Source organism: Bacillus sp. FAU20, from assembly GCF_056033865.1.
Window position 1 is genome coordinate 127,501 of sequence record NZ_JBVYHY010000017.1, and the last position, 45,787, is coordinate 173,287.

Annotated in this window: 44 protein-coding genes, 9 tRNA genes, 2 rRNA genes and 2 riboswitches (1 of these 57 cut by a window edge); of the genes, 37 read left to right on the plus strand and 18 right to left on the minus strand. The window is 35.6% G+C overall.

What is annotated here, in order from left to right:
- From AC0OM3_RS13060 to glmS, 18 genes are all read left to right on the plus strand, one after another.
- Nucleotides 1-184, plus strand: a 23S ribosomal RNA gene (locus AC0OM3_RS13060); it begins 2,739 nt to the left of the window's first position.
- A 90-nt stretch (nucleotides 185-274) separates the two neighbouring features.
- A 5S ribosomal RNA gene (gene rrf, locus AC0OM3_RS13065) occupies nucleotides 275-390 on the plus strand.
- Between the two features lie 9 nt (nucleotides 391-399).
- Nucleotides 400-474, plus strand: a tRNA-Asn gene (locus tag AC0OM3_RS13070).
- Nucleotides 475-478: 4 nt separating this feature from the next.
- Nucleotides 479-551, plus strand: a tRNA-Thr gene (locus tag AC0OM3_RS13075).
- 24 nt (nucleotides 552-575) lie between these two features.
- Nucleotides 576-650, plus strand: a tRNA-Glu gene (locus AC0OM3_RS13080).
- A 5-nt stretch (nucleotides 651-655) separates the two neighbouring features.
- A tRNA-Val gene (locus AC0OM3_RS13085) sits at nucleotides 656-731 on the plus strand.
- A gap of 17 nt (nucleotides 732-748) precedes the next feature.
- Nucleotides 749-832: transfer RNA gene (locus AC0OM3_RS13090), tRNA-Tyr, on the plus strand.
- Between the two features lie 65 nt (nucleotides 833-897).
- Nucleotides 898-972 (plus strand) — tRNA-Gln (locus tag AC0OM3_RS13095).
- A 5-nt stretch (nucleotides 973-977) separates the two neighbouring features.
- Nucleotides 978-1,050, plus strand: a tRNA-Lys gene (locus AC0OM3_RS13100).
- An 8-nt stretch (nucleotides 1,051-1,058) separates the two neighbouring features.
- A tRNA-Gly gene (locus tag AC0OM3_RS13105) sits at nucleotides 1,059-1,130 on the plus strand.
- A 7-nt stretch (nucleotides 1,131-1,137) separates the two neighbouring features.
- A tRNA-Ala gene (locus AC0OM3_RS13110) sits at nucleotides 1,138-1,210 on the plus strand.
- A gap of 117 nt (nucleotides 1,211-1,327) precedes the next feature.
- On the plus strand, nucleotides 1,328-2,473 hold the full coding sequence (locus AC0OM3_RS13115) for a glycerate kinase (protein ID WP_000869591.1): 1,146 nt from the start codon (nucleotides 1,328-1,330) through the stop codon (nucleotides 2,471-2,473).
- Between the two features lie 210 nt (nucleotides 2,474-2,683).
- Nucleotides 2,684-3,577, plus strand: a complete 894-nt coding sequence (gene rocF, locus AC0OM3_RS13120; protein ID WP_000711575.1) for an arginase — start codon at nucleotides 2,684-2,686, stop codon at nucleotides 3,575-3,577.
- 248 nt (nucleotides 3,578-3,825) lie between these two features.
- Entirely contained in the window at nucleotides 3,826-4,647 is an 822-nt protein-coding gene (gene cdaA / locus AC0OM3_RS13125) for a diadenylate cyclase CdaA (protein ID WP_001115697.1), read from the plus strand.
- Complete coding sequence (locus AC0OM3_RS13130; RefSeq protein ID WP_000359592.1) at nucleotides 4,640-6,127, plus strand: CdaR family protein; 1,488 nt, start codon at nucleotides 4,640-4,642, stop codon at nucleotides 6,125-6,127. The genes cdaA and AC0OM3_RS13130 overlap by 8 nt, the downstream gene beginning before the upstream one ends.
- The gene (gene glmM, locus AC0OM3_RS13135; RefSeq protein ID WP_000521476.1) at nucleotides 6,120-7,466 is read left to right on the plus strand and encodes a phosphoglucosamine mutase; all 1,347 of its coding nucleotides are present in this window, start codon (nucleotides 6,120-6,122) and stop codon (nucleotides 7,464-7,466) included. Before AC0OM3_RS13130 ends, glmM begins: the two co-directional genes overlap by 8 nt.
- Nucleotides 7,467-7,754: 288 nt before the next feature.
- The gene (locus AC0OM3_RS13140; protein ID WP_474212086.1) at nucleotides 7,755-7,940 is read left to right on the plus strand and encodes a hypothetical protein; all 186 of its coding nucleotides are present in this window, start codon (nucleotides 7,755-7,757) and stop codon (nucleotides 7,938-7,940) included.
- A 12-nt stretch (nucleotides 7,941-7,952) separates the two neighbouring features.
- On the plus strand, nucleotides 7,953-9,755 hold the full coding sequence (glmS, locus tag AC0OM3_RS13145; protein WP_000334163.1) for a glutamine--fructose-6-phosphate transaminase (isomerizing): 1,803 nt from the start codon (nucleotides 7,953-7,955) through the stop codon (nucleotides 9,753-9,755).
- Between the two features lie 138 nt (nucleotides 9,756-9,893).
- Here the strand turns inward: glmS and AC0OM3_RS13150 are convergent, their stop codons facing one another.
- Nucleotides 9,894-11,045, minus strand: a complete 1,152-nt coding sequence (locus tag AC0OM3_RS13150) for a DUF3994 domain-containing protein (RefSeq protein WP_002163817.1) — start codon at nucleotides 11,043-11,045, stop codon at nucleotides 9,894-9,896.
- A 588-nt stretch (nucleotides 11,046-11,633) separates the two neighbouring features.
- Here AC0OM3_RS13150 and AC0OM3_RS13155 point away from each other — a divergent pair.
- On the plus strand, nucleotides 11,634-13,598 hold the full coding sequence (locus AC0OM3_RS13155) for a S9 family peptidase (protein WP_474212087.1): 1,965 nt from the start codon (nucleotides 11,634-11,636) through the stop codon (nucleotides 13,596-13,598).
- Between the two features lie 107 nt (nucleotides 13,599-13,705).
- Nucleotides 13,706-14,272, plus strand: a complete 567-nt coding sequence (locus AC0OM3_RS13160) for a DUF4256 domain-containing protein (RefSeq protein ID WP_000147399.1) — start codon at nucleotides 13,706-13,708, stop codon at nucleotides 14,270-14,272.
- Between the two features lie 72 nt (nucleotides 14,273-14,344).
- Here the strand turns inward: AC0OM3_RS13160 and AC0OM3_RS13165 are convergent, their stop codons facing one another.
- Complete coding sequence (locus tag AC0OM3_RS13165; RefSeq protein WP_000236365.1) at nucleotides 14,345-14,851, minus strand: DoxX family membrane protein; 507 nt, start codon at nucleotides 14,849-14,851, stop codon at nucleotides 14,345-14,347.
- A gap of 395 nt (nucleotides 14,852-15,246) precedes the next feature.
- Here AC0OM3_RS13165 and AC0OM3_RS13170 point away from each other — a divergent pair, with 395 nt between their 5' ends.
- Nucleotides 15,247-16,023: an SDR family oxidoreductase gene (locus AC0OM3_RS13170; protein WP_000609968.1), complete on the plus strand. Its 777-nt coding sequence runs from the start codon at nucleotides 15,247-15,249 to the stop codon at nucleotides 16,021-16,023.
- A gap of 37 nt (nucleotides 16,024-16,060) precedes the next feature.
- Here the strand turns inward: AC0OM3_RS13170 and AC0OM3_RS13175 are convergent, their stop codons facing one another.
- The 4 genes from AC0OM3_RS13175 to AC0OM3_RS13190 all read right to left on the minus strand — a co-directional run bounded on the left by AC0OM3_RS13175 (nucleotide 16,061) and on the right by AC0OM3_RS13190 (nucleotide 19,757).
- A complete protein-coding gene (locus AC0OM3_RS13175) occupies nucleotides 16,061-16,729 on the minus strand; it encodes a methionine ABC transporter permease (protein WP_000527154.1) in 669 nt (222 codons plus the stop codon).
- Complete coding sequence (locus AC0OM3_RS13180; protein ID WP_000571620.1) at nucleotides 16,704-17,744, minus strand: methionine ABC transporter ATP-binding protein; 1,041 nt, start codon at nucleotides 17,742-17,744, stop codon at nucleotides 16,704-16,706. The genes AC0OM3_RS13175 and AC0OM3_RS13180 overlap by 26 nt, the downstream gene beginning before the upstream one ends.
- A gap of 12 nt (nucleotides 17,745-17,756) precedes the next feature.
- The gene (locus AC0OM3_RS13185) at nucleotides 17,757-18,569 is read right to left on the minus strand and encodes a MetQ/NlpA family ABC transporter substrate-binding protein (RefSeq protein WP_474212064.1); all 813 of its coding nucleotides are present in this window, start codon (nucleotides 18,567-18,569) and stop codon (nucleotides 17,757-17,759) included.
- 85 nt (nucleotides 18,570-18,654) lie between these two features.
- Nucleotides 18,655-18,769: riboswitch (SAM riboswitch) on the minus strand.
- A 79-nt stretch (nucleotides 18,770-18,848) separates the two neighbouring features.
- A complete protein-coding gene (locus AC0OM3_RS13190; RefSeq protein WP_089149718.1) occupies nucleotides 18,849-19,757 on the minus strand; it encodes an NAD(P)-dependent alcohol dehydrogenase in 909 nt (302 codons plus the stop codon).
- Nucleotides 19,758-19,914: 157 nt separating this feature from the next.
- Here AC0OM3_RS13190 and AC0OM3_RS13195 point away from each other — a divergent pair, with 157 nt between their 5' ends.
- The 6 genes from AC0OM3_RS13195 (at nucleotide 19,915) to AC0OM3_RS13220 (ending at nucleotide 26,652) form a co-directional block, all read left to right on the plus strand.
- Nucleotides 19,915-20,679: a DUF6612 family protein gene (locus tag AC0OM3_RS13195; protein WP_000713525.1), complete on the plus strand. Its 765-nt coding sequence runs from the start codon at nucleotides 19,915-19,917 to the stop codon at nucleotides 20,677-20,679.
- A 66-nt stretch (nucleotides 20,680-20,745) separates the two neighbouring features.
- Nucleotides 20,746-22,182, plus strand: coding sequence for an FAD-binding oxidoreductase (locus tag AC0OM3_RS13200; protein ID WP_046946220.1), 1,437 nt, complete (start codon nucleotides 20,746-20,748; stop codon nucleotides 22,180-22,182).
- Nucleotides 22,179-22,712 (plus strand): MFS transporter, encoded by a 534-nt coding sequence (locus AC0OM3_RS13205; RefSeq protein ID WP_000222367.1) that lies wholly within the window; start codon nucleotides 22,179-22,181, stop codon nucleotides 22,710-22,712. Before AC0OM3_RS13200 ends, AC0OM3_RS13205 begins: the two co-directional genes overlap by 4 nt.
- A 78-nt stretch (nucleotides 22,713-22,790) precedes the next feature.
- A complete protein-coding gene (locus AC0OM3_RS13210) occupies nucleotides 22,791-24,509 on the plus strand; it encodes a DUF3981 domain-containing protein (protein WP_000674037.1) in 1,719 nt (572 codons plus the stop codon).
- Between the two features lie 117 nt (nucleotides 24,510-24,626).
- A complete protein-coding gene (locus AC0OM3_RS13215) occupies nucleotides 24,627-25,862 on the plus strand; it encodes a multidrug effflux MFS transporter (RefSeq protein ID WP_474212088.1) in 1,236 nt (411 codons plus the stop codon).
- Between the two features lie 286 nt (nucleotides 25,863-26,148).
- The gene (locus AC0OM3_RS13220; protein WP_000756514.1) at nucleotides 26,149-26,652 is read left to right on the plus strand and encodes a hypothetical protein; all 504 of its coding nucleotides are present in this window, start codon (nucleotides 26,149-26,151) and stop codon (nucleotides 26,650-26,652) included.
- A 16-nt stretch (nucleotides 26,653-26,668) separates the two neighbouring features.
- Here AC0OM3_RS13220 and AC0OM3_RS13225 read toward each other — a convergent pair whose 3' ends face one another.
- Nucleotides 26,669-27,136: a YusW family protein gene (locus AC0OM3_RS13225; RefSeq protein WP_001221554.1), complete on the minus strand. Its 468-nt coding sequence runs from the start codon at nucleotides 27,134-27,136 to the stop codon at nucleotides 26,669-26,671.
- Between the two features lie 173 nt (nucleotides 27,137-27,309).
- Between AC0OM3_RS13225 and AC0OM3_RS13230 the strand changes: the two genes are divergently transcribed.
- The 4 genes from AC0OM3_RS13230 to AC0OM3_RS13245 all read left to right on the plus strand — a co-directional run bounded on the left by AC0OM3_RS13230 (nucleotide 27,310) and on the right by AC0OM3_RS13245 (nucleotide 30,265).
- Complete coding sequence (locus tag AC0OM3_RS13230; RefSeq protein WP_089149721.1) at nucleotides 27,310-28,209, plus strand: helix-turn-helix transcriptional regulator; 900 nt, start codon at nucleotides 27,310-27,312, stop codon at nucleotides 28,207-28,209.
- Between the two features lie 17 nt (nucleotides 28,210-28,226).
- On the plus strand, nucleotides 28,227-28,418 hold the full coding sequence (locus AC0OM3_RS13235; protein WP_089149722.1) for a hypothetical protein: 192 nt from the start codon (nucleotides 28,227-28,229) through the stop codon (nucleotides 28,416-28,418).
- A 66-nt stretch (nucleotides 28,419-28,484) separates the two neighbouring features.
- Nucleotides 28,485-29,066: a TetR/AcrR family transcriptional regulator gene (locus AC0OM3_RS13240; protein ID WP_074593939.1), complete on the plus strand. Its 582-nt coding sequence runs from the start codon at nucleotides 28,485-28,487 to the stop codon at nucleotides 29,064-29,066.
- A gap of 59 nt (nucleotides 29,067-29,125) precedes the next feature.
- Nucleotides 29,126-30,265 (plus strand): YhgE/Pip domain-containing protein, encoded by a 1,140-nt coding sequence (locus AC0OM3_RS13245; RefSeq protein ID WP_074593940.1) that lies wholly within the window; start codon nucleotides 29,126-29,128, stop codon nucleotides 30,263-30,265.
- 40 nt (nucleotides 30,266-30,305) lie between these two features.
- On the opposite strand, the gene AC0OM3_RS13250 is transcribed toward AC0OM3_RS13245, so the two are convergent.
- The 4 genes from AC0OM3_RS13250 to proC form a co-directional block, all read right to left on the minus strand.
- A complete protein-coding gene (locus AC0OM3_RS13250; protein WP_000731089.1) occupies nucleotides 30,306-31,946 on the minus strand; it encodes a peptide ABC transporter substrate-binding protein in 1,641 nt (546 codons plus the stop codon).
- Between the two features lie 405 nt (nucleotides 31,947-32,351).
- On the minus strand, nucleotides 32,352-33,992 hold the full coding sequence (locus AC0OM3_RS13255) for a peptide ABC transporter substrate-binding protein (RefSeq protein ID WP_474212070.1): 1,641 nt from the start codon (nucleotides 33,990-33,992) through the stop codon (nucleotides 32,352-32,354).
- A 131-nt stretch (nucleotides 33,993-34,123) separates the two neighbouring features.
- A riboswitch (SAM riboswitch) is annotated at nucleotides 34,124-34,228 on the minus strand.
- Between the two features lie 152 nt (nucleotides 34,229-34,380).
- Complete coding sequence (locus tag AC0OM3_RS13260; protein ID WP_474212072.1) at nucleotides 34,381-35,214, minus strand: aldo/keto reductase; 834 nt, start codon at nucleotides 35,212-35,214, stop codon at nucleotides 34,381-34,383.
- Nucleotide 35,215: 1 nt separating this feature from the next.
- Nucleotides 35,216-36,019, minus strand: a complete 804-nt coding sequence (gene proC, locus AC0OM3_RS13265; RefSeq protein ID WP_000956253.1) for a pyrroline-5-carboxylate reductase — start codon at nucleotides 36,017-36,019, stop codon at nucleotides 35,216-35,218.
- A gap of 186 nt (nucleotides 36,020-36,205) precedes the next feature.
- Between proC and pnuC the strand changes: the two genes are divergently transcribed.
- A complete protein-coding gene (gene pnuC / locus AC0OM3_RS13270) occupies nucleotides 36,206-36,856 on the plus strand; it encodes a nicotinamide riboside transporter PnuC (protein WP_474212075.1) in 651 nt (216 codons plus the stop codon).
- Between the two features lie 67 nt (nucleotides 36,857-36,923).
- On the opposite strand, the gene AC0OM3_RS13275 is transcribed toward pnuC, so the two are convergent.
- The 3 genes from AC0OM3_RS13275 to modA all read right to left on the minus strand — a co-directional run bounded on the left by AC0OM3_RS13275 (nucleotide 36,924) and on the right by modA (nucleotide 39,562).
- Complete coding sequence (locus AC0OM3_RS13275; protein WP_000353544.1) at nucleotides 36,924-37,775, minus strand: GRP family sugar transporter; 852 nt, start codon at nucleotides 37,773-37,775, stop codon at nucleotides 36,924-36,926.
- Between the two features lie 300 nt (nucleotides 37,776-38,075).
- Nucleotides 38,076-38,750 carry a molybdate ABC transporter permease subunit gene (gene modB / locus AC0OM3_RS13280; protein ID WP_474212077.1) on the minus strand — a complete coding sequence of 225 codons (675 nt, stop codon included), beginning with the start codon at nucleotides 38,748-38,750 and terminating at the stop codon, nucleotides 38,076-38,078.
- A gap of 5 nt (nucleotides 38,751-38,755) precedes the next feature.
- Nucleotides 38,756-39,562 (minus strand): molybdate ABC transporter substrate-binding protein, encoded by an 807-nt coding sequence (modA, locus tag AC0OM3_RS13285; protein WP_048534854.1) that lies wholly within the window; start codon nucleotides 39,560-39,562, stop codon nucleotides 38,756-38,758.
- Between the two features lie 160 nt (nucleotides 39,563-39,722).
- Between modA and AC0OM3_RS13290 the strand changes: the two genes are divergently transcribed.
- Nucleotides 39,723-40,643 carry a substrate-binding domain-containing protein gene (locus tag AC0OM3_RS13290; RefSeq protein ID WP_474212089.1) on the plus strand — a complete coding sequence of 307 codons (921 nt, stop codon included), beginning with the start codon at nucleotides 39,723-39,725 and terminating at the stop codon, nucleotides 40,641-40,643.
- Nucleotides 40,644-40,757: 114 nt separating this feature from the next.
- Here the strand turns inward: AC0OM3_RS13290 and AC0OM3_RS13295 are convergent, their stop codons facing one another.
- Complete coding sequence (locus AC0OM3_RS13295; RefSeq protein WP_001060017.1) at nucleotides 40,758-40,859, minus strand: DUF3948 family protein; 102 nt, start codon at nucleotides 40,857-40,859, stop codon at nucleotides 40,758-40,760.
- A 254-nt stretch (nucleotides 40,860-41,113) separates the two neighbouring features.
- Entirely contained in the window at nucleotides 41,114-41,980 is an 867-nt protein-coding gene (locus AC0OM3_RS13300; protein WP_000423031.1) for a LysR family transcriptional regulator, read from the minus strand.
- A gap of 127 nt (nucleotides 41,981-42,107) precedes the next feature.
- Between AC0OM3_RS13300 and AC0OM3_RS13305 the strand changes: the two genes are divergently transcribed.
- Nucleotides 42,108-43,076 carry a DMT family transporter gene (locus tag AC0OM3_RS13305; RefSeq protein ID WP_016119004.1) on the plus strand — a complete coding sequence of 323 codons (969 nt, stop codon included), beginning with the start codon at nucleotides 42,108-42,110 and terminating at the stop codon, nucleotides 43,074-43,076.
- 21 nt (nucleotides 43,077-43,097) lie between these two features.
- Complete coding sequence (locus tag AC0OM3_RS13310; RefSeq protein WP_098211847.1) at nucleotides 43,098-43,238, plus strand: YrzO family protein; 141 nt, start codon at nucleotides 43,098-43,100, stop codon at nucleotides 43,236-43,238.
- Between the two features lie 60 nt (nucleotides 43,239-43,298).
- Here AC0OM3_RS13310 and AC0OM3_RS13315 read toward each other — a convergent pair whose 3' ends face one another.
- Nucleotides 43,299-43,394, minus strand: coding sequence for a DUF3948 family protein (locus AC0OM3_RS13315; protein ID WP_001060007.1), 96 nt, complete (start codon nucleotides 43,392-43,394; stop codon nucleotides 43,299-43,301).
- A gap of 337 nt (nucleotides 43,395-43,731) precedes the next feature.
- Between AC0OM3_RS13315 and AC0OM3_RS13320 the strand changes: the two genes are divergently transcribed.
- Complete coding sequence (locus tag AC0OM3_RS13320) at nucleotides 43,732-44,337, plus strand: lysophospholipid acyltransferase family protein (protein ID WP_474212082.1); 606 nt, start codon at nucleotides 43,732-43,734, stop codon at nucleotides 44,335-44,337.
- Nucleotides 44,338-44,409: 72 nt separating this feature from the next.
- On the opposite strand, the gene AC0OM3_RS13325 is transcribed toward AC0OM3_RS13320, so the two are convergent.
- On the minus strand, nucleotides 44,410-44,505 hold the full coding sequence (locus AC0OM3_RS13325; RefSeq protein WP_001060007.1) for a DUF3948 family protein: 96 nt from the start codon (nucleotides 44,503-44,505) through the stop codon (nucleotides 44,410-44,412).
- Between the two features lie 305 nt (nucleotides 44,506-44,810).
- Between AC0OM3_RS13325 and AC0OM3_RS13330 the strand changes: the two genes are divergently transcribed.
- Nucleotides 44,811-45,787, plus strand: a 977-nt coding sequence (locus AC0OM3_RS13330; RefSeq protein WP_001273890.1) for a LacI family DNA-binding transcriptional regulator, incomplete at its 3' end; no start/stop codon positions are given.

The window sequence follows — 45,787 nt, forward strand, 5'->3', positions numbered from 1 at the left end:
TGGGTAGCTATGTGCGGAAGGGATAAGTGCTGAAAGCATCTAAGCATGAAGCCCCCCTCAAGATGAGATTTCCCATAGCGTAAGCTAGTAAGATCCCTGAAAGATGATCAGGTTGATAGGTTCGAGGTGGAAGCATGGTGACATGTGGAGCTGACGAATACTAATAGATCGAGGACTTAACCATATAATATGTAGCAATGTTATCTAGTTTTGAAGGAATATGCATTAAAATTTCTTCTTGACATTTCGAAAGAAATGTTTATAATGATAAAAGTCTGGTAATGATGGCAGAGAGGTCACACCCGTTCCCATACCGAACACGGAAGTTAAGCTCTCTAGCGCCGATGGTAGTTGGGACCTTGTCCCTGTGAGAGTAGGACGTTGCCAGGCTAATATTATTCCGCAGTAGCTCAGTGGTAGAGCTATCGGCTGTTAACCGATCGGTCGTAGGTTCGAGTCCTACCTGCGGAGCCATTATGCTTCCATAGCTCAGCTGGTAGAGCACTTCCATGGTAAGGAAGAGGTCACCGGTTCAAGCCCGGTTGGAAGCTTGGGAATAGGTTTAAAACTTTTTTGGCCCGTTGGTCAAGTGGTTAAGACACCGCCCTTTCACGGCGGTAACACGGGTTCGAATCCCGTACGGGTCACCACTTTTGGAGGATTAGCTCAGCTGGGAGAGCACCTGCCTTACAAGCAGGGGGTCGGCGGTTCGATCCCGTCATCCTCCACCATATATATTTAAAATGTCGGAGGGGTAGCGAAGTGGCTAAACGCGGCGGACTGTAAATCCGCTCCTTCGGGTTCGGCAGTTCGAATCTGCCCCCCTCCACCATTTTCTTTAAAATAACCTGAGAGGGTTTATTTTTTTGAAAAGATAACCATACTAGTAAATATTAATGGGCTATAGCCAAGCGGTAAGGCAACGGACTTTGACTCCGTCATGCGCTGGTTCGAATCCAGCTAGCCCAGCCATTTACGAGCCATTAGCTCAGTTGGTAGAGCATCTGACTTTTAATCAGAGGGTCGAAGGTTCGAGTCCTTCATGGCTCATCATTTTTGCGGAAGTAGTTCAGTGGTAGAATACAACCTTGCCAAGGTTGGGGTCGCGGGTTCGAATCCCGTCTTCCGCTTAATTAAGGGGCCTTAGCTCAGCTGGGAGAGCGCCTGCCTTGCACGCAGGAGGTCAGCGGTTCGATCCCGCTAGGCTCCATCTAAATAAAAAAGCTTACATCATATGATGTAAGCTTTTTTTGTGTTCAAAAAGACAACTTTTATACTTGTCGTTTAAAATGAAGAAAACGTAAAAATAAGGGATGGGGAGATAATTGTGAAAGTTGTTATTGCATCTGATTCATATAAAGAAAGCCTAAAAGCTATAGAAGTATGTGGAGCTATTGAAAGAGGTTTTAGAGCAATTTTTCCTAATGCAGAGTATGTGAAAATACCAATTGGAGATGGAGGAGAAGGGACGGTTGAATCACTTGTTGATGCTACAGGGGGGAGAATTATATCAATTAGTGTGACAGGACCGCTTAGAGAAGGTATACAAGCTTTTTATGGCATTTCTAAAGATAAAAAGACAGCGTTTATTGAAATGGCAGCAGCATCAGGATTACAGCACGTTCCAGTTGAAAAGCGCAACCCACTTATTACAACGACAAAAGGAACAGGAGAACTTATATTACATGCGCTAGATCAAGGAGTGGAGTACATAATTTTAGGACTTGGAGGAAGTGCTACAAATGATGGTGGGACAGGTATGTTAGCAGCTTTAGGAGTAAGATTTATAAATGACAAGGGTGAAGTAATAGATCCATCTGGAGGCACATTACATTCGATTGTTGCTATTGATTTTTCACGAATGGACCCCCGCTTAAAGGGGGTAAAGATAGAAGCGGCATGTGATGTGGATAATCCATTAGTCGGAATGCAGGGAGCATCTTTCATATTTGGGAGACAAAAGGGTGCAAATGTAGAGATGATGAAAGAGCTAGATGAGAATTTACAACATTATGCGAATATGCTTAAACGATATGTATCTTTTGATGTATCTGAAATACCTGGTGCAGGGGCAGCGGGAGGAATGGGAGCGGCTGTTATTTCAGTGTTAAAGGGAGACTTGCGGAGAGGCATTGAAATTGTATTAGATTATACAAATTTCGATAAACATATAGAAGATGCAAATCTCATTATAACTGGTGAAGGTAGAATAGATAAACAAACTGCATATGGAAAGGCTCCTGTGGGTGTTGCGGGGCGTGCAAAACGTTTTTCTGTGCCTGTAATTGCTATTGGAGGGTCTGTATCACCTGATTATTCAGCTGTGTACGAGAAAGGAATAGATGCGGTATTTAGTATTACAACGAGACCGATGACACTAGAAGAAGCATATAAAGTAGCAGAAGAAAATATTGAAATGACAACAAAAAATATTGCAACAGTATGGAAAATAGCATCAGAAAAACACTTCTAAATGTAGGAGTGTTTTATTATTATTATTTAATAATAGTGATTGCGATTGTTTCATTAAGTTAACTTTATACATAGAATAGTTTTAAAATTTGGTTTTCAGTATAAATATAAGTGAATAAATTGTATATCCATACAGAAAAATGTCGAGTTGAGTCAGACTATATAAAAGATTTAAAATATTTAGTGAAGGCATAAAAGGGGGATACTATCTATGAAAAAAGAAATCTCAGTTATTGGAGTTCCAATGGATTTAGGACAGATGCGTCGTGGAGTTGATATGGGACCGAGCGCGATCCGTTATGCAGGGGTAATTGAAAGAATTGAAGAAATTGGATATGAAGTTAAAGATATGGGAGATATATGTATAGAGAGAGAAAAAGAGATAGATGAAAATACAAAATTAAGAAACCTTACACAAGTTGCAACTGTATGTAATGAATTAGCAAGTAAGGTGGATCATATTATAGAAGAAGGTCGTTTTCCACTTGTATTAGGTGGTGACCATAGTATTGCTATCGGTACATTAGCTGGTGTAGCAAAACATTATAAAAACTTAGGCGTTATTTGGTATGATGCACACGGTGATTTAAATACAGAGGAAACTTCACCATCTGGAAATATTCATGGTATGTCACTTGCAGCAAGTTTAGGTTATGGACATTCTTCACTTGTAGATTTATACGGAGCATATCCAAAGGTGAAAAAAGAGAATGTCGTAATTATCGGTGCGCGTGCATTGGATGAAGGAGAAAAAGATTTCATTCGCAATGAAGGTATTAAAGTGTTCTCAATGCATGAAATTGATCGTATGGGGATGACGGCTGTTATGGAAGAAACAATCGCATATTTATCTCATACTGATGGTGTACACTTATCATTAGATTTAGACGGTCTTGATCCTCATGATGCACCAGGTGTTGGAACGCCTGTAATTGGCGGTCTATCTTATCGTGAAAGTCATTTGGCGATGGAAATGTTAGCAGAAGCTGATATTATCACATCTGCTGAATTTGTTGAGGTAAATACGATTTTAGATGAGAGAAATAGAACGGCAACAACAGCAGTTGCTTTAATGGGTTCTTTATTCGGTGAAAAACTAAAATAAATGTAAGAAAAGCAACTGAGAAGTTGCTTTTTTTATTTGAAAATAGGCGTATAATAATGATTTATATTATACTGTACAATAAAAATGTTTGACATCTTACCAATTTGAGCTAAAGGGGGTTGTTTGTAATTGTCGTTTGTTTCATGTATGGTATAATTAACTAGTTGTTGGAAATACATACAGATAGAGCATAAAACAATATTTCAATATATGGATAGAATTGCTCGTAAGTAGGAGGAAGGGATAGCATGCCTTTTGAAGATACGACCATTTTGAAATATCTTAGTACGGCATTAGATATTGCCATTGTATGGTTTATTATATATAAGCTAATTCTTATAATCCGAGGGACGAAAGCTGTTCAACTTTTAAAAGGGATTACAGTTATTATCGTCGTTAAGATGATCAGTATTTTCCTTGAATTGCGTACGCTATCTTGGCTAACTGAACAAGTATTAACGTGGGGATTTTTAGCCGTTATTATTATCTTTCAGCCAGAATTGCGAAGAGCACTTGAGCAGCTAGGGCGCGGAAGCTTATTTTCGCGTGTTGGAACGCATGAGGATGATGAACCTGAAATGGTTGCAACAGCGATAGCAAAAGCAACCGAATATATGGGGAAACGTAGAATTGGTGCATTAATTACTTTGTCAAAAGAGACCGGTATGGGTGATTATGTGGAAACGGGTATTCCGCTGAATGCAAACGTATCATCGGAATTACTTATTAATATTTTTATTCCAAATACACCTCTTCATGACGGAGCGGTAATTATGCAAGGAAGTACAATTAAAGCAGCAGCATGCTATCTTCCATTATCAGAAAGTCCGTTTATTTCTAAAGAATTAGGAACTAGACATCGTGCTGCAATGGGAGTTAGTGAAGTTACTGATAGTATTACAGTAGTTGTGTCTGAAGAAACTGGTCAAATTTCTTTAACGAAAAATGGTAAGTTGCATCGTGATTTGAAGACAGAACAGCTGAAGGATATGTTATTAGCTGAATTTAGTGGAAACGAAAAAACGACTTCTTCGTCTTTATGGAATTGGAGGAGAAAGCGTCATGGATAAGTTAATGGAGAATCATTGGTTTTTAAAAGGGATCTCATTACTATTGGCGTGTATGCTTTTTATGTCAGCGACGTTAACTGAAAAAAATACGACATCAGGTATATTACCTTTTGCAAATGATACGAAAGAAACATTAACTAATTATGCTATTAATCTTAAGTATGATGAGGAGAAATATATTGTAAGTGGTATTCCAGCAGAGGGCGTTAAGGTGAAATTAGAAGGCCCAAAAGCATCAGTTGCTACAGCAAAAGCAAAAAAACAATTTGATATACCGATTGATTTGCGAGATAGTCCAAAAGGAACTTATGAGATTTCTTTAAAAACGAACGGGCTTCCAGATGATGTGAAAGGAACAGTTCAGCCATCAACAATTAAAGTTACTCTGCATGAAAAGGCGAGAAAATATGTTCATGTAGATCTGAAATTATCAAATGAGGATCAGATGCCAGCGGGGGCTACACTAGAAAAATCAAGCCTTAAACCGGATACTGTTGAGGTAGTTGGGACGAAAGAAGAAATTGAAAGTATTTCATCTGCCAAAGCGTATGTTGATTTAAAAGGTGTTAATAAAACTGTTACAAAAACGCCCGAAGTTACATTATACAATAAAGAAGGAAAACGTTTAAATGTAAGAACAAGTCCATCTAAGATTAGTGTAACGTTGAATGTGGCAATGCAAACTACAGCCAATAATACTGAAAAAACTGTTCCTGTAACGTATACGAAGAAGGGGAGTTTAGCAGAAGGATTGGCAGTTACAAATATCAGTGTTGAGCCGAGAGAAGTAACGATAGCAGGTCCAAAAGATATTTTGGATAATATACAATCGCTAGAGGGGGTCGAAGTAGATCTTAGTCAATTGACAGAGTCTACAACATTCGATGCCTCTGTTTTATTACCCAAGGGTGTAACAAGTGCAAAACCGAATCAAGTGAAGGTTTCGGTGGGAGTGCAAAAAACAAAACAAACGAAAACAAAAACGATTGATGGTATCCCAATCCAGAAAAATGGACTTTCTAAAGATGTTACTGCTCAGCTACTTTCGCCGCAAGATGGAAAGATAAGTGTTGATATTTCAGGAGAAGCAAGTATAGTAGATAAAATAACAGCTGCTCAAATAACAGCGGTAATTAATCTGCAAAATGTATCTCCAGGAACGAAAGATATTTCCATTCAAGTGAGTGGTCCTGGTAATATTTCAATAGAACCAAAACAAAAAAGTGCTAAAGTTACTATTGTGAAGAAAGAAAAACCAGATAAAGAAGTACAGGGTAACGGTCAACAACCGGATTCAAACACCGATCAAGAAAATCAAAATGAGAAACCAAAAAATCCTGAACCTGATTCAGAAAAAGAACAGGAAAAGAATCAAAACCAAAACCAAAATCAAAATCAAGATAAAGAAACGAGTCAAGAACCAACAGTAGATAATCACAATCAAAAAGAGCAAGAAAAAGGAGCGAATCATAATGGGTAAATATTTTGGTACAGATGGAGTACGCGGAGTTGCAAATAAGGAGTTAACACCTGAATTAGCTTTCAAAATTGGACGTTTTGGTGGTTATGTATTAACAAAAGATACAGATCGTCCAAAAGTAATCATCGGTCGTGATACACGTGTATCTGGCCATATGTTAGAAGGAGCTTTAGTAGCAGGGCTATTATCAACTGGAGCAGAAGTAATGCGCCTTGGCGTTATTTCTACACCGGGGGTTGCTTATTTAACAAAAGCACTAGACGCACAAGCGGGTGTTATGATTTCTGCATCTCATAATCCAGTACAAGATAACGGTATTAAATTCTTTGGTTCAGACGGCTTTAAATTAACAGATGAGCAAGAAGCTGAGATTGAAGCTTTATTAGACAAAGAAGTTGATGAACTACCACGTCCGACAGGTACTAATCTTGGACAAGTGAGCGATTACTTTGAAGGTGGACAAAAATATTTACAGTACATTAAACAAACTGTTGAAGAAGATTTCTCCGGCCTACATATCGCTTTAGATTGTGCACATGGTGCAACTTCTTCTCTAGCTCCATACTTATTTGCAGACCTAGAAGCTGATATTTCAACAATGGGAACTTCTCCAAATGGTATGAATATTAATGAAGGTGTAGGATCTACACATCCAGAAGGTTTAGCTGAATTGGTAAAAGAAAAAGGAGCGGATATCGGACTTGCTTTTGATGGCGATGGCGACCGTTTAATTGCTGTAGACGAAAAAGGAAACATCGTTGACGGTGATCAAATTATGTTCATTTGTGCGAAGTATATGAAAGAAACTGGTCAATTAAAACATAATACAGTTGTTTCAACTGTTATGAGTAACTTAGGTTTCTACAAAGCACTTGAAGCAAATAATATTACAAGTGATAAAACAGCAGTTGGTGACCGCTACGTAATGGAAGAAATGAAGCGCGGAGGTTACAACTTAGGTGGAGAACAATCAGGCCATATTATCTTACTTGATTACATTACAACTGGTGATGGAATGTTAAGTGCACTTCAACTTGTAAACATCATGAAAATGACGAAAAAGCCATTATCTGAGCTTGCAGGAGAAATGACGAAATTCCCACAATTGCTAGTAAACGTTCGTGTAACAGATAAAAAATTAGCATTAGAAAACGAAAAAATTAAAGAAATTATTCGTGTTGTAGAGGAAGAAATGAACGGTGATGGCCGTATTCTTGTTCGTCCATCTGGAACAGAGCCACTTATTCGTGTAATGGCAGAAGCACCAACACAAGAAGTTTGTGATGCATATGTACATCGCATTGTAGAAGTTGTGAAAGCTGAAGTTGGCGCTGAATAATTAGCTGAATTTATATGAAAAAGGAGCACAAAAAGTGCTCCTTTTTCATATGTTTTATAGACAATGAAAAAAATTTCATTGACGGTTTATCCATGTTTGTTATAAGATGGTCTTGTTCTTTTTCTCAAAGGAAATATTGTAAATTATAAAAGCGCCAGAACTACAAATAGTGTAGTTGACGAGGTGGGGTTTATCGAGATTTCGGCGGATGACTCCCGGTTGTTCATCACAACCGCAAGCTTTTACTTAAATCATTAAGGTGACTTAGTGGACAAAGGTGAAAGTGTGATGAGAGAAGAGGAACGGATGGAAACTAGCTGTATAAGTATATACGGACTTAAACCCAATCGAGAGGAAGGTGAAAGCCGTTACAAGCTTACAGGGCTAGCAATATGTAATCCGTTTTTTAGTATAAATAAAAATGGTATCGGACTATGTCGTTACATGTTCGCAGAGCAGTGTAAGCATTTGTAACGGCGACTAAACATGTGTGGAATCGTAGGATTTATTGGAGAGCAAGATGCAAAGGAAATTTTATTAAAAGGTTTAGAAAAGCTAGAATATCGTGGATATGATTCAGCAGGTATTGCAGTACAAGCAGAGAACGGTGTTGTTGTATACAAAGAAAAAGGCCGTATCGCAAAACTTCGTGAAATCGTAGATGAGAACGTAGCAGCAAGCGTAGGTATCGGACACACACGCTGGGCTACACACGGTGTTCCAAGTAAAGTAAACGCGCATCCGCATCAAAGTACATCAAAACGCTTTACATTAGTTCATAACGGTGTAATTGAAAACTATGAATTAGTGAAAAAGGAATATTTACAAGATGTAACGTTCGTAAGTGAAACAGATACAGAGGTTATCGTACAGCTTATGGAACAACAAGTGAGCACAGGATTAAGTGTAGAAGAAGCGTTCCGTAATACACTATCTCTTTTACATGGCTCTTATGCAATCGGATTACTTGATGCTGAAAATCCAAACATGATTTATGTTGCTAAAAACAAAAGCCCGCTATTAGTAGGTGTTGGTGACAACTTTAATGTTGTGGCAAGCGACGCTATGGCGATGTTACAAGTTACAGATCAATTTATTGAGTTAATGGATAAAGAAATCGTAATTGTAACGAAAGAAAGTATTACAATTAAAAACTTACAAGGTGAAACGATTGAACGTGCACCGTTTACAGCGGAATTAGACGCAAGTGATATTGAAAAGGGAACATATCCTCATTTCATGCTTAAAGAAATCGATGAGCAACCACTTGTAATCCGTAATATAATTCAAAAGTATCAAGATGAAAATGGCGAAATTGAATTAAATCAAGACATCCGCAATGCGATTTTAGATAGCGATCGTATTTACATCATTGCATGTGGAACGAGTTATCATGCAGGTCTTGTTGGAAAACAATTTATCGAGAAGTTTGCAAAAATGCCAGTTGAAGTACACGTGGCAAGTGAATTCTCTTATAACATGCCATTATTAACAGAAAGACCATTCTTCATTTACATTTCACAAAGTGGTGAAACAGCTGATAGCCGTGCAGTACTTGTGCAAACAAATGAAATGGGCCATAAAGCCTTAACAATTACAAACGTGCCTGGTTCTACACTTTCTCGTGAAGCTGATTATACACTTCCGTTATACGCTGGACCAGAAATTGCAGTTGCATCAACGAAAGCTTACACAGCACAGCTTGCAGTACTTTCAATTTTAGCAGCTGATATTGCTAAAGCAAAAGGTGAAGTTCTTGATTTCGATTTAACACACGAACTAGGACTTGTAGCAAATGCAATGATAGAACTTTGTGATCAAAAAGAAGAAATGGACGCATTAGCAAAACAATTTTTAGCAACAACGCGTAACTGTTTCTTCATCGGACGTAGCGTAGACTTCTACGTAGGATTAGAAGGCGCGTTAAAACTAAAAGAAATCTCTTACATCCAAGCAGAAGGATTCGCTGGAGGAGAGTTAAAACACGGTACAATCGCTTTAATTGAAAATGGTACACCAGTTATTGCACTTGCTACACAAGAGCACGTAAACCTTGGAATTCGTGGTAACGTGAAAGAAGTAGTAGCACGCGGAGCTAACCCATGTATCATCTCAATGAAAGGCTTAGAAATGGAAGGTGACAGCTTCGTATTACCAGCTGTACACGAAGCACTAGCACCGCTAGTAGCAGTTATTCCATTACAACTTATCTCATACTACGCAGCACTTCACCGCGAGTGTGACGTTGATAAGCCACGTAACTTAGCTAAGTCTGTTACTGTTGAGTAGGACGTTGGTAGGTTAATAAATATAGTATGCGTTTGAAATAAATTTTGATAGTTTATAAAAAAGTCTGATCGTTTATAATAAATTAAAACTAAGAAAAAAACTCTGTAAAAATCATTTTACAGAGTTTTTTTTAGTTATTTATTGTTTTACATAACAAATTGTTACTTGTTCGTCTATGTGGAAAATCTGTAATGCTTTACCATCTAAATTTTTAACCTCATATGATGAATAAATAGGTCTTTCCAATTTCACTTCTTGACCATTTTGAGTTCCTTTTTCCACCATTAGCGTTAACTGATGGGAAGAAACGTCTGCTTGGTATGTTCCTGTTAAGTAATTATCTTTATTTGGATAAGAACCATTTGCATATGTTTCAAATGTCTTATCTGCTTTTAGGACTAACGTAGTTTTGACTCCGTCTCCGTAATCAATACCCCAATTACCTACAAGCTCTGTACCGTCTTTATAGTTGTTCTGTACATTCTTAAACTTAGCGGAATCCTCGTCTGGTGTATCAATTTTTCCTTTGAATATACCAGTTTTATCTTGGGTACTGTATGTTTTAACTGTATTACCACTAGATAAACTCGGTGAGTTAGAAGAACTAGTACCACTTGTTGTAGAAGTAGTTGTTGAACCACCCTTAGCTTCCGCTTTTAACTTATCAAATACAGGTTTCCAAATGCGTTTTGCTTCATCTAATTTATTGTTTGCTTTATCTATGATTGCATCATCCGTATCTTTAAGTGTTTTAGAGTAATCAAATAACTTCGATACTTCTTTGAAAGACTCTTTTAACTTTTGAACAGCTTTTACAATTTCCTTATGGTCTTCCTTGTATTTTCCTGGTGCATCTATACGCTCTATTTTATTAAATACTTTATCTAAGTCTTTAATACTATCTCGTACCTCTTCATTTGACTTACTTCCCTTTTTATTATCCCTTACAGAAGCATCATAGTAATCTAGACGTCTTAATAAGTCTTCTTCAATGTCTACCATAAGTTGTGGGTAATCCTCAGGTAAAACCATAATCATCTTAACATCTTTACTTTCTTCTTTCGAGTTAGTTGATTTTTCCTTTGTTTCAGATGATTTACTTTCTGACTTAGTTGAACTTGTTCCTTCTGTCGTAGTTTCTTTACTTTCTTGTTTACCAGATTCAGCATTTGTTTTTTCTTTTTCTCCAAATAAACTAGTTACACTACAAGCTGACATAGAAACTACTAATCCGGATGCTAGTAAAATTTTACCTGTACTCTTTTTGAAATTCTTCATATGATTTTTCAATTCTCCCTCTAAAAACATAAAATAGATGTGCTTTAGCCCCTTTAAAACTAAAAAACATACCCCTTCTATATTTATTTTATAATACCTTTCTATGTGTAATGTTTTACAATTAATTACAGATGCAGTCAAAGTTTATCTTAGTTTAACGATGTTCATAAAAAAGATGCGAAGCTTTATTCCTTCAAGTAAAGATTCTAAGTGAGTTTTGATTAAAATTTTTTTATAAAAATCTCATACTTAGTTAAAAAGAGTAATTCTATTTTGATCAATCGTTTTTTCAAAATGGATTTTTTTGTTGTTAAATAAAGATTTGTGACTTCATTTTTATCAAATTTTATTCCAAACCAACATATAGTTATAGCTTTAAAATAAACTTACAAATTTGTATCTAAAAGGGGTGTTTTTGTGTCGAAAAAGAACATCTAGAATTGGTAAGCGGATAGAACCCTATAGATTAAAGTTTTACTTTATCGAATTCACTTTTATTTATCTGAATTTTCCATTATCATTTTAAGTATTCGTGAACAATTTCCTTTATTACGACAAAAAGAGACGAGAGATTTATGGACATTTCAAGGGGGTATATTGATTAAAGTGAATGAAAAAACATATTTAAGTATAGAAGAGATTATTTCATTACCAACCTTATCAAGTACAAACATAAGTGATGATGGTAAAAACGTAGCATTTGTTAAGAAGACGGCTGATTGGAAAGAAAATACATATAGGAATCATGTATGGATATATGAAAAAGATAAGAAGCAGAGTTACCCATTATCAAATGGGGATATAGATAGTACACACCCATTATGGTCTCCAGATGCTAGGTGTATCGCATATCTTAGTCCAGTTGGTGATGGGAAAAATCAGATATTTGTTAAGTCACTAGATGGTTATAGAGAGGTTCAAATTACTGATGAGAAAGAAGGAGTCAGTACATTCAAATGGGGTCCTACTGGCAAGGGTCTTTATTATGTTACGCAGTCAAAAGAATGTGAGGAGATAAAGAAACGTAAGGACCTATATGGAGATTTTCAACATATAGGTAAGGAACACCAGAATAATTGTTTATATTACATTGAAATAGAAAAGGTGATACAAAGTGATACAGATGAACAAGAGAACAGAGTTGTTTATCAATTAACGGATGGTAAGGATTTTCATATCCATGAATTTGATATTTCAAATGATGGTAAAAAGGTTGTATTTATGGCGACACCAAGCTCAAATATGGAAGATTATATAAATGGAGATCTATACATACTCCATATTAAAGCTGGAGAGCTACAAAAGCTGAATGTGAATAAGTTGTTGGGAGGGAGTGTTTGCTTTTCTCCTGACGGCAGTAAAATATGTTACACAGCAAGCATAAGAGAGAAGGATTACTATAGAAACCATATACAAGATAGTACGTTAGAGATATATGATATAAATACCGGAGAGCTAATTCAACTTTTAACAGATTTTGATAGTACGGTTATGCCATTACAGTGGACAGCTAAAGGGGTTTTAATTAGGTGGCAGAATAAAACGAATTATCTTATTGGATTGCTAGCCGAAGATGGCACTGTGGAAATATTAAGCGAAAAAGTAGATGGCTTTATAATGGATGCTTCTATAACAAAGGATGACAAACATATATCCTACAATAAGGCAATAACAAATGAAACCTTTGAAATCTATTTAGACGATAAAAAAATAACGAATGAAAATAGCTTTTTCAAAGGGAAACTTAGAAGTAACAGGGAAATCATCTCATGGAAAAGTAGCGATGATCTTGAAATAGAAGGTGTTTTATCAACGCCAGTAGAGTTTGACACTAATAAAAAATATCCTTTATTAGTAGTAATTCACGGCGGTCCGGCTTGGGCATCTTTTCCGATATTTTCAGACTGCTTCAATGAGAAATATCCGATTGAACAGTTTATTGAAAAAGGCTTTATCGTTTTAGAACCAAATTACAGAGGAAGTTCAGGTTATGGTAATGAATTTTTAAAAGCTAACTATAGAAAACAGGGGATTGCTGACTACGATGATGTTATATCTGGAGTGGATGAACTAGTAGAAAAAGGGATGGTAGACAAGGATAGGGTAGGAGTTATGGGATGGAGCAACGGTGGATATGTATCAGCTTTCTGTTCTACATTTAGTAGTCGATTTAAAGCTATTTCAGTTGGCGGTGGAATCACTAACTGGAGTACCCATTATGTAAATACAGATATACCTTACTTTATTAGAATGTATTTAGGAAATACTCCATGGAATGATCCAGAGATATATACGAAGACATCACCTATGACGTATATTAAATCAGCTTGTACGCCTACCTTAATTCAACATGGGGAAAAGGATGCAAGAATTCCAATTACAAATGCATATGATCTATATCAAGGATTAATGGATATGGAAGTTGATACAGAATTAATTATATTTAAAGGAATGGCATATAGTTCTGACCAACCAGGAGTTCATGTAGCTATTATGAAGCAGAACTTGATGTGGTTTTCACACTATATTCTTGGAGAGAGTATGGAGGGTTTTAGGACTTTGTAATGGGTGTTTGTACAAGACATAAGGTTGAAACGGTCTTCATATTGAGATGATTTATTATAAAATATATACTTAAACTACTATCAGTACATACATTAGGGAGGACTAATATGACAGGGAATAAAAATGACTTACTAGTAGAAAAACGTGAAGAGTTATTGAAAGTATTGCAAGTTCGTTTTGAGAAAAACATGAACCGCCATGAAGGTCTTGAATGGGCTAAAGTTGAAGCGAAGATAGAAGGTAATGCTGAAAAATTATGGTCACTTAACGAAATGGAAGTAACTGGCGGTGAGCCGGATGTTGTCGGTTATGATGAAGAAAAGGACGAATATACTTTCTATGATTGTTCAAAGGAGAGTCCTAAAGGTCGCAGAAGTCTTTGTTATGATCTTGAAGCGTTAGAATCAAGAAAAAAACATAAACCAGAAAATAACGTTATTGATGTTGCCAATGCTATGGGCATTGAACTATTAACGGAAGAACAATATCGGGAATTGCAACAACTTGGCGATTTTGACATGAAATCATCAAGTTGGGTACAAACACCTTCAGATATTAGAGAACTCGGTGGTGCTCTATTTTGCGATTATCGTTTTGGACATGTTTTCGTGTACCACAATGGAGCAGACTCTTACTATGCTGCCAGAGGTTTTCGTGGCTCGTTAAAAGTTTAAATTAGGATAAATAAGAAAAAGAGCCTATATTCAGGCTCTTTTTCTTATTTATATTTTAAAAGTAAACTGTTACTACGCAGTTTTACTTAATTTATATGTTCCGTGGTTGTTTTTACGGAAAAGTTTAGGGAAAACAGAGCCATCTAATCCAATACGTCCAGCGTTCTGCCCTGCAACTAAAATGAACATAGTCAAAATAAGCAGGTTTGGGTTTACACTAACAGTTCCACTTAATAAAAATGAAAGATTCATTATGATTCCGAAAAATGCAGCTGTTTTTGTTAGTCCGCCTAAAATTAAACCTAGACCTACTAAAATTTCTCCCCATTGAACTAAAAAGCTAAATAGGTCTGCGTTTGGAAGGACAAAATGTTGAAGAAAATCTGCCCACCAACTTTGTACTGCAGGGTGGTCACCAGATGCTTGAGCAATAGCACCCTTTAGAAAGCCACTTGCGTCAAAAGATTGTCCGAAGACTTTGCCTATCCCAGCAGCGAGCCATGTATATCCTATGTAAAGCCGTAAAAGTAATAATATGAAAGTAGCACGTTTATCAGTTCTTAAAAAATTGATAACCATTGAAATCCCTCCAATATTGTATTTACAAGTTTATTATATATCCATTGTGAAAAAATTCACAATGGATATAATGTGAACAAGGATAGGCTGTGAGTAATTGTTTTATTTTTTGTAACATTTTATCTGTTTTGGTAAACTAAGAATAGAGATATATGGAGAGGAGACAACGACTCAATATGTGGATGAACTTGTAATGATTAGAAACTACTAGATAGATGAATTTTTCTCTCATAAGCGAGGGTTTATTTAGTTATCTGTAAATCATTCAAGGAATGCATATTTGGCTTGTATATCCTTTTTGTAAGGATAGATACCTATTTTATGTATCTGTCTTTTTTGTGGGAAAGTTTATATCTCTTATATAAAATATGCGTCCTTTAAATTTGGAGGAGTATATGATAAACCAATTAAAAAATAAGGTAGCAGTTATTACAGGGGTAAGTCGTCTAGATGGTATAGGCGCAGCGATTTGTAAAGAATTAGCTGAATCAGGATACGATATATTTTTTACGTATTGGACAGCTTACGATAAAGAGATGCCTTGGGGCATTGATGAAAATGAACAAATACAATTAGAAGAAGAGCTATTACAAAAAGGTGTTAGAGTATCGAGTATGGAGTTAGATTTAACTCAGAATGATGCACCGAGAGAGCTTATAAATAGAGTTACTGAACAAATTGGATACCCTCATATATTAATTAATAATGCAGCGTATTCTACGAATAATGATTTCTTTAATTTGACTGCTGAAGAATTGGATAGGCATTATATGGTGAATATTCGTGCGACTACATTGCTCAGTAGTCAATTTTCCCGGGGATTTGATAAGAAATCTGGTGGTAGAATTGTGAATATGACTTCGGGGCAATTTCAAGGTCCTATGGCAGGAGAACTAGCTTATGCGACAACGAAGGGAGCTATTGATGCTCTTACTAGTACGTTGTCAGCAGAGGTAGCTCATTTAGGAATAACAGTGAATGCAATTAATCCAGGACCAACCGATACAGGATGGATGACTGAAGAGATAAAACAAGGGTTAAAGCCGATGTTTCCTTTTGGCAGAATTGGTGAGCCAAGGGATGCAGCTAGACTCATTAAATTTTTAGTAAGTGAAGAAGCTGAGTGGATTACTGGGCAAGTTATTCATTCAGAAGGTGGATTTAAAAGATAAAAAGAAGGTATCTCACCTTGGTGAGATACCTTCTTTTTTAATCTTTCTTCAGTCTTCGTGCAACACCATTCCCTAAAGATTGTAATCCTTGAACGAGGATAATTAAAATAAAGACCGTTGCATACATTACTTCAGGCTCGTAGCGTAAATGTCCGAAGCGGTATGCTAAATCCCCTAATCCGCCAGCACCTACAAGGCCAGCCATTGCTGTTGCGCCAATTAAGCCAATTGTTGCAATTGTTAATCCAAGTACAAGGGAGGGACGAGCTTCTTTCACCATGACGTGCCAAATGATTTTTATAGTAGAGACTCCCATCGCTTGGTAGGCTTCAATGACACCGCGATCGACTTCTAGTAAAGCTGTCTCCATTAAACGTGCGATATAAGGGGCTGTGAAGACGACAAGCGGTACGATAACACCTTGCACGCCAATGGATGTTCCCATTAGAAACTTTGTAAAAGGCAAGATAAAGAATAATAGAATGATAAATGGAAGAGAGCGAATAACATTAATAACCGTATTAAGAATAGGATAGATGATTTTATTTTCACGCTGCCCACCAGGTCTCGTTAAAACAAGTGTGACGCCAAGTGGCAGTGCAATAAGGATCGAGATGAGTAATGAAATAGATGTCATTTGAAAGGTTTGGATTGTGGCTTCCCATATGACTTTACCCCATTCATCCAAAAAGGACTTGTTTCCCATAATCTGTTCTACCTCCTTCTACGATGATTCCTTGCTCTTGTAAAAATGATAAAGCACGGTGGATTTCATTTTGTTCCCCTTGCATATGAACGACTAGTTTCCCATATGCTTCATGTTTTAACTGCGTAATATTACCGGATAAAATATTCGGATACACTTGGAAACGTTTTGTGGCAACGGCTAAGGCAGGTTCCCCTGAAGTAGTGCCAATAAATGAAAGTGTTACAATTTCTCCAGTACGTTGTAGTTCTTTCTGTACCTCTTCTGGAATTTTCGCTGCAAATGCGCTATTTACAAATTTCTTCGTTGTTACATGTTGTGGGTTTGTGAAAATATCTTTTACAGTTCCACTTTCGACTACAGATCCATGTTCCATAACAGCAACGCGGTCACATATACGCTGGATGACATTCATTTCATGTGTAATGAGTAAAATCGTAATTCCGATTTCTTCGTTAATCTTTAATAGCAAATCAAGGATAGAATCGGTTGTTTCTGGATCTAATGCGCTCGTTGCTTCATCACTTAATAACACTTCAGGTTCATGTGATAGCGCACGAGCAATTGCAACACGCTGTTTTTGACCACCAGAAAGTTCGCTTGGATACGCATCTTTTCGATTAAAAAGATCGACAATGCGTAAATACTTTTCTACTCTTTTTTCAATTTCTGCTTTTGGAATGCCAGCAAGCCGTAACGGTAATGCGATATTTTCATAAACGGTAACAGTTTTAAGTAAATTGAATCCTTGAAAGATCATTCCGATTTTTTGTCTCGCTTTTGCTAGTTCTTTTGTCGATAACGTTGTTAAGTCTTGTTCGTTTACAATGATATTTCCTGTCGTTGGTTTTTCTAATAAATTTACACATCGAATCAATGTACTTTTACCAGCGCCACTATACCCAATGATTCCAAATACCTCGCCTTTTTCTACTTTAAGGGAAGTAGACTTAAGAGCCTCAACATTCCCTTTTTTTGTTGTAAATACTTTGGATATGTTTTGTAATTCAATCATTATCGTCAGCTCCTACCAAGATGGTAAAATTGAACCATCAAATTTTTTCTCGATAAACTCTTTTACTTCTTTAGATTGATAAGCTTTCTTTAATTTATTTACAACGGCATCATCTTTATTTTCAGTACGAACAACAACCCAGTTCACATATGGTGAATCTTTTCCTTCGCGGAAAATAGAATCTTTCGCTGGACTTAATTTTGCACCTAATGCAAAGTTTGTGTTAATTGCAGCTGCTTTCACTTCACTTAGTTGCGTTGGTAATTGAGATGCCTCTAATTCGACAATCTTTAATTTTTTTGGATTTTCAATTACATCTTTTGCAGTCGCTTTTTCTGTAGCCTTTGGATCAACTTTTAAAACCCCTGCTTTTTCAAATAATTTTAAAGCTCGAAGTTCATTTGTTGGGTCATTTGGTACAGCAATTGCGTCGCCCTCTTTTAAATCTTTTACATCTTTTACATCTTTAGAATATACGCCCATAGGGAATGTTACTGTTGAAAATACTTCAGTTAATTTCATATTGCGTTCAGCTTTAAATACATCTAAATAAGATTTCGTTTGGTAGCTATTTACATCAAGGCTTTTTTCATCTAATGATACGTTTGGCGCTACATAATCATTAAATACTTTTATATCAATTTCGAGACCATCTTTTGCTGCAACTTCTTTTACCTTTTCAAAAATTTGTTCATGTGGTCCACCTGTTACACCGACAGTAATCTTTTTCTCGTCTAATGCTTTTACCTCTTTATTTGAACTCACGCTACATGCGCCTAATAACAATACTGCTCCGCTTACAATGCTTAATAATACCTTTTTCATCTATAAATCCCCCTTCATATACGTTCCAAAATAAAAAGCACCTCCCAAAAATAAGAGAGGTGCCGAATAGACGAAATAGATTCCTCTCTTATCTTCCAAAACGAAAAATCGTTTTGCAGGAATTAGCACCTTAGCTTATACGTCATAAGCTCGGTTGCCGGGCATCATCGGGCCAGTCCCTCCGCCACTCTTGATAAGAGTATGTGTATGTAGTTTTGAATATGGTACTAATAGTAAATCGTACAAAAAGAATTGTCAATAATATTTTCAGAATATATTTTATTTTAAGGTAATCGAAACGTTTCCCTTTTTATGTCCTTTTTCTACATATATATGAGCTTCAGCAATTTCTTCTAATCGGTAAGTTCTATCAATAACAGGTTTTAGCTTTTCTGTTTCAGCTAGTTGTTTTAGCAGGTTCATATCTTCTTTACTGACCTTTGCCATCATTCCGTTCACAGATACATATTTTCCATTAGGCATTAATGCATCTGTACAAAGAGACTTTTTATATTTTCCAACTGCATCAAATATAATATCGTAGTGCTCGCCCTGCTTAGTAAAATCTTCTTTCATATAATCAATTACGTTGTCTGCCCCTAATGTTGTTACTAAATCGAAATTCGAACTACTACAAATGGCTGTGACAGTCGCCCCGAAGTATTTAGCAAGTTGTATGGCAGCTGTCCCTACTGACCCAGAGGCGCCGTATATAAGTACTCGTTGCCCTTTTTTTATCTGTCCTTTTCTAAGGAAGTGTAATGCTGAAGTTCCGCCAAAAGGAATAACGGCAGCTTCTTCATATGTCACATTGGTAGGTTTTAATGCTATTAATCCACTTTCATGCACGCATGTGTATTCCGCATAACCACCAAGGTTTAGTTCTGTTAATGCAAAAACTTGATCTCCCTTTTTAAATTGTGTTACATCTGTTCCAATGTCTTCGATTTCACCGGATAACTCTACGCCAAGTATAGGTTTTCTCGGTTTTCTGAAACCTAATATGATCCACATAGGAATCCAAAATAAGGGGGGGCTATTAAAGCCACGTATTCTACAATCTCCAGTCGATACACTTGTTGCGTGAATTTTAACTAATACTTCATTTTTTTTAGGTTTAGGCTTTTCTACATTTTGAAGCTGGAGAACATTAGGTGGTCCATACTTTGTGCAAATAATAGCTTTCATAATGACCTCCTGAAATGAGTTGTTATTATTTACAACATATTTAAAGTTTTTCTCAAACATGTTGCTATATAGAAAATAAATTTAAAGAGGAATATTAAGAATTATATGGATTTCATAGGAAAAGAGATGATATTATTTTTGGGGAGGAGGGGATGTTATGAAAAAATTTATTTTAATTTCAAGTTTAGTACTTGCAGTCGGTCTAGGAGTAGGGTGTAGTAATGAGAAAACAAAAAAGACTGATGAACCGAAAAAAGAAGTTGTGCAGAAAGAAAAGGAATTAACAGCGAAGGATGTTTTTAATAAAGCGAATGAAGCTTTTAAAAACGAAGAAAATGTAACGATGACATATGATGTGGGAATAAAGGCTGAAGGAACAGAGATGAATGTAATAAAGGCTAAAATGCAACTAGAGCCGAAGAAAAAAAATTCTCGTTCTGAAATGAATGTTTCTGGTACAGAGGTTGTTGTTTATGATGTGGGTGGCAAAATTGCTGGTCAGTTAAAAAATCCTAATACGGGTGAAATTATGTCTGTACCAGAGGAACAATTGAATGCTAACGGAATGAACGCGACTCAAGGAATGGTAGATAATTTAGAGATTCCATCGGAAATTTTAAATAAAGTGAAGATGGAGAAAAGTGGAGATAATTATAAGCTGAAGTTTGCATTAAAAGGGCAAGAGACAGAGAGTATGCTAGCTAGTATGGATGAAAAGCAGAAACAAATGCTACAAGGCCAAAATGCAAAGATAGAAGAAATAGATGGGGAATATATTATTACAAAAGAATTTAAATATGAATCAGCAAAGATAGATATGGTTATGAGTAGCAATGGTGAGGATAAAGCGCACATTATTACGGATGCAAAGTTTACATCGTATGATAAATTTGATCCAATACAATTGCCAGCAGCAAAGTAATCACTGTCAAGAGAGGTACCTGAAAGAACGGGTATCTCTTTTTGTTGCTAATAAGGAGAGTGTCCTTTGAAAAAAAGAAAGATAGCAGTGGTCATTGTCGCATATACGGTTTTGCTTGCAACGTCTGTACATACGTATAAAAAACAAATTGATCATCCTATTATGAGTGATGTAGGTAAATTGCTTCCGACAAAAATAAAACGTGTTGAAAGTGCTACGGAAGAGCACTCGTTAATAAAATTAGTGCGAGATGCAAAAGTTTCAGGAGAGAAAATTTCCATTGCAGGCATGCAACATAGCCAAGGAGGACAGACATATTATCCGAATGGCACGATGCTCGATATGAAAGGATATAATAAAATATTAGAATTTGATCCAGAGAAGAAGCGGATTACAGTGCAAAGTGGTGTCACCTGGAATGATATTCAGAAGAAAATAAATCCTTATGGCCTTGCGGTACAGGTCATGCAGTCTCAAAATATTTTTACTGTTGGCGGTTCATTAAGTGTAAATGTACACGGGCGTGATATTCGTCATGAGGCACTGATTGATACAGTAGATTCATTTAGATTGTTAATGGCAGATGGCACGGTACGTAATGTAAGTAGAGAAGAAAATGCAGAGTTATTTCCATATGTCATTGGGGGTTACGGTTTATTTGGAGTTATTTTAGATGTGACGCTGAAGTTAACAGATGATGAATTATATGAAATGCACACGAGAATGATAGATTATAAAGAATACGTATCTTATTTCAAAGAGAAAGTGAAAAGAGATGAGAATGTTCGTATGCACTTAGCGCGTATTTCTGTTGCTCCAAATTCATTTTTAAAAGAGATGTATGTGACAGATTATACTTTGGCACAAAATCAAAATATGAGAGAAGAGTACAGTGAATTAAAGGAAGAAAATATTATAGCTGTACCGAAATTTTTACTTGGGTTATCACGTTATAGTGATTGGGGAAAGAATACATTTTGGGATATACAAAGAGGTTATTTTGAACGTACAGATGGAAAGTATGAGACGCGTAATAATGTTATGAGATCAGATAGTGCTTTTATGGAATATGAAAATCCAAATAGGACCGAAGTGTTACAAGAATACTTTGTGCCTATAGATGCTTTCACAGAGTATATAGATGATTTACGTAACGTATTAAATGAAGAAGAGTTTAATTTACTCAACATTACGATTCGTTACGTGGAAAAGAATGAAAATGCAGTTTTGTCCTATGCGAAAGATGATATGTTTGCGCTGGTTCTTTTGATTAACCAGGGACGCTCAGAGAGTGAGATAAAGAAAACAGAGGATGTCATTCGCAAGATGATTGATGTTACTTTAAAGCATAACGGTAGTTACTATTTGCCGTATTATTCTTATCCAACGAAAGAGCAGTTAAAGAGGGCATATCCTCGTATTGAAGAATTTCTCAAGAAAAAGAAGGAAGTAGATTCAGAAGAGAGATTTGTGAATTTATTTTATAGGGAGTATACGAAATGACATATAGAAGATTTGTGGCCTCGCAAAGTATCATCATGATGGCAGGAAGTATGGTATTTCCTTTTTATATATTATTGCTTCGAAACGTTGGAAATAGCTTCTCGCAATTTGGCTGGGCGTATGGCTTATTTGCTTTAACATCAGCACTTGTATATCCACTAGTGGGGAAGGTATCTGATCAAGTAGGTGATAAAAAATTATTAATCATATACGCTTGGTCCATGGCAATCTTAATGCTTTGCTTTCCAATTGCCACGGAAGTTTGGCATGTGTATATTCTTCAAATTGTAATGGGCGTTTTAGGTGCTGTGCAGCGTAATACTGAGAAGACTTCGTTAGCACGAAAGGTTGCGCAGGAAAAGGCTGGTTATGAGATTGGAAAATACCATGTGTGGACATCCATTGGCGGAGCAGTAGCGGTTATTGCCACGGGATATTTAGTAGATTTCTTTACGATTGGTACAATTTTTTATATTGCATCTATTCTATATGTAGTGAGCGGGATTGTATTAAGTAGTAAAAAAATATAACTATTCCTATTTTCACCTTAATACCCTTTATTTGTTATACTAAAAGGGAATACAAAAGAAAAGGGGACAGTGCCTTTGATGAAATTTGTAGTTTTAGCTATTCTTACTTTGTTTTTGATTCCATGGACAAGAAGTAGTAGTAAGCTTCGAGCAGTGGATAAGAAGGGAGATAAGAAGATTGTAAAGGGTAAGAAATCATCTATTTTAGTTATTCCTGTTTTATTTTGGATAGGTATTGCAATCTATGAATACTTTTGGCTAATTGATGATCGAGTAGATTCGATTCTTACTCATTATTCTGTTGCAGTAGCAATTTTAATTGGGCTTGTTTTATTTTCACAAGATCAAATAGGGAAATTAGAAGGTACATTAAAAGGACTTCTAATGTTTATTTTACTCGCAGGTTACGGCTACTTTGGTTATTTGCACGATATAGTAATCTCGCAAAAGAAATATGATTCTGTTGTTAAGGTAGAGAAAGATATTTCAGAGCCATTTACTGAAAATGACCAGCCGTTTACAGTGCCGCCAAAGACAGCGGAGAATAAGATGAAAAAAGTATTTGGTGATATTCCAAAAGTAGCTTATTTTGAGCTAGGAGAATTAACGCCACAAATGGTAAACGGCGAGGCTTTATATGTAGCGCCGATTGAAGTTTCAGGATTTTTTAAAGCGCGTAAAGCTGAGACAATTCCAGGGTACGTAACGATGTCAGGTACGAATCCTGATGCGGAAGCGAAACTGCACCTCGGTTATAAAATGAAATATGTGCCAAGCATGTTTTTTGGTAATAATTTAGAGCGTGTGGTAAGGCAAGCAGAACCAAATTTAATCTTTAAAGGAAAACCTAAATTTGAGGTTGATGATAAAGGAAAACCATATTATACAATGACGTATGGTGAATTTATTTCAGGAAGATCTGGATTTGAGGTAGAAGGTGTTGTCGTAGTAGATGCACAAACAGGTGAAGTGAAAAGATATGATAAAGGAAAGGCACCTAAATTTGTTGATGGTGTATTAAATCATGAGACTGCATCTACGTTAAATACGTACTTTGGTAAATATATTCACGGATTTTGGAATACGAAATTCTCACAAACAGATATGAAAATTCCGACTGAGTGGGGAACGAAAGAAGGCGTGACCCCGATTTTTGGTAAAGATGGAACACTGTATTATTTTACAGACTTTACTTCTCCAAAAGAAGGAGTAGATTCAGCTCTAGGCTATTCATTAGTAGATGCACGCACAGGCAAGCTATATTACTATAATGGAAAAGAAGTAAAGGGGATTATGGATGGTTCAGCAGCTACAGAAGTAGTAGATAATTCCTTTAAGAGAGAGAAATGGCATGGGACAATGCCTGTCATTTATAACGTATACGGTAAACCAGCTTGGATTATTCCGGTTGTTGATGACGGAGGCCTAGTACGTGCGCATACAGTTGTATATGCTGCTAATGCAAAAATATTTGCAACAGGTTCTTCGCAGAAAGAAGCGCTTGAGAATTATAAAAACGTAATGAGCGGTAATGGTGATACATTTAGACCAACCTCAACAGGAAAAGAAGCGCAAAAAGAAGGTATTGTACAACGTGTATATAAAGAAAAATCAGGTGAAAATACAATCGTGTACGTACTTTTAGAGAATGAACAAAAGGTATTTATGATACCAGTGAAGAAATTCCCATATGCTATGTTTACAGAAGTAGGAGACCCAATTCAAATTACATATTTAGATACGGGAGAGACGATGGCCTCAGTATCTAAATTTACGAATAGCAATGTGAAAAAGTAAAGCGATAGAATTTCTATCGCTTTTTTTACATTATGAAAGAGGAAAATGCAATGTACTTGACGTATGTTTATGATGTAACTATAATTGTTACGATTCGGTGTGTATAGGAAAGGGTGAATTGGAAAAGTGAATGAAGTTAATCACGAAATATATAAACCTGTAAAGGCAAACAGGTTATGGATGATTCTTGTATTAGGAACACTTACGGCGATTGGGCCATTATCTATTGATATGTATTTGCCTTCATTACCGAAGTTAACGGATGACTTGCAAACAGGTGCATCCCTTGCGCAACTTACATTGACAGCTTGTTTACTTGGGCTTTCAGTAGGACAATTATTTGTCGGTTCGATTAGTGATATTTACGGAAGGCGCAAACCTCTTATTATTGCACTTATTATTTATGTAGCTTCTTCTTTACTTTGTGCTGTTGCGCCATCTATTTGGACATTAGTGTTATTGCGCTTCCTACAAGGAGCTTCAGGATCAGCCGGAATTGTTATATCACGTGCAATGGTAAGAGATATGTACTCAGGTTCTGAAATGACGAAGTTTTTCTCACTGCTTATGTTAGTAAACGGAGCAGCACCTATTTTGGCACCAATTATTGGAGGGCAATTGTTACAGTTTACAACGTGGCGCGGTGTCTTCATCGTCCTTGGGGCAATTAGCATATTCATGTTAATCTCAGCTACTTTCGTATTGCGCGAAACATTACCTCCTGAAGAAAGAGAAACGGGTGGTTTGTCAGGGACTTTGGCGACGTACGGGAAATTGTTAAAGGACCGTCTGTTTATGGGATATGCATTGTCACAAGGATTAGTAACAGCGGCAATGTTTGCATACATTTCGGGCTCACCATTTGTGTTGCAGAACATATACGGAGCATCACCACAGCAATTTAGTTTATTTTTTGCGATTAACGGCATCGGTATTATTATTGCTAGTCAGGTAACGGGTCGTTTAGCGGGGAAAGTAAATGAGAAGACATTATTTGTTGCGGGTATTATTATCGCAGCTGTTGGTGGTCTATCTTTACTACTGACAATTGTATTAGGAATAGGTTTAATTGGTGTTTTATGTTCGTTATTCCTTGTCGTATCAAGTGTCGGGGTTGTATCAACAACTGGGTTCTCATTAGCGATGAGAAATCAGAAGCAAGCTGCAGGAACAGCATCAGCTTTATTAGGTTTATTACAGTTTATTTCAGGAGCTCTTGTTGCTCCGCTAGTAGGTATCGGTGGAAGTAATACAGCATTACCGATGGGTGTTGTTATTGCGCTTTGTGAAGTAGGAGCAGTGTTATGTTATCTATTTATGGCTAGAAGAAGTGAGAAGCAGTTTGAACTGTAACAAAAACAAAATCTAGAGGCTTAACAAAAAAGAACTGATTCAAAGGGAATGTTTGGATCAGTTCTTTTTTTCATTTCTTTGAAATACCTCATACAGTTTTGTAAGGTGATGTAGTAAAGCATTGCAAAAGTTATTTGTATAAAGTGACGATACTGTGACAAACATGTTGGTATATATATTACGATGTCGTCTTAAGTGTAAAAAGTAGGATGTTCTCGGTATAATAACAAGTGGAGATAAAAGAAACTATAATGAGTAATAGTTGTAGATAAAAGGAGAAGAAGAGATGAAGAAGGTTTTGGGTATTGCCGTAATGGGAGGAATGCTCCTTCTAGCAGGGTGTAATGGAAATAAAGATACGAAAGAACCGAAAGAAAAGGTAGAGCAATCTACAGAACAAACAGAAGAGATGAAAGAATACCGTGCAGTACATGAAAAATATGATTTGAAAATGAATAAAGAAATTAATAAAGCACTGCAGTTATTTGAAGTAGCAAAAGAAAAGGGCGGTAAGGAAATAACGACTGCTACATATAAAGAAGATGTGCAAAAGGTAACAACGAGCATGTTAGAAGATATTGATCATATACGTAAAGAAATTCGTGTGCCGAAGTCGAAAGAGCAAGAACATGAAGTATATATTGGTTTCTTGAATGAATCGGAGCAAGCGATGAAAAAATTACAGAAGTTAGCTAAAGAAGAAGATTCATCGTTGATTCGTGATATAGAAATTAATTTTGCAACAGCATCGACATACTATAAACGTTTTCAAGCAGAAACGAAAAAATAACCTTGCCTGTGCAAGGTTATTTTATTTCTCTTTTGTATTCTTTTTTCGTTCCATCAGAGAAGACAACTTCTAAATCGAATTTTTGATAGTCTTTATCAAGTTTGAACACGTTCACTACTTGATCGATTACTTCTTGGTCAGGAGTGTCTTTATCAAATTTTAATTCTTGTAGAAGTGGGCTTAATTTTGTAATAGCCTCGTCACCTGTAAACTTTGCATTTGTTTTATGATCTTCAAGCTTTGCTTCCATTTTCTTATCAGCCGCTACATTTTTATAATCAGCTTCGTAGTCTTTCTTCGTATCTTCATAGTCTGCATCTAAACTAAATTCATTAAAGTTTAATTTTAAATCTGCAGGAGCCTCATTTTTTGCTTCTTCAGTCGTCTTTTTATTAGAAGTTGTGTCTTCTTTTGCAGGAGCTTTACATCCTGTTAATGCAGGTACTAGCATAAGAGCTAATAAAACTGATAGTAGAATTCTCATTATAAATTCCTCCTTATGTAAATTCGTTCTATACAAGTTTTTCCCAAAAACATGTAATTATGTATGTGTTGAAAATAAATTATTATTCTGCAGTCACAAGGGCTAATCCGCAATTTAAATCAAAAACGATTTGTATGTATATGGTAAATTGAAGTTGTGAGGGAGGGACTAAAATGCATGAAGAATATAAAGAGATAATAAAAAAATCAATTGAATATATAGAGAATCACTTACATGAGGAGCTTACAACAGAAAGAGTGGCATCTCACAGTGCAGTATCGATGTACCATTTTCATCGCATCTTTCAAAGATATGTTGGGATGAGTGTAACGGATTATATTCGAAAGAGAAGGTTAACTCATGCTGCACAAGTTTTAGTGTCAACGGAGAGAGCTGTTATTGATATTGCAGTGCAATACGGTTTTTCCTCACAAGAGGCATTTACGAGAGCTTTTAAAAGAATGTTTCAATTGCCACCAAAGAAATATCGAAAGTACTTCCAGTCATTTTATATAGAAAGAGAGGGTGTTTCAATGCAAAAAGGTATACCAAAAGGATGGATCTTAAGTGGAAGTCATCCTGCTGAATATGAGATGGGTTTAGATTATGAAGTTGTCCATCAAGGAAAAGTATCTGCATACATAAAAGCAAAAGAGAATGTTACGCACGGAGGATTTTCGACATTAATGCAAATGTTCAGAGCGGATAAATATGTAGGGAAGAGATTACGTTTTACAGCATTTGTTAAGAGTGAAAGCGTAAGAGATTGGGCAGGATTGTGGATGCGAGTAGATGGAAAAGATACAGAACCGCTCGCTATGGATAATATGCAAAATCGCCCCATTAAAAATACGAATAACTGGCAATCGTACTCGGTTGTATTAGATATACAAGAAGGAGCGCTTGGTATTGCATTTGGTGTTTTATTATCAGGGGAAGGTTGTGTGTGGCTAGATAGTATTCGATTTGATGAAGTAGATGAAAAAATTCCTTCAACAGATTTGGCAGAGAACTTTTATGAAACACTTTTAGAAGAACCGGTGAATCTACAATTTGAAGAAGTAGAAAAATAAAAACAAGGAGAAAAGATATGTTCAAATATGTAAAACTAATAAGTATTAGTATAGTAATATCGTCTTGTATTATGGGAATTAATTATTTAGTTAGCTATCTTTGGTCAGGGCATATACCTTCTTTGACGTGGAGAACATATTTGATGTTTATGTTTATATTTATTATGAGTTTTAATTCTGTGCAAAAAGAGGGAGAAGAGGATTATTGACAATAATTAGAAAAGGTATATAATCTAAATGTAAGTGATCACTTGCATTAGGGAGAGAGGTTTTTTATGGCGCGCTCAAAGACAGCAGAAAAAATTATTCAAGCAGCAATTGAATTAGTGAAAGAAAAGGGATATACGGCGGCAACAACGAAGGAAATTGCAATGCGTGCTGGTGTTAATGAAGTAACGATATTCCGCAATTTTAAAAGTAAAAAGGGTGTTATTGAAGCGGCGGTTGCTGAATTTTCATATGTCCCGCATTTAAAACATTTTTTACAAACAGAAATTGTATGGGAATTAGAAACGGATTTAAAGAACTTAGCGAGGCATTATCATAAATTTTTAGATAGCATAAAAGACATTATTTCTATCGGTATACGTGAGGCGAGGGAATTTCCTGAATTAGATGAGGAAATCTCCAAAATTCCAAAAGGGTTAAAAGAAGAATTAATCATATATTTTGCTGAAATGCAGGAACAGGGAAAGGTTATTCATACAAATATTGAAGCGCAAGTAATGAATTTTATATGGATTAATTTTGGTTACTTCTTATCTAAATTACGTTTTGAAAACCGACTTATGGAAATCGATGATGAGAAATTTATTGAGAATAATATAGTTTTATATGCTAGGGCTTTAAGACCCTAGTATTTATTTAAAAACAAAATGTAAGTAAGTACTTGCTTGCTGTACGGGAGAGCGGGAAGATGGATACATTAAAACAGTTTTTAAAAAGACCAGGTACGTATATTGGAATGGTAGTAGCGCTATCGTTCCAACTTGTTTTCTTTTGTGTTTGGTTAACGGCATATGATGGAGTGAATGAAAGGGCAGACCAAATGCGTATTGCTATTGTGAATGAAGATGGAAATATAGGTAGTAAAATAGCAGAAGGCTTACAGAGAAGTTTACCATTTCAGGTGAAAGCAGAACAGTCTGTGGAAAAAGCAAATAAAGCAATGAATGACCATGTATACGATATGATTATTGAAATTCCTGCTTCTTTTTCAAAGGATATAAATGAAACAGGAAAATCAAATTTAAACTTTCACATTAATCAAGCGAATGCCATGATGGCAAAGCAACTGATGGAAGGAGCCGCAAAACAAATCCGAGACAATGTAAATAAAGAGATAACAAGTTATAAAAAACAAGCGATTGTGGGGAAATTACAAGCTGTAGGGCCTGAAAATGTAGAAGTAATAAAAGGGTTAAACGAAGATTCAATTAGTTTTACAGTGCATAGAGTAAATGATGCAAAAGGATTTTCGGTTAACATGGTACCACTAATGATGGTATTAGCTTCATTTGTAGGAGCCATGATCATGAGTATGGAACTATCAAAAGTTGCAAAGGAAGTAAAGAACGGTTGGAGTAATTTTGTATCAAGACAGGTTATTAACAGTATAGTATCAATTTTACTTGCATGTATTACAATTGGTTTGATGAGAGGATTTCAAATTGAAATACATGAAGCAGTATGGAGTATATGGATGTTTCAAGCGATAGTCTTCTTCGCCTTTCTTTCATTAACACAAATGTTCATAGCTGTTTTCGGAAACGCAGGTATGATTTTTAATATTATCTCGCTATCACTACAACTTGTAAGTTCGGGTGTAATTGTACCGCATGAAATGCTTTCTAAAACATATCAAACAATGGGTGAAGTATTTCCCGCAACATATGCAGCAAATGGCTATTATACAATAATATTTGGGGGAGTTAGTCTAGAGAAAAATATTATTTCATTATTAGTCATTATATTAGTTACGCAATTGGTAGCGGTAATTACTGTATCTATAAAAGGAATAGTAAAGAGAAGAAGTCATGTAGTTAAAGAAGTATAAAATAAAAAGGTATCCTGTGATTGGATACCTTTTTATTTTATTATTTTGCAACTTCTGTCCACTTGTAGTTAAATTCACCGCCGAAGTCAGTTGTTACAAGCCCTTTAATGAAAGAGCGTTGTAGGTAAGAACGACCTTGTTGGTATAAAGGAGCGACAGCACCGTCTTGTAATAGAATTTTTTCAGCTTGCTTCATTGCTTCAAAGCGTGCTTTTTCATCGCCAGCTAAATCTGTTTTCACTTTATGAATTAGCTCATCGTACTCTTTGTTAGAGTATTTATCGAAGTTATAAGCACTATCTGTTGTAAATAAATCTAAGAATGTAATTGGATCAGCGAAGTCAGGGCCCCACCCGTCAATACCAATTTCATAGTCACCACTTAATAGTAGTTTCAACTGTTGTTTGCGTGGTTGCGGTTTTAAATTCACTGTTAATCCATCTAAGTTTTTTTCTAATTCACCTTTTAAATATTCACCAGTCTTTTTAGCTAAAGCATTATCACTTGTTAATAGTTCGATTGTTACTTTGTCAGTACCAAGTTCTTGTTTTGCTTTTTTCCAATTTTCTTTCGCTGTTTTCACATCATCCTTGACTAGATTTCCATTTTCTTTACGGAAGTCATTGCCTTCTGGGCTCTTTGCAAATTTCGCAGGAACCATTCCTTCAGCTGGAACAGCGCCGTTATTTAAGATTGTTTCTACGTAAGCTTTTTTATTCATTGCGCCGTTAATAGCAAGGCGTGCATGTTGATTTTTTAATGTTTCATTTTTCTGATTTAGTCGTAAAAATTGAATGCCGACTTCAGCGCGTTCCTTGAAGTTTGGATCGCTTTTATATTTATCAACAAACTCTGCAGTTAAAGCAACACGATCAATTTGTCCTGAATCATATAAGTTCACTTCTGTAGACTTATCTTTAACGACATTGAAGTTGATTTCTTCTAATTTTACAGTTTTAGCATCCCAATAGTTAGGGTTTTTCTTCAATTGGAAGCTTTGTTCATGTTTCCAGTTCTCTAATGTGAAAGCACCGTTGTAAATTAAATGATTTGTTTCTAAACCATATTTATCGCCTTGAGACTTTAAGTACTCTTCATTAATTGGTAAGAATGTTGAGAATGTCGTTAAGCTTAAGAAGTAGGGAACAGGACGGTCTAGTTGTACTTCTAACGTTTTGTCATCAACAGCTTTGACCCCTAGTTGATCAATTGGCAATTGTTTTTGGTTTATTTGTTTCGCATTCTTTATATCGAAGAATAAGAATGCGTATTCAGCTGCTGTATTAGGATTTACAGCACGTTGCCAAGCGAAGGCAAAGTCCTTTGCTGTAACAGGAGTACCGTTTGACCATTTTGAATCACGCAGATGGAATGTATATTTTGTTTTATCGGGACTAATGTCAACCGACTCAGCGACGCCAGGAACCGGTTTATTATCTTCTCCCATTGCATATAACCCTTCAAAAACATTGCGCATTACGTTCATGGATTCCCCATCCGTTGCTTTTGCAACATCCATTGTTGGAATTTCTGAAGCGAATGATAAGTTAATTGCCTGTTTATCAGGTGCTTTATCGTTTGCTTTCGCTCCGCTTGCATTATCTTTATTTCCCCCGCAAGCAGTTAGTAATAGACTTGCCCCTAAAACAGATGCAACAACAGGTACAACTTTTTTCTTCATTGTTCGTTCCTCCCTAAATGTGTTGTTCGTAACGTCATAATGTCCGTGTCTTGAAGTGGCTATAGAAGGAGATAAAACCTATTATAAATATTTGTTTATAGGTAATCATGTGTTCTATATGTATATACATGTTGAACTATAATCTATCGTTATGTGTTTCAACGTAGTAGACATTATATTTTGATGGTGAAATATTTTGTTTCTTTGATTATTTAGAATATTAGCACTGGAAAGAACTATATGTCAATAGTAAAAATAGATTGTTAATTTCTTAGAATAATATATTAAAAAAGCAGATTCTCATGTGTGAGAGAACCTATTTTTAATATATTTTGCTAAAAAAACAATTGGTGTGGGCTAATAATAAGTGGGGATGAAGAACCCCCCACTTATTAAAGTTTCACTTTATTTTTCAATTTTTGCCCACTTGAAGTTTAATTGACCTGCAAAGTCTACTTGCACAATTCCTTTCACATAAGAACGTTCTAAATAAGATTCGCCTTTTTGGTAAAGAGGAGCGATAACAGAGTCTTTAAATAATATTTTCTCGGATGCTAGTAATGCTTCCCAGCGAGCTTTTTCATCACCAGCTAAAGTTGTTTTCACTTTTGCTATTGTTTCATCGAATTCCTTATTAGAGTAATGATCTAAGTTATAAGGGTTATTCGTTGTAAATAGCTCAAGGAATGTAATTGGATCCGCAAAGTCAGGGCTCCAGCCATCAATTCCGATTTCGTAGTCACCTTTTAATAAAAGCGAAACTTGTTGCTTACGCGGTTGCGGTTTTATATTTACTGTTAATCCATCTAGATTCTTTTCTAGTTGTCCTTTTAAGAATTCACCAGTTTTCTTATCAAGGTCAGCATCACTCGTTAATAATTCTAATGTTATCTTTTCCGAACCAAGCTCTTGTTTAGCTTTTTTCCATAACTCTTGTGCAGATTTTGTATCAACTTTTGTTAAATCGCCGTTTGCAGTACGGAAGTCTTTTCCTTCAGGTCCTTTTGCAAAGTTTTTTGGAACGAGACCAAATGTTGGTGTAGATCCATCATTTAATAACGTATTTACAAAGGATTTTCTATCAATTGTTTGATCAATTGCTTGGCGTGCAGAAACGTTTTGAAGCACTTTGTTTTGTTGATTCATACGTAAAAATTGTACGCCTACGTTTGGACGTTCTTTAAAGTTAGCATCCTTTTTATATTTATCGACGAAGTCAGATGTTAGTTTTATACGATCTAATTGTTTTGACTCGAATAAATTTACTTCTGTTGATTTTTCTTTTACGACGTTAAAATTGATTTCTTCTAGTTTGACAGTATCTTTATCCCAATAGGTAGGGTTTTTCTTGAATTTAAAGCTTTGTTCGTGCTTCCAATCGCTTAGTGTAAAAGCTCCGTTGTACAAGATTGTATTATCTTCTAAAGCGTACTTATCACCTTGTGCTTTAAAGAATTCCTCGTTAATTGGTAGAAATGTTGGGAACGCTGTTAAGCTAATAAAATACGGAACAGGACGCTCCAATTCTACCTCAAACGTATGGTCATCAACTGCTTTTACACCAAGTTGGTCGGCTGGAAGTTCTTTGTTGTTAATTTTTGTTGCGTTTTTAATATCAAAGAATAGAAATGCATATTCAGAGGCTGTTGCTGGATCTACGGCTCTTTGCCAAGCGAACACAAAATCTTTAGCTGTAACAGGAGTGCCGTTTGACCATTTTGAATCTCGCAAATGGAATGTGTATTTCGTTTTATCGCCACTTACTTCATGAGATTTTGCAACACCAGGAACAGGTTTGTTACCTTCACCAAGATTATACAAACCTTCAAATACGTTTCTCATTACTTGACCAGAATCAGTATCTGTAGCACGAGCCGTATCCATTGTTCGTATTTCAGTAGGTGAAGATAAGTTTAAAACCTGTTTACTAGGTGCCTCGTATTTTGCATTTGCTCCGCTTGTTTCGTTTTTATAACTACCGCAACCAGTTAATAAAATACTTACTCCTACAACTGATGCAATACCGGGTACAAACTTCTTTTTCATTTGATTTTCCTCCTAAATAATTAAGTTTGGATGATGATGAGGGAAATGAAAATAAAAAATCCCTCTTTTCATATTGAGAAAGAGGGATTTTTACGTACAAGTTATGCACCCGTATATAAACGAAGTCCCTCATTCTATCTTTCAAGCATAAAGCTTGCAGGAAGTGGCACAGTATTCAAAATGAACCTGTTGCCGAGGTTTCAAAGGGCCAGTCCCTCCACCTCTCTTGATACAATGAGTAAACGAATAAATTTTATTAATTTTTGTTTTTCTTTGATAATTCAAAATCTTACACCTTGAATAATGAAGTGTCAACTAAATGAAATATAGTTTAAATTTTCAGTTTTATTAAATGAAAAAACCACTGCATATGGCAGTGGTTTTTCTACTAGAAGTTAAAGTTATCTGGATCTGGACCAACGCGACGATCTTCATTTAAAGCTTGAATTGATTTCATATCATCAGCACTTAATTCAAAGTCGAAGATGTTTGCATTTTCAATAATGCGATGTTCTTTAATTGATTTGGGAATTGTTACAACTTCGTTTTGTAAATCCCAGCGTAAAATAATTTGCGCAGTTGATTTATTATATTTTGTCGCAATTTTTTGTAACGTTGGATTATCTAGTAGTTGTCCTTGCATTAATGGTGACCAAGCTTCAAGCTGGATATTATGTTCTTTACAGAATGCATGTAACTCTTCTTGTGCTAAACGTGGGTGGTATTCCACTTGGTTGACCATTGGCTTAATTTCAGCAATTTCAAATACGTCTTGTAAGTGGTGAATGTGGAAATTACTCACACCGATAGCGCGAACACGGCCATCTTTATAAAGTGTTTCTAATGCTTTCCATGATTCAGTATATTTCCCTTTTACAGGCCAATGTACTAAATATAAATCTAAATATTCTAGACCTAATTTCTCTAATGTAGTTTCAAATGCTTGAAGTGTTGTTTCATATCCTTGATCGCTATTCCATACTTTTGAGGTAATAAATAATTCTTCACGTGAAACACCGGATTCACGAATCGCTTGCCCAACGCCTTCTTCATTTTGATAGATTACTGCAGTATCGATGCTACGGTAGCCATTTTTAATTGCTGCTTTTACAGAATCAATTACTTCTGAACCATCTTCTACTTTAAAAACACCTAAACCAAACCAAGGCATTTTTACACCGTTATGTAATGTTGTATAGTCTTTTAAACTTGTTAAAATCATATTATTTCCCCCTAGCTTTTTTGTTTGTTGCTTCTACTGCTTTTTGAATTGCCTCTGAAAAATTATATTCGTATAAAGTTTTGAGACCCTCAGCTGTGGAACCACCTGGCGTTGTTACTTGTTCGCGAAGGTTAGCTGGATTTTGCGTTTGTTCAAGCATAGAAGCAGAGCCAGAAATCATTTGAATGACAAGATGTTTTGCGGTTTCTTCATCAACTCCATAACTTTTTGTTGCTTCAATTAAGCTTTCAGCAAAGTAATAAAGGAAGGCTGGTGCACTTCCAGTAACTGCAGTAAGCTGATGAACTTCTTCCTCAGTACAAAGTTGCGAAGTACCAATACCTTTTAAAAGTAGTTGCAGGGTTTCTTGATGTATCTCGTTTACTGATTGTCCCATTGTATATAAGGAGATAGACTTTCCAATTTCAGCAGCTGTATTAGGCATAATCCAAGCAACAGGCGTGCCTTTTGGGAGTCTAGCTTCTAAATAAGATGGTCCAATGCCAGCTGCTACTGTTACGACTAGTTGATTTGATATTAACGGAGATAGCTCAGCTAATAACTCTTCATGAGCAGAAGGTGGCATTGCTAAAACAACCGTATCAACAGATGTAACATGCTGTTTCCAATCTGTTGTAGTAGACACATTATATCGATGTTGTAACTGTTTTAGCTTTTCTATGTTGCTTCGGTTAGAGACGATAATTTCTTCGATGTACTCTTTGCTTGTTTTAAGTAATCCGGAAAATATAGCTTCTGCCATACGACCGGCACCAATAAATAAAATTCGATGTTTAGTTAGCATATCCTTTATTCCTTTCTAGTAGAGATATGTTATAAAAACGATATCATCTTTAAGAGAATTTTGTAAAAAGAAAAGACTTATCGTAGATGGAATGGATAATGAGGAGGAGGAAATTCATGGTAAAGGAAAGGGCTATTCCTTATACTGGTAATAGGGAATTTATTACACATCTAGGGAGAGATAAATATGGTTAGAAGTCCACTTTTTTTACTTGTTTCTAGTATTATTTGTGTATTAGTTGGATTGTATATTCAATCGAGTTATATTGAAATTTTCGCATCAATTATGGGAATCATTAATGTTTGGTTATTAGCGAGAGAAAAAGTATCCAACTTTTTATTTGGCATGATTACTGTTGCGGTATTTCTATACATTTTTATTACACAAGGTTTATATGCAATGGCAGTATTAGCCGCTTTTCAATTTATATTTAATGTATATGGTTGGTATTATTGGATTGCACGAAGTGGGGAGGGAGAGGTAAAAGCAACAGTTCGTTTAGATTTGAAAGGGTGGACTTTTTATATAAGTTTTATTTTAGTTGCTTGGATTGGTTGGGGTTATTATCAAGTCCGTTATTTAGAGTCAACAAGTCCATATTTAGACGCTTTAAATGCCGTATTGGGACTAGTGGCTCAATTTATGTTAAGTCGAAAAATATTAGAAAACTGGCATTTATGGATTTTATATAACGTAGTTAGCATTGTAATTTATATTTCTACTGGTTTATACGTCATGCTAATATTAGCTGTTATTAATCTCTTTATATGTGTAGCTGGTTTGCTAGAGTGGAAGAGCAATTATAAGGGACAAGAACATACAAATAACTATATATAGAAAATAATTAGAATTGAAAAACCCCTGAAGCACATATGCTCCAGGGGTTTACTAATAGAATATAAGATTATGCTTTTGTCATACCAAGTAATACAGCGCCGCCAATAATTAAAACACTACCGAGTGCAATAAAAATCAATTGACGTTTTGTTTTCTTTTCACCTAAGAATACAATCGCACCGAATGTTGAGATAACGATTCCAGTTTGAGATAATGGGAAGCTTGTTGCTACTCCAACACGTGGTAATGAAAGAAGTAAGAATAAGTTTCCAGTTCCCCATAGTAAACCAGACAAAGCATTACGGATTGCATATTTGTTAAATGGTTTATGTTTAGACGTCAGTACAACCGCACCAACAAACATACCAACTGCTTGTGGTAAAATAGCAGACCAACCATCGATATTATACCAACGAATAATAATTACATATACAAGATAGCCGAAAGTAGAAACAATTAAAGTAAGAAGTCCTTTTTTCAATTGTCCAGGTGGCTGAGCATTTTCTTTATCATCTAATGATGTGAATACAACACCAACTACGATTAATAGAATTGCAATCGTTCCCAGAATGATCGTTGTAGTAGTAGTCCACTCACGGAAAGCGATAACCCCAAAGATAGAAGTTGCAACAAGTTGCATACCAGTAGAAATCGTTACAGTAGTTGAAACACCTAGTTTTTCAACTGTTTTTAATTGGTTTACTTGTCCTAAAGCCCAGAATAAACCTGAAATAAAACCAACAATTAAGATTGTCATTGTTAAAGCTGGTTGAGTAAATACATACATAATTGTTGCGAAGAATAGAGCACCGATTGTCATACCTACCGTTTGGCTATATGCACCACCGCCCATTTTTACGCTTACTAATAAGATGTTTCCCCATGCAATTGCAGGAAGAAGCGCTAATAAAATGTCCATTACAAGACTCCCTTCGGTTTGCTATACCAATATAGTTACATATCGTTCTAACGATCGGTAATGCCCCACTAATAGAGTAGAAGATTACCGATCGCTAAAACAGGATGAAGAATTCACGATATAAATGCGTTTTCATTTCTTCATTTTTTGAAACACCTCCATATAATAACAGGAAATTGCCTATTTTAGAAAGTGAATTCAAATAAAATGTATATTTAAATAAGAGGTAAAATTCAGTTATTTCCCATTGGTATATTTTATTTCCTAAGAAATAAAGAAGCAGCTTCGACAAAAGCTGCTTTAAGAGTTAGTGATTCTTTTATTAATAAGTTGAATACATAGTAGAAATATGAGTGACATACCAATAGTAATAACTACAAGTGTCCAGGCGAGTTGCATATTACTTGCATCAATAGCCATGTAAATTGCAGTTGGGATTGTCTGTGTTTTACCAGGAATGTTCCCGGCAAACATGAGTGTAGCACCAAACTCACCGAGCGCGCGGACAAAGCTCAAAATCATCCCGCTTAGTAAGGCAGGAAATGCGAGTGGAAGTGTAACGTGCAGAAAAACTTGATATTCACTTGCGCCAAGGTCACGAGCACTTTCTTCAATTTGTACGTTTGCGATAGAAAATCCCGTTTTCGCTGATTGGTACATAAGCGGAAATGCAACAACTGTAGAAGCGATGATCGCAGCAGTAGATGTGAACATAATAGACTGCTGAAATAATGATTCAACCCACTTTCCGATTGGGCTGTTGTTTCCAAATATGATAATGAGAAAGAAGCCGATAACAGTTGGTGGAAGTACCATTGGTAATAAAAATATGGTTTCTAATAGTACTTTATATCGCCATGAGGAGCGAGCTAGTGCTCGCCCGACAATCGTCCCTAAAATTGTAACGAGAATAGTGGCGCATGCAGCTACTCTTAAAGATAGAAAGACAGGCGATAAAATAGCATCAATGCTCATAGTAATTACGACAGGACTGTAAATCCATATTTCTTAAAGATAGATTGTGCATCTTTTGACTGCAAATACTCATAAAATGAAGTCGCCTCTTTCTTATGTTTAGATTCCTTTATAACACCTAAAGGATAGTGGATTGGCTCATGAGAAGTAGCTGCTGCTGTCTCACCAATCTTTACTTTATCCGAAATGAGAGCATCTGTTTTGTATACGATACCAGCATCGACATTCCCTGTTTCTACATATGTTAACACTTGGCGAACATCTTTTGTAAATACGACTTTATTTTGAACATCATTCCAAAGGTTTTCGTGTGTTAGAGAAGCCTTTGCATATTTGCCAGCAGGTACAGATTCAGGTGTACCAAGTGCAATTTTTTTGATTTTCTCATCTTTTAAATCTTGAAATTTTGTAAGAGAACTATCTTTAGGGATGACTAGAACTAGTTCATTTCCAAGAAGATTTTTCCCTTCTTTTTCATTAATGAATCCTTTTTTTACAAGGGTTTGGAATTTATCTTCTGCTGCTGAGAAGAATAAATCAGCAGGTGCACCTTGTTCAATTTGTTGTTGAAGTGCTCCAGAAGCACCGAAGTTAAAAGAAAGTTTGATATTTGGCTCTTTTTCTTTATATTGTTTTTCGATTTCTTTTAATGCATCTTGTAAGCTTGCAGCAGCTGAGATAGTCAGTTCAACTGTTTTATCCTCTTTAGCAGCTGACTTTGTATGCTTTTCCCCACTTGTACAAGCAGCGCTAAATATAAGAAGGAAAGAAAGTATAAGTGCCCCGATGGAACGTAATATAAATTTATTCATAAAAAAATCCCCTTTCATTTTGACACATCTAATTATAACTAAATATAACTAAATATAACTAGTTATAATTGAATATAATTTGAACATATGTCTATTTTTAAAAAATAGGAGAAATATTCTTTTCTTTGTTACAATGAAAGGAGAAAGTGAGGAATCGTCTATGGATCATCATTCCTACACAACGGAAGAAGTAGCAAAGCGATTAAAAGTATCAAAATTAACTGTATACGACTTAATTAAAAAAGGAAAACTTCCTTCTTATAGAGTTGGTAGACAGATGCGCATTGATGCAGCAGATTTAGATCAATATATAAAGCAAATGAAAACAGGAAAAGTACAAGTTAATCCTGTAAAAAACGATGGTAGTAGTATCTTGAACACGTGTATTATTAGTGGTCAAGAACTAACGTTAGATATGTTAGCTAAACGTATAGAAAATCGTTTGCCAAGTTCTAATGTTTTAAGAGCGTATCAAGGTAGCTTAACGAGTTTAGTGAAAATGTATCAAGGAGAAGGAAGTATCGTTAGTTTGCATTTGTTTGATGGTGAAACGGGTACATATAATATTCCTTACGTAAAACGTATTTTAGTAGGACAGCCATGTCTTATGATTAATTTATTGTCCAGAAATGTAGGGTTTTATGTTCAAAAAGGAAATCCGAAGAAAATAAAGACATGGGCTGACATATCCGGGTCCACTATAAAGTTTGTGAATCGAGAAAAGGGTTCTGGTATTAGAGTGTTAGTGGATGAACAATTACGAATCCAAAAATTAAATAAAGCTGATCTTAGTGGATATGAATGGGAAGAGTCGAATCATCTTGGTGTTGCCACGCAAGTTGCAAATGGAAAAGCTGATGTAGGAGTAGGTTCAGAAAAGTTTTCGCAAATTGTAAATGTGGACTTTATTCCAATCATGAAAGAACAGTATGATTTAGTAATTTTGAAGAATAAAGAAAATGAAGAGCTGATTGAAGTTGTGAAAGACATTCTGCAATCGGAAGAATTTCATAATGAATTAAATGCGATTGGCGGATATGATATTACGAAAACAGGTCAAATTGTATATGAAATAAAGTGAAACTTTAATCAGTGGGGGTCTTACTGCCCATTAAAGCGGGACAAACTAAAAAGCTGCTTGTCTATAAGACGAGCAGCTTTTTCTATATATAAAGGGGTTTGGGGAAACAAAGTGTTAAATAAGACCTTGAGCAAGTGTATAAATGAAAGCCGTAAGAAGAGTAGCTCCACTTGCAAGTCCGATAAAGTCTGATTTGTTGAAAGTAATGTTGTTCATTATAATCTCTCCTTATTTGTTTAATGTAGTTGCAACAGCTTTTGCATCGACAAGTGCGGATAGCACCATGCCCATTGTATTTAAAAATTTATTTGATTTCATATTGTTCATCATGCGTATCCGCTCCTTTTCGAATTGTTGTTGCCCTGCTTATGTCTTAATTATAGGGAATATGGCTACTTGCAACTATCGAATTAGCTTACGAAAGACTTACACTTTTGTAAGAAAAAAAGACATTCATGTAAGAATGTCTTTCACAGCATATTGATATGATGATGGTCTTCAATTGTTTTTAAAAAACTACGCATTGAATTTGTCATATAGCTATCTTTACGGCGTATGAAAACCGTTGAAATACTGCCGTATTTTTCAGGGATTGCATGACAATGTACCTTACCTGCTTTAGAAAGATGATGGACAGCAGACTGTGGTACGAGTGTAATTCCGAGACCGAGTGCAACACTGTTTAATATTGTCTCTAATATATTGAATTCCATAATTCTTTTTGGTAGCAAACCTTCATCTTTAAGCCAACGTTCTAGTTTGGAGCGGTATCCACATCCTTGGTTAAAAACGAGTAGAGGCGTTGTTGTAAATTCTTCTATATGAAAGGCTTTATTTTGTGTTATAAGCATTAATTTCTCTGTACTAACATCGTATTGTTCGATTAGTGGATGTTTAATAGGACCTGATATAAAGGCGCCATCTAATTGATGATCAAGTACTTCTCTAATTAATTCTTCTGTTAGACCCGCTTGTAATGATAAATCGACATTCGGATAGCTTTTATAGTAAGAAGATAAAATGGTAGGCAGTGTACTTACTGTTTCGACTGTACCGATTTTTAATATACCAGAAGGTGTTTCGCTATCTAAAAATACTTGTTTTAGTTCGTCGACATCTTGCAAAATTTTACTAACATAAACGAGCATTTTTCTTCCTTCAGCTGTTAAAGTCATTCCTCGTTTATGGCGGTAAAAGAGTGGGGTTTTTAATTCGTTTTCTAGTTGTTTAATACGTGCAGTTACATTTGATTGTACATAATTTAATTCCTTTGCTGCGCTACTTACACTCCCCTGATCGGCAACGCTTTTAAAGATTTGTAAGTCTCGTAATTCCATTTTGTAATCCCCCTTGATGTTAACTATCATTATAAATGATAGTTAACATCATTTTGAATCATTTTACGTGATATATTTTTTCTTTTACAATTCTCTTTGTGCAAATAGAAAGAAACGGGGGATTGCGGTGAGGAGAGGTCAAATGATAATAGGGGCTTTAGCGTGTTTAATTGCGAGTATGTCATGGGGAGCGATGTTTCCAGTTGCTGATCATGCGCTAGAATACATAGATCCATTTTATTTTTCGCTTATTCGCTATGGAGCAGTGGCGATAATGCTGATTGTATTGTTGTTAATGAAAGAAGGAAAACAGGCATTTCGTTTAGAGGGAAGAGGAAAGTTACTCGTCTTTTTTGGAACGATGGCATTTACAGTATATAATGTCCTCATATTTTTAGGGCAAATGTTGATGGGTAAGTCGGGTGTAATGGTAGCTTCCATTATGGAAGCACTTATGCCGATGATTTCTATTTGTATTTTATGGGGATATAAGCATATAAAACCGAAGAAGTATATGATAACGAGTATGGTTATTGCTTTTGTAGGAGCTGTGTTTGTTATTACAAAAGGTGACATGAGTTTCTTTGTAACATTGAAAGATAATATGTTCCCATTAGCATTTATATTTATTGGTGTTGTAGGCTGGGTTATTTATACGATGGGTGGTCAAACTTGTAGTGATTGGTCAACATTACGTTATTCTACGTTGACGTGTGTATTCGGTACGACTGTTACAGCGATTATAACGGTAATTATTACGTCGCTTGGATATATTTCAGTTCCGAGTATGGGAACGATTTCTATTGTGAAATATGATTTGTTATTTATGATGACATTGCCAGGTATTGTAGCGCTACTTGCTTGGAACTATGGTGTGAAAATTTTATCATCCATTAATGGGATTTTATTTATTAATTTTGTACCAATTACGACTTTAGCTATTATGATGATGCAAGGGTATCAAATCACAATGTTTGATATTATAGGGACTGTACTTGTTATTGCAGCGCTTATTCGCAATAACGTTTGTCAGAGAAAAGAAGAAAATATAAATAAGAGAGTTTTACAAGAAGAACAATTACGTCAAGCTGTTTAATAGGAAAATGGAGGATTTTACATGTTAGAAAGTTTATTGTTTTTCTTCGCCGTGGGAGTTGCCTGTGAGCTTGTAGCAATTAATCGAAATGGTCGTAAAAAGATAAAACAACAAGCTGAGCTGATACAGCTTTTAAAAGAATTGAAAGAAAGAAAAAATTAAAAAGACGACCGGGCATAGACGGTCGTCTTTTTCTATATAAAGGGGAAAGGGGACACAAAGTTATACAAGCGTAGCAGCGTAAATAAAAGCAGTAAGAAGAAGAGAGCCGCTAGCTAATCCTAAAAAGTCTAATTTGTTAAAAGTGATGTTATTCATAATGAGTTCTCCTTACTTGTTTAATGTATAAGCAACAGCTTTTGCGTCGAAAAGAGCTGATAATACCATGCCCATTGTATTTAAGAAATTGTTCGTTTTCATATTGTTCATCATATCAATCGACTCCTTTTCGAATAGTTGTTGCCCTGTTTCTGACTTAATTGTATGAAATATAGTGAGAAGTAACTATCGAATTAGCTTACAAGAAAATTACACTTTTGTAAGAATTGAAATTTAACAATTCATACTTATTTTTATTACCAACTCCTAAAACTTAGTGTTATAATTGTTGTAAGAATATGATTATACTTCGGATGTTTAGAAAGGAACGAAATAAATGTATAAACCAATTACATTTTTGTTGAAATATATATTTAAAACAGCTGGGAAAGTAGAAGTGCAAGGAAGAGAAAAGCTACCAGAAGGTGGTCCGTATGTTGTTGCGTGTACACATACAAGTTTTATGGATGTATTAATGTTAGCTACAGGGATGTACCCAACAGAGATTCATTACATGGCAAAAAAAGAATTATTTGAAGGGAAATTCAAAAATTGGTTCTTTAAAAATGTAAATGCATTCCCTGTAGATCGCGCGAATCCGGGACCGAGTACACTTAAAATTCCATCACGTTTATTAAAAGAAGGAAAGGTAGTAGGGATTTTTCCGAGTGGAACGAGATCAGCGGAAGATGTTTCATTAAAAGCGGGTGCTGTGACAATTGCGATGCGTTCTAATGTACCTTTAGTGCCGGCAGCTTATGTTGGTCCATCAAGTGTAAAAGAATTAATAAAGGGGAAAAGGGCACAATTGATTTTTGGAGATCCGATTCAAATTGAGGCTGGAGAACAAATAGATCGAAAAACCGCTATGAAAATTATGACAGATCAATTAAATGAGAAGTTTGAGGAGTTAAAAGAAGCTTTGCAATCAAATCAAAAATAAGAAAAGACGACCGGGCATAGACGGTCGTCTTTTCTATTACTATTTATAATAAAGGGGAAAGGGGACACAAAGTTATACAAGCGTAGCGGCGTAAATAAAAGCAGTAAGAAGAAGCGAGCCACTAGCTAGTCCTAAAAAATCTAATTTGTTAAAAGTGATGTTATTTATAATATATTCTCCTTACTTGTTTAATGTAGAAGCAACAGCTTTTGCGTCGATAAGAGCGGAAAATACCATGCCCATTGTATGTAAGAAATTGTTCGTTTTCATTTTGTTCATCATATTAATCCGCTCCTTTTCGAATGGTTGTTACCTTGTTTCTGACTTAATTGTATGAAATGTTGCGGAAAGTCACTATCGAATTAGCTTACAGAAAAATTACACTTTTGTAAGAGAAACGAATGAAGGTGTAATGATAAGAAGATTTGACATATGTTCATGAGATTCATTAAGTTAAAGATAGAGGTGAGTGTATGGCTAATATTAAAGATATAGCAAAGATAGCGGGAGTTTCAGTTACGACTGTTTCGAGAGTGTTGAATGATCACCCATATGTAAGTGAAGAAAAAAGGAAAGCGGTTATAGAGATAGTTGAGAAATTGAATTACTCGCAAAACGCAAATGCTGTTCATTTATCAAAAGGAAAGACGAATATTGTTGGTGTGATTTTACCGTATATTAATCATCCGTGTTTTGATGCGATGGTGAGCGGAATGATGGAGATTGCGTTAACTCATAATTACAGAGTGTTACTTTGCCAAACGAATTATAATAAAAAAGAAGAAATGAAAAGTTTACATATGTTAAAAACAAAACAATTGGATGGTCTTATTATTTGTTCACGTGCAAATGATTGGGAAACGATAGAACCGTATGCTTCTTACGGCACAATAATTGCTTGTGAAGATAATGATATTTCAAACATCTCAAGTGTATATACGAATCATTCAGCGGCCTTTCAATTAGGAATGGATTATTTGATTGAGAAAGGTTATAAAAAAATTGGTTATTGTACGGGAAGAAAATTAGGGCCGAGTAGTCAAAAGCGTTTTGATGTTTATAAACAGCGATTGCAATCTATAGACGAAGAGGTTAATGAAGAATGGATTTTTACAGAATGTTTTACACTAGAAGATGGTGTAAAAGTGGCTCATAAGTTAAAAGAGATACAGGATCTTCCTGAAGCATTAATAGTAGCAGGTGATGAAGTTGCGATTGGGGTTATGACAGAGGTTGAAAAACTAGGGATTCAAGTTCCTGAGGATTTAGCGATTATTGGCTTTGATAATCAACCTATCTCGCAAGTGTTACAATTGACAACTATTGATCAAAATTTAAAGGAGATAGGGAAAACTGCTTTTGAAATGTTGCATAGAAAAGTGAATGACGAGAGTTCTAAACAAGAAAAGCTGGAAATTCCATACGAACTTGTGGAACGCTCTACAGTTTA

Bases quoted from the DNA above. Each gene is read 5' to 3' on its own strand.
- rocF (WP_000711575.1), top strand. From the start codon at position 2,684: ATGAAAAAAGAAATCTCAGTTATTGGAGTTCCAATGGATTTAGGACAG.
- cdaA (WP_001115697.1), top strand. From the start codon at position 3,826: ATGCCTTTTGAAGATACGACCATTTTGAAATATCTTAGTACGGCATTA.
- AC0OM3_RS13130 (WP_000359592.1), top strand. From the start codon at position 4,640: ATGGATAAGTTAATGGAGAATCATTGGTTTTTAAAAGGGATCTCATTA.
- glmM (WP_000521476.1), top strand. From the start codon at position 6,120: ATGGGTAAATATTTTGGTACAGATGGAGTACGCGGAGTTGCAAATAAG.
- AC0OM3_RS13140 (WP_474212086.1), top strand. From the start codon at position 7,755: ATGAGAGAAGAGGAACGGATGGAAACTAGCTGTATAAGTATATACGGA.
- glmS (WP_000334163.1), top strand. From the start codon at position 7,953: ATGTGTGGAATCGTAGGATTTATTGGAGAGCAAGATGCAAAGGAAATT.
- AC0OM3_RS13160 (WP_000147399.1), top strand. From the start codon at position 13,706: ATGACAGGGAATAAAAATGACTTACTAGTAGAAAAACGTGAAGAGTTA.
- AC0OM3_RS13165 (WP_000236365.1), bottom strand. From the start codon at position 14,851: ATGGTTATCAATTTTTTAAGAACTGATAAACGTGCTACTTTCATATTA.
- AC0OM3_RS13170 (WP_000609968.1), top strand. From the start codon at position 15,247: ATGATAAACCAATTAAAAAATAAGGTAGCAGTTATTACAGGGGTAAGT.
- AC0OM3_RS13175 (WP_000527154.1), bottom strand. From the start codon at position 16,729: ATGGGAAACAAGTCCTTTTTGGATGAATGGGGTAAAGTCATATGGGAA.
- AC0OM3_RS13180 (WP_000571620.1), bottom strand. From the start codon at position 17,744: ATGATTGAATTACAAAACATATCCAAAGTATTTACAACAAAAAAAGGG.
- AC0OM3_RS13185 (WP_474212064.1), bottom strand. From the start codon at position 18,569: ATGAAAAAGGTATTATTAAGCATTGTAAGCGGAGCAGTATTGTTATTA.
- AC0OM3_RS13190 (WP_089149718.1), bottom strand. From the start codon at position 19,757: ATGAAAGCTATTATTTGCACAAAGTATGGACCACCTAATGTTCTCCAG.
- AC0OM3_RS13195 (WP_000713525.1), top strand. From the start codon at position 19,915: ATGAAAAAATTTATTTTAATTTCAAGTTTAGTACTTGCAGTCGGTCTA.
- AC0OM3_RS13205 (WP_000222367.1), top strand. From the start codon at position 22,179: ATGACATATAGAAGATTTGTGGCCTCGCAAAGTATCATCATGATGGCA.
- AC0OM3_RS13210 (WP_000674037.1), top strand. From the start codon at position 22,791: ATGAAATTTGTAGTTTTAGCTATTCTTACTTTGTTTTTGATTCCATGG.
- AC0OM3_RS13220 (WP_000756514.1), top strand. From the start codon at position 26,149: ATGAAGAAGGTTTTGGGTATTGCCGTAATGGGAGGAATGCTCCTTCTA.
- AC0OM3_RS13225 (WP_001221554.1), bottom strand. From the start codon at position 27,136: ATGAGAATTCTACTATCAGTTTTATTAGCTCTTATGCTAGTACCTGCA.
- AC0OM3_RS13230 (WP_089149721.1), top strand. From the start codon at position 27,310: ATGCATGAAGAATATAAAGAGATAATAAAAAAATCAATTGAATATATA.
- AC0OM3_RS13235 (WP_089149722.1), top strand. From the start codon at position 28,227: ATGTTCAAATATGTAAAACTAATAAGTATTAGTATAGTAATATCGTCT.
- AC0OM3_RS13240 (WP_074593939.1), top strand. From the start codon at position 28,485: ATGGCGCGCTCAAAGACAGCAGAAAAAATTATTCAAGCAGCAATTGAA.
- AC0OM3_RS13245 (WP_074593940.1), top strand. From the start codon at position 29,126: ATGGATACATTAAAACAGTTTTTAAAAAGACCAGGTACGTATATTGGA.
- AC0OM3_RS13250 (WP_000731089.1), bottom strand. From the start codon at position 31,946: ATGAAGAAAAAAGTTGTACCTGTTGTTGCATCTGTTTTAGGGGCAAGT.
- AC0OM3_RS13255 (WP_474212070.1), bottom strand. From the start codon at position 33,992: ATGAAAAAGAAGTTTGTACCCGGTATTGCATCAGTTGTAGGAGTAAGT.
- AC0OM3_RS13260 (WP_474212072.1), bottom strand. From the start codon at position 35,214: ATGATTTTAACAAGTTTAAAAGACTATACAACATTACATAACGGTGTA.
- proC (WP_000956253.1), bottom strand. From the start codon at position 36,019: ATGCTAACTAAACATCGAATTTTATTTATTGGTGCCGGTCGTATGGCA.
- pnuC (WP_474212075.1), top strand. From the start codon at position 36,206: ATGGTTAGAAGTCCACTTTTTTTACTTGTTTCTAGTATTATTTGTGTA.
- AC0OM3_RS13275 (WP_000353544.1), bottom strand. From the start codon at position 37,775: ATGGACATTTTATTAGCGCTTCTTCCTGCAATTGCATGGGGAAACATC.
- modB (WP_474212077.1), bottom strand. From the start codon at position 38,750: ATGAGCATTGATGCTATTTTATCGCCTGTCTTTCTATCTTTAAGAGTA.
- modA (WP_048534854.1), bottom strand. From the start codon at position 39,562: ATGAATAAATTTATATTACGTTCCATCGGGGCACTTATACTTTCTTTC.
- AC0OM3_RS13290 (WP_474212089.1), top strand. From the start codon at position 39,723: ATGGATCATCATTCCTACACAACGGAAGAAGTAGCAAAGCGATTAAAA.
- AC0OM3_RS13295 (WP_001060017.1), bottom strand. From the start codon at position 40,859: ATGAACAACATTACTTTCAACAAATCAGACTTTATCGGACTTGCAAGT.
- AC0OM3_RS13300 (WP_000423031.1), bottom strand. From the start codon at position 41,980: ATGGAATTACGAGACTTACAAATCTTTAAAAGCGTTGCCGATCAGGGG.
- AC0OM3_RS13310 (WP_098211847.1), top strand. From the start codon at position 43,098: ATGTTAGAAAGTTTATTGTTTTTCTTCGCCGTGGGAGTTGCCTGTGAG.
- AC0OM3_RS13315 (WP_001060007.1), bottom strand. From the start codon at position 43,394: ATGAATAACATCACTTTTAACAAATTAGACTTTTTAGGATTAGCTAGC.
- AC0OM3_RS13320 (WP_474212082.1), top strand. From the start codon at position 43,732: ATGTATAAACCAATTACATTTTTGTTGAAATATATATTTAAAACAGCT.